This is a genomic window from Dactylosporangium sp. CA-233914 (genome assembly GCF_050942935.1).
In the GTDB taxonomy this organism is placed as follows: domain Bacteria; phylum Actinomycetota; class Actinomycetes; order Mycobacteriales; family Micromonosporaceae; genus Dactylosporangium.
Genome location: NZ_CP192030.1, coordinates 6,543,466 through 6,597,879, shown reverse-complemented (window position 1 = coordinate 6,597,879; position 54,414 = coordinate 6,543,466). Strand labels below are relative to the sequence as shown.

The following is a 54,414-nucleotide window of genomic DNA, read 5'->3' as shown; positions in this document are numbered from 1 at the left end:
CGGAGATCAGGCTGGAGAAGTACTGGTCGGACGAGCGCTGCGCCCTGCTCAAACGCAGCGGCTGCACGGCCATCTCGGTCGGGTTCGAGTCGGCCAACCAGCGCATCCTGGACCTCATCGACAAGGGGACCCGGCCCGAACGCATCAAGCAGACCATCACCGCGATGACGGGCGCCGGCATCGGGGTACAGATGATGGGCTTCACCGGGTTTCCGACCGAGACGCGGGACGAGGCCATGGACAGCATCGACTTCCTGCTCGAGCACCGCCACCTGTGGACGTTCGGCGGCCTCGGCGACTTCGTGCTCACCCCGGGCGCGATCGTCGCCAAGCAGCCGGATCGCTTCGGCATCAGCAACCTGCGCCGCCCGCGCGGCGGCGACGTCGCCCCGGCGCTGCTCTACGACGAGCCGATCACCGAGGCGGCCCGCGAGGAGGTCGCCCAGGCCAAGAAGCGCCTCAACCGCGGCCACTACGACCGGCCGTGGCTCGGCGCCGTCGACACGCCGCACACGTTCTTCTACCACGACCGCTACGGCACCGCGGTCCGCGAACACGTCGAACGCGACCGTGAGCTGCAGCCCACCGACGAGGACACCCCGTTCGTCGTCAACGGCACCCTCATCCCCGACCCGGACCCGGCCGTGCTGAGCCGGTACTGCGACCTCTACGGCGTGCCGCGCCAGAGCATCCCCGCGGGCCGCCTGGCCTTCCGCCGCGACGACGGCCGGATCTTCCTGCTGCCGCCGAAGACGAAGCTGTACCTGAAGCTGTTCGCGGAGCCCACGACGCTGGCCGAAGCCCGCTCCCGGGCCTGGATCCTCGCCACGGCGGACACCGGCCGCACCTGGCAGACCCTGGTCCGCCTGCGCCTGATCCGCCGCCACGCCCCCGTCCCCGCGCCCGCGGAACCCCAGCCGGCGCGCTGAACCTCGACACCCGCACTCGGCCGGCCGCCCACAGCGACAACCTGGCCCGGCCCGGCCGCCACTGGGCTAACGCCGGCCGCGCGCGCGGTGCACGAAGGCGGGTGGAAGGTTCGTCCACACCAGCGGCGAGCGCTCCAGCGTGCGGAACCGCGCGCCGAGCTCGGCCGCGAAGTCCCGGGCCGGCGGGGTCCACGCGGCGTGGACGTACGCGAAGGTGGTGAACCCGCCGTCCGGGGCGAGCACCGCGCCGACCGCGTCGAGGATTCGGGTGCGCACGGGGCGCGGCAGGACCGTCCACGGCAGGCCGGACACCACCGCGTCGACCGGGCCGTCGACGATGTCGGCGAGCCGCTCGGCGGAGTCGTGCACGACCTCGACCGGCAGGAGATGGTACCGCCGGCGCAGCGCCGCCGCCAGCCGCCCGTTGGCCTCTACCGCGACGAACCGCGCGCCGGGCGCCACGCGCCGCAGGATGGCCGCCGTCACCGGGCCCGTCCCCGGGCCGAGCTCGACGATGGTGCGGGCGTGTTCCAGGCGCAGCCCGGCGGTGAGCACGCGGGCGAGGGCGGGCGAGCTCGCCGCGACCGCGCCGGTCGTGCGCGGGTGCAGCAGGAACTCCTGGAAGATCGACATGCCGGGACGCTATGGACGGTCGCCGTAACCGGACGTCCTCCCGTGGGCCCGCGTACATCCTCCTGCGGGAGGAACCGGGCCGTATCGTGGGACGGGTGTACGGGCTGGCCAGGCTGGTATGGACGCGCGACGCGGCGATCGCCGCGGCGCTGGCGGGGGTCTCGCTGACCGCCCTGCCCGACGGGCGGCCCCGCTGGGTCCAGGTGGCGCTGCTCGTCGTGCTCGCCTCGGCGCTGCTGTGGCGGCGGCAGCGACCGCTCGCCGCGGCCGCGGTGGTGCTCGGCGCGGCCTGGCTGGGGCTGCTCGGCACGGTCTGGCGCGAGCACCTGCCGCTGGGGCACCTCGCCGTCGAGGTCGTGGCGTGCACACTGGTGCAGGCGGGCCGGCGCCGGGCGGCGGCGGTCGTCTCCGTGGCCGGCGCCGGGTTCTTCGTCGCCTGGGCCGTGCGCTGGTACCCAGGGACCGGTGCGGTCTGGGGCTCCGTCGGATTCTGCCTGTCCCTCGCCGTGGCGTGGCTGCTCGGCGAGTACCTGCGCGCGAGGCAGGCCCGGGCGGCGGCCGAGCGCCGGGCCTTCGCCGCCGCGGCCGCCGCCGGCGAGCGCGCCCGGATCGCCCGCGAGCTGCACGATGTGCTCGCCCACAGCGTCGGCGTCATGGTGCTCAACGCCGAGGGCGCCCGGCTGATGCGTCACGCCGACCCGGCCGTCGTCGACCGGACGCTGGAGCTGATCAGCACCACCGGGCGGGACGCGCTCGAGGAGCTGCGCCGCCTGCTGGCGGCGCTGGACGAGCATGCGTGCACGGCGGCCGACCTCGAGGACCTGGTGCGCCGCGCCGGCGCCGGGCTGCGCGTCACGGGGACCGCGGACGGGGTGCCGCCGCACCTGCTCGCCGAGGCGTACCGCATCGTCCAGGAGGCCCTGACCAACGTCATCAAGCACGCCGGAGCGGGTGCCCGGGCCGAGGTCTTCGTCGCGTTCGGCACTCCGGGACGCCGCCGCACGCTGCGCATCGGGGTGCACGACGCCGGTGGGACCGGCGGTGGCGCAGGCCTGCCGTCGTCCGGGCGGGGGTTGGCCGGCATGCGGGAGCGGGTCGCGCTCGCCGGCGGCACGCTGACCGCCGGGCCGGTCGAGGGCGGCGGGTTCCGCGTGGTCGCGACGCTGCCGTGCGACTCCACAGCCGGCTCTCAGCCGCGCACAGCGAGCCCACAGGCGCACAGTGACAGCATCGGCATGTGATGGCACGGGTACTGATCTGCGACGACCAGGAGCTCATGCGGGTCGGTCTGCGGATGGTGGTGGACAGCCAGCCCGACCTGACCGTGGTGGGCGAGGCCGCCGACGGGGCCGACGCGGTGAACCTGGCCGAGCGGACACGGCCCGACGTGGTGCTGCTCGACGTGCGGATGCCCGCCCTCGACGGGGTGACCGCGGCGGCGCGGATCGCCGCGGCCGTGCCCGAGACGCGGCTGCTCATGATCACCACGTTCGACCTGGACGAGTACGCCTACGCCGCACTGCGGGCCGGCGCGCACGGGTTCGTGCTCAAGGACGCCCCAGCTGCGGAGCTGCTGGTCGCGATCCGCGGCGTGCTGCGCGGCGACGCGATGGTGGCGCCGTCGGTGACCCGGCGGCTGCTGCAGCGATACGTGACCGGGGCCGACGCGCCGGAGCCCGACGCGCGCTGCGACCTGCTGACCGAGCGGGAGCGGGAGGTGCTCGGCCTGATCGCGCTCGGGCTGAGCAACACCGAGATCGCCGGCCGGCTGTTCCTCGGCGAGACGACCGTGAAGACGCATGTCGGCCGGATTCTCAACAAGCTGCGACTGCGGGATCGCATCGGCGCGGTGGTGTTCGCGTACGAGTCGGGCCTGGCCCGCCCGGGCAGCCGTCCAGGCGCGTAAGCCCGTTCCAGGGTGGCTGTTCGCGTGGCGCCTCGTCCACAAGGGACGGCGACGCGTCACACGTTCGACTGCAGCCAGCGCTCGGGGTCCTGGCCGCCGATGAGGCCGAGGTACTCGCCGGCCGGGGCCAGGCCCGCCAGGCGGCGCAGCCGCGGTGTCAGGCGCCGCAGCCCGTCCAGCCCGGTGGCGAGAAGGTGGTTGTCGGCCGGGCGCAGCCAGGGCAGGATGTGCTCGCAGATGAGCGCCCGGCGGGTCCGGTCGCCGCGGTTGTGCCCGGCGGCGTGCCAGAGGCGGCCGCTGTACACCAGCGCGCTGCCGGCCGGCATGACCACCGGCACCAGCTCGTCCGGCTGGGGACGCCGGCCGGCGGGCCACCGGTGGCTGCCGGGCGCGACGACGGTCGCCCCGTTGCCGGCGGTGAAGTCGTCGAGGGCCCAGATGACGTTCGTCCCGGCCTCGAGGTCGCGCGGCAGCGGGTAGACCCCGGCGTCGAAGTGCGGGACCTGCCCGCCCTGCCCGGGGTCGACGGCGGTGAGGAACAGCATGCCGAACTGGTACACCTCCCCCAGCCGCGCCGCGACGAGGGCGTGCACGTCGGGGTGGGTCAGCAGCGGCTCGAACGCGCCGAGCCGGCCGAGCAACGAGTACACCCGCCGCGTCCGCCGCCCGTCGAAGTCGTTGTCGCTCCACCCGACGCCCCGCAGCAGCTCGTCGGCGTGCGACCTGGCCGCATCGAGCCGCTCGCCGGACATCAGCCGGGGCAGTACGGCGAACCCATCGCGCTCCATGGCACCTGAACATAGCCCCGGCGGCGGCCGTTTGAGCGTTCGCTGCGGGGTAGACGGCAGGTTTGCGAGGAGGTGGCCGATGACAACTCCGCGGCAGCCGCCGGTCACCCGGATCGACGCCGCCGGGGCCCTGCTCGACGCGGACGTCGCCGTGCCGCAGGAGGCGCGCGGGTTGGTGGTGTTCGTGCACGGCAGCGGCAGCTCGCGGCTGAGCCCGCGCAACCGGCTCGTCGCCGAGCGGCTGGGCGGCGTCGGGTTCGCCACCGTGCTCACCGATCTGCTCACCCCCGGCGAGGACGCGGACGCGGCGGCGCGCTTCGACATCGGGCTGCTCACCCGGCGCGTGGTCGCGGTCGTGGACCGGGTCACCGGCGAGCCGGCGCTGTGCGGGCTTCCGCTCGGGCTGTTCGGCGCCAGCACCGGCGCGGCCGCGGCCCTGCGCGCGGCGGCGCAGCGGCCCGGGCAGGTGCGGACCGTCGTGTCGCGCGGCGGGCGGCCGGACCTCGCCGGGGACGCGCTGGAGCGGGTCACGGTGCCGGTACTGCTCATCGTCGGCGGGCTCGACCACGAGGTACGGGCGCTGAACGAGGCCGCCGCCGGGCGGCTGGCGGGCGAGCACGCGACCTGGATCGTGCCGGGCGCCACACACCTGTTCGCGGAGCCGGGGACGCTGGAGGAGGTGGCGGGCGCCGCGGCGCAGTGGTTCGACCGGTGCCTCGCCCACGGCGACCTGGCCCTGGACGAATACCTGCGGGAGGACGACGGCGATGCGTGAGCCGCTGCCGTACGCCGACCGCGACCACGCCGGCCGCGTCCTGGCCGGCGCCGTCACCGCGCACCTCGGACGGGCCGGGCGCGCGCAGCGGCCGCTGATCCTCGCCCTGCCGCGGGGCGGGGTGCCGATCGGCCTCCACGTCGCCCGGGCCGTCGGCGGGGACCTCGACGTCGTCGTGGTGCGCAAGATCGGCGCGCCCACGCACCCGGAGCTGGGCATCGGGGCGGTCGGGGCCGACGGTCCGCCGCTGTTCGACGAGGAGTCGCTGCACCGGCTGGAGCTGACCCCGGCCGATCTGGCGTCCACGGTCGAGCGGGAACGGGCCGAGGCCCGCCGCCGGCTGGCCAGCTACCGGCGCGGGCGCGCACCGCTCGACGCGGCCGGCCGGGTGGTCGTGGTCGTCGACGACGGGCTCGCCACCGGGGTCACCGCCCGGGCCGCGCTGCGCGCCCTGCGCCGGCACCGGCCCGCGTACCTGGCCTTCGCCGCGCCGGTCTGCGCACCGCCGGCCGCGCTGGCACTGCGGGCGGACGCGGATGACGTGATCTGCGTGCGGCAGCCGGACGACTTCTGGGCGGTCGGCCAGTGGTACGACGACTTCGCCCAGGTCACCGACGACCTGGTCGAGCGCGACCTGCGACAGGCGTGGAGCGGCCACGAGACCGTCCGGTGACCGGCCTCCGCATCCTGGTTCGTCACGTGCGGGGCGTCGACCGGCGGGACAGCGTCACCGCCGGACCTTCATGCGATCAAGCGGCCGCGTAGCCTGAGAAGTCCTGCGGCGGTACGCCGGACCCCCGCTCCGCATTGGCGGTCACCATGTACCCATCGCCCCACCGGCCGGACGGCGCCGCCCGGCGTCCGGCCGGGTCGCAGGTCGTCGCGCTGTCCGGAGTGCTCGACGCCACCGAGCGATGTGCCGTTTGGGGGGCCCTGACCGCCGCGATCGCGGACGGCGCCCCGCCCGGCTCCGGCGAGATCGTGGTGGACGTGGAGGCGGTCCAGCTCGTCGACGCCGGCCTCATCCGGCTGTTGCTGCGCGCCCGGCGCAGCGCCCTCGACGCCGGCCGGGGCCTGCGGGTCACCGGCGCGCACGGCGTGGTGCGCCAGGCCATCGAGGCGGCCGGCGCCGGCCCGCAGCTTCTGCCGGCCGACCCGGACCGGGACGCGCCGGACGGCCGCGACCCGCCGGGCCGCCCCAGGCCGGCGTCGATGCCGCCGACCGGCTGCGGGCCGCCGCCGGGCGCCGCAGCGCTGACGAGCACCGCACCCGCGTCGTCGCCCGGCTCCAGCAGCGGTCCGTCGACAACGAGGTCCGGGCCACCCGCCGCCGGCTGCTGAGCGACCTGCGCGCCCGGCTGCGCACCCAGCCCCGGGCGCTGGCCGGCGAGGACTTCCTCGCCGTCGCCGACGCCCCGGCGGTGCTCGACGGGATCCTGATGGCCGCGGGCCTCCTCGCCGACGCCTGCGTGCTGCGGCGCTACGACCCGGACGCGGCCACCCTGCGCATCACCCGGCATCGCGGCCTCACACCGCAATACGTGACCTCGTTCGCCACCGTCGAGACCGGCCCGGCCACCGCCTGCGGCATCGCCGCGACCACCGGCCGGACGGTCGTCGTCGACGACGTCACCCGCAGCCCGATCCTCGCCGGGAAGCCGGTCCGGGACGCGCTGCTCGCCGCCGGTTCCCGGGCCGTGCAGGCCTACCCGCTCCACGACGGGCGCGGGCGGCTGCTCGGCGTGCTGTCCTTCCACGACCGCACGACCGCCCCGCGGGGGCGCAACCGCGAACTGATCGCCTGGTGCGCCGCCCGCGCCCTGGCCGGCCTGCCGGGGTAGGGCCCGCTCAGCGGCGGTGCGGGACTGCAGGCCGGGCGCGCCGTCCGGCAGCGCCGCGTCGTCGCCGGCGACGAGGAGGTGGTTCGAGCGCGCGTCCCGGGCGGGCGAGTTCGCCGCCCCGGACCCGGCCCTGCGGGAGCTGATCGGCCGCCCGGCGACGTCCGTCAGGGAGTGTCTGCGAGCGCTTGGTACAGATCGGCGATGATGTCCCCGGGCTCCTCCAGGCCCACCGAGAGCCGCAGCAGCGCCGGGTCGATCCCGCCGGCCGTGCTGCCGTGCGTGAACAGCAGGCTCACCGGGTGCGTGATCAGGGTCTCGGTGCCGCCGAGGCTCACCGCGTTGCGGGCCAGCCGGGTCGCGCGCAGCACCCGGGTGGCGGCCTCCTGCGAGGCGACCGTGAACGACACCATGCCGCCGAAGCCGCTCATCTGCCGGCGGGCCAGCTCGTGCTGCGGATGCGTCGGCAGGCCCGGGTAGAACACGGCCGTGACCGCCGGATGGGCGGCCAGGGCCTCGGCGACCGCGGCCCCGTTGGCGTTGTGCCGGGCCATCCGCAGCGGGAACGTGCGCAGGCCGCGGGCGAGCAGCCAGGCCTCGAAGGGGTGGCAGGCCGGTCCCAGGACCCGGGCGGTCTCCCAGGCCCGTTCGACGAATTCGGCACCGCCGGTGATGACGCCGGCCGTCACGTCGCTGTGCCCGTTGAGGTACTTCGTCGCCGACTGCACCACCAGGTCCACGCCGAGCTCGAGCGGGCGGGTGTTGTACGGCGAGGCGAACGTGTTGTCGGCGATGAACAGCGCCCGGGGCGCGGCGGCCCGCACCGCGGCCAGGTCCGTCAGCACCATGTCGGGGTTGCTCGGGGTCTCGGCGTAGACGATGTCGGTGGTGTCGTCGACCGCGTCCTGCAGCGCCTCCTGCGGCACCAGGCGCACGTCGACGCCGAACGTGGGCAGCACGTCGCGCAGCAGCGTGAGCGCCGCCGTGTAGTGGCTGCTCTGGGCGACGACCCTGGTGCCGGCCCGGACGTTGGACAGCAGCGCGGCGCTCACCGCGGCCATGCCGCTGCCCAGCAGCAGCGCGCGCTCGGCGCCGTCGAGGCCGGCGAGCATGGCCTCGGCCTCGGCGGCGTTCGGGGAGCCGTAGCGGGTGTAGTACCCCACCGGCGCCACGGCCGCGGCGATCGCCGCGGCCTCGGGCGTGCGGGGCAGCTCGTAGGTGCTGGTCTGATAGACCGGCGTCGTCACCGGCACGCCGCCGGGGCGCGCGGGGACGTCGGGGTGCAGCAGGCGGGTCATGTCCATGCGGGCCAGTATCCAAGATCCTGGGAAGTGCCCGATTCGCCGCGAACGGGAATTTTGTTCGCTATGTTGCGTCCATGCGACATAGACGCATCACCACCCTGGCCGTTCTGGCGGCACTTCTCCTGGTTCCGGGGCAGGCCTACGCCGCCGAAGCTGCGCAGACGGTCGTCGTGCAGCCCGGCGACACGCTCTGGGGCCTGGCGCGCCGCAACGGCACCACGGTCGCGGACCTGCAGCGGCTCAACAACCTCGGCACGTCGACGCTCATCCGCATCGGCCAGACCCTGATCCTGCACGACGACGCCGCCGCGATCCGGACGCGCAAGGTGGCCACGGCGATCGCGTACGCCAAGGCGCAGGTCGGCAAGCCCTACAAGTTCGCCACCGAGGGCCCGGACACCTTCGACTGCTCCGGCCTGGTGATGAAGGCCTGGGCGGCGGCGGGCGTACGGCTGCCCCGCGTGACGTACGACCAGATCAAGGTCGGCGAGCGCGTCACCCGCGAGCAGCTGCAGCCCGGCGACCTGGTCTTCACCAACAACGGCGGGCACGTGATGCTGTACATCGGCGACGACCAGGTCGTGAACGCCGGCCACACGGGCGTGTCGGTGCACCTGCAGGACCTGCCGCGCGAGGAGCGGATCGTCGCGTACGTCCACCTGAGCGACGTCTGATCAGCGGCCGGCGACCCGGTCCTGGGTCAGCCCCGCCAGCACGGCGGCCAGCGCCGACTCGGCCGCGCCGATCGACGGCCCGCGCGAGCCCAGCTCGGCCGGGACGATCGGTGGGAGCTCGGCGCGGCGCCAGGCCATCGCGGCCCGGCGTACGGCATCCGTGAAGATGTCACCCGCGAACGCCAGCAGGTCCACGCCCAGGCCGCCCAGCGTGACCACGGCCGGGTCGAGCGCGTTGAGCAGCGCGCCGACGCCCCGGCCGAGCGCGTGGGCGGCCTCGGCGACGGCCGCCTTGGCGTCCCCGTTGCCGTTGCGGGCCGCGCTGAGCACGGCCCCGGCGAAGGCGCGCGGGTCGGCGGGTTCGCCCCGCCCGAGCCGCCGCGCCATGGCCCGCCCGTCGACGGTGACGTCCCAGCACCCGTACGCGCCGCACGGGCACCGCACCGCCGGGTCCCCGAACGGCACGTGCCCGAACTCCCCACCGGCCCCGGTCGCGCCCAGCGCCGGCGCCCCATCGACGAGCAGCACGCCACCGACCCCGACCTCGACGGTGAGGTGCAGCGCGGTCTGATGACCACGGGCGGCCCCGCGCGCCGCCTCGGCGACCCCGGCGAGGGAGGCGTCGTTGCCGGCGGTGAGCGTGAGCCCGCCACCCAGCACCGCGAGGTCGACGTCCCGCCACCGCAGGGTCGCGGCCTGCACGACGGTGTGCCCGCGGATCGTGCCGGGCATCGCCACGCCGACGGCCACGAGCCGCTCGCCGAACCGGGCCCGCAGCGCGTCGAGGGCCCCGCCGATCCGAGCGAGCACCGTGCCGGGCTCAACGCGGCCCCGGCCGACGTCACGATCGCCGGGTGCGTGGCGGTGAACCGCGGCCGGGGCGAGCGATCCTCCGATCCCGGCGGTCGTGACGCTCCACGTCGCGTGCGTGATCTCGACGACCGCCACCAGCGGGCCGTCCGGGTGCGGCACCAGCACGGAGGTCGGACGGCCGCGGCCGGCCTGGGGCGCGACCCGCTCGGACAGCAGCCGGGCGGCCCGCAGCCGGCCCATGATCTCGGTGGCGGAGCCGCTCGTCAGACCCAGGCTCGCGGCCGCCGCGGCCCGGGTCACGCCCGGGTTCGCGTGCGCGTGGCGCAAGAGCGCCAGGGCGCCCTGGACCCGCTGCGCCTCCGCCCGGATCGTTGCCACCGCGCGAACCTCCCGATTAAACTCGCGTGACGAGTTTATTCAGACTTGGGGGACAGGGCACTGCGACGCTTCCGGGCGGTACTGCTGGACATGGATGGCACCCTGGTCGACTCCGACGCCGCCGTCGAGCGGGCGTGGATAGCCTGGGCCGCGGAGTCCGGCGTCCCGGCGGCGGAGATCCTGCCGCGCATGCACGGCAACCCGGCGCCGACGACGATCCGGGCGGTGCGGCCCGACCTGACCGACGACGGGGTCACGGTGGCGGCGGCCCGCCAGCTCGAGCTGCAATACACGGACCTCGACGACGTCGTGGCCACGCCCGGCGCCGAACGGCTGCTCGTCGCGCTCAAGGAGCTCGAACTGCCGTGGGCCGTGGTCACCAGCGCCGACCGGCGGCTGGCGCTGGCCCGCCTCGGCGCGGCCGGCATCGAGCCACCGATGCTGGTGACGGTCGAGGAGACCGAGCGCGGCAAACCGCACCCGGACCCATATCTCACGGCCGCCGCCCGCCTCGGCGTCGACCCCGGCGACTGCCTGGTGGTCGAGGACTCCCAGCCGGGCATCGACGCGGGCCGAGCCGCCGGCTGCACGGTCGCCGCCCTGCGCGGCCTGGACGCCGACGTACGCCTGCACGACCTGGGCGACCTCGCCGACCTGCTCACCCCCCAGTAGCACCATCACAGCCCGGGACCACACCCCCTTGACGACGCCAATGCGCATAGCCACTGGCTCGCCGTCGAGCTGATCCGCGCCTGGACCGCCCAACGCCTCGCATCTCGACCTTCGACCGACTTACCTTCGGCGACAACATCGATACGTCGCGCGTGACACCATGATCGGCATGGCGTCGTTCGAACAGGTCGCGGCCGGTTTCTGGCACCCGGAGATCGAGCACCTCCGGCTGCCTCCGCTGACGGACGAGTTGGTCGTCGATACAGAGAGGCAGATCGGTGTCACCCTACCGCTCGATCTCCTCCACCTGCTCCGGATCCAGAACGGCGGTGTCATCGCCGACACGTGGGACGCATATCCGGCCGACACGAACTTCTACGCAAACAATCACGTTCCCTTCGAACACCTCTACGGGGTCGGCCCGGCCGGGCAAGCTGCGACGATGACGCTGCTCGACACCCCATATCTGGTGCTGGAATGGGAGCTTCCGTCACCAGTAGTCCTGCTCAGCGGCCAGGGGCACTACTGGGTCGGCCTCGATTACCGAGACTGCGGACCACAAGGGGAGCCATCGGTCGTTTGGATCGACAACGAGATGAACCACGAACTCCCACTCGTACCCGACTTCCGCGCATTCGTCGAGCACCTGACAGCATCGGGCGCCTTTCCCGAGTAAGCGCACGGCGGCCACACACCGAAAGTCGCCTCATCTTCAATGGCAAGACGCCATAACTCTTCGCCACCGAAGATGAGGCGACCTCGGCTCAGCGGCTCGACATATGCCTCACCTGAACTGGCAAAGGACAGGTTGCCGACCACGTGGAAGGCGCCTGGTGCGCCGGGGCTCAGTGCTGGATCAGGCCGCCGACCGTGACCGGGGCGACGTGGCCGGTCGCCGGGAGGGTCTGGGCCAGGGTAAGTCCGATGTCGACGAGGGATGAGCGGCGCAGGTTGGCTACGTCGGGTAGCGGGGTCCAGACCGATTCGGCGGTTTCGCCGTTCGGCTCGGGCCGGAGTGCACCGCCGGTGATACGGACCTGGTAGAAGATGCCGACATTCTGGTGCTCGACACCCAGCCGCGCTTCGGCGGCCGGGATCACTCTCGAGTCCACGCCCAGCAGGCGCTCGACCACGCCGTCGCAGCCGGTTTCCTCGGCGAGCTCTCGGATCACCGCGTCGAAAGGATCCTCCGCGTGCTCGACCTTGCCACCGGGGAGGGTCCATTGCGTGTCACCCGTCATCGGGGATACGTAACGGGCAAGCAGCACGCGCTCACGGTCGATGCACACGGCGTATGCCGCCAGCCGGAGACTCATCCGGGGGCCATGTTCTCGACCCCGCTGGTCTCGGTCAGGAGCGTCGGTGGGCAACGAGGATGATCTCTCGTGAGCCGGGGCTCAGCGGTGTCCGTTGCCAGTCTCCGTACTGGTGGGAAACCGAGAACCCTGCCGTCTCCAGCGAGTCTACAAGGACGGGCACGTCGCGGAAGGCAAGGATGTCGCGGTTCGCGGCCTGCTCGCCGGTGCGCGGATTCCGGGTGAACGTGTCATAGGCGACCAGCGGCAGTGACACCCAGGCGGTCTCGTGCCAGAACTCAACGGGGCCCTCAACGGTGTCCAGTGTGCGCAGTGTGGCCTGGCGCGTCCACTGTTCCCAAGCGTGTGCGCCCGGGTTGCGGGACTCGAAGGTCAATGTGCCGTTCGGGAGGAGCGCTCGGTGCAAGTCCCGCAGGGTGCGAGACCATGCGTCGTCGTCGCGAAACACCTGGGCCACGTGACCGGACATGACCGCGAAGTCTGCGGAGCCGGTGTCAGCGCAGTCGCTGAAGCCAAGCCGCCAGTCGACGTGCTCGCCACCCGATCTCTGCCGGGCGACACGAATCATGTCCGGATCCGGATCGATGCCGACCGCCGCACGGCCTCGCGAGGCAAGGAGTCGCGTCAGCGTTCCGGTGCCGCAGCCCAAGTCGATTACCCGGGTGACGCCGAGTTCGTCTGCCAGAGCGGCATAGAAGCGATAGTCATCATCATCCGGGTTCAGCTGATCGTACGCCGCAGCGAAGTCCAGAACCATCCGTGAAGTCAGCCTTACGACATCGGTCGGCGCAACGGATTATCGATGACCGGCGCTTGGCTCGGTCACGGGGAAGAGCCGGTTTGTGGACACGCCGTCGTGGAGCGTAGGTCGACGGGCGTCGATGGGGTAAGACATACATATGCGTGATTGGGTTGGGACCGCCGTCAGCCTCGTTGGGCTGGTTGCCATGGCGGGGGCGTTCGCGCTTTGGGTGCGCATGCGCGCTTGGCGGCCGCTGCGTACCACTGGCGAGGCCTGGCGCCGCGCCGGTGCGGCGGTCCTCGCGGCGCTGTTCCCGCTCGAGCTCGGCCAGCTTATCCGACCTCACTCCTGGCCAGTGACCGCCCTCTACCTGACCACGATGGCGATCGCGACGGCCGGCATCCTGCTCCTGTACGTCGAGCAGCGCCGCGCCCGCCGCCGACACTAGCCCCCCCCCGCTGCCAGGAGCCGGCAGCCGAGGTTCACCGCGGTGGAGCGCACACGGCAGCGCCGCCCCGATCGGCGCGTCGAGCAGCACGGAGACCGCGAAGTCCCGCCCGGTCGCGAACTGCCCCTCCAGCGCCTCGACGGGGTCCAGGTCGGGTGGCGCGAAGCCGGACGCGAGGACCCCGACGGACTCGATGCCCAGGCGGGCCCGGCGCCGGGCCGAGCAGGCGCCCACGAGCGCGTCGTCGACGGGGCCGGCGGGGGTCGGCCGCGGCGAGGACCGCGAGCACAGGCCGAGCGCCTCGTCCGCGGCGAACGTTCCGGAAGACGAACGTCCGGAACCGGCCCTACTGTGGTCGCCATGCAGGAACCTTCACCCACCGCCGGCGAGGCGGAGATGCTGCTGTTCGCCCTGGAGCGCTCGCGGGCCCAGTTCGCCTGGAAGACCGGTGGCCTGGACGCGCCGGCTCTCAACCGCGGCTTCCCGCCGTCGGCGATGACCCTTGGCGGGCTGATCGAAATGCGTAGCGCGCAGACCCCCGCCTTTGGCCGTGGGGATAGGGAGTCAACTCTGTCCGGGCAGTAGATAGTGGTGTGCTGTATACTGTCTGAGTGTCTGTTGCACTGCGGTCGAACAGCGACGTCGTCTTTCAGTGCGCTTTCCATGTGGTGTGGTGTCCGAAGTATCGGCGTCGGGTGCTCGACGGCGGGATCGAGGAGCGGCTCAAGCAGCTTGTCCGTGAAGTTGTCGAGGAGAAGAGGGCGTGGCTGGCGGTCCTGGAGGTCATGCCCGATCAGGTCCATCTGCTCGTCGAGGTCGACCCGCAGTTCGGTGTCCATAAGCTGGTCAAGGCGATCAAGGGCCGCACGTCGCGGGTCCTGCGTGAGGAGTTCCCGTCCCTGCGCTCGCGGTTGCCGACGTTGTGGACGAACTCGTACTTCGTGGCCACCACCGGCGGCGCGCCGGTGGCGGCGGTGAAGCAGTACGTCGAGCAGCAGAAGAGCCGCTGAATGCTCACTGGTCGCCGCTACCTGCTGGCGCTCACCGACGAGCAGGCTGGCTACGCCGAGCAGGTCGGCGCGGCCTGCCGGGCGGTGTGGAACACCGCCCTGGAGCAGCGCCGCGAGTACCGGCGCCGCGGCGCGTACATCTCCTACGTGGAGCAGGCCCGGCAGATGGCCGAGGCCAAACGCGACCCGTACTGCGCATGGCTGACTGACGTCCCGTCCCACACGCTCCAGCAGACCCTGCGCGACCTGGACCGGGCATGCCGCGAGCACGGCACGTGGAAGGTGCGGTGGCGGTCCAAGAATCGCACCGCGCCGTCGTTCCGTTTCCCCGACGCCAAGCACATCGCCGTGCGCCGTCTCAACCGTCGGTGGGGCGAGGTGAAGTTGCCGAAGTTCGGTTGGGTACGGTTCCGCTGGACCCGCCCGCTCGGCGGCAGCATCCGCAACGCCACCGTGTCCCGTGATGGCGGCCGCTGGTACATCTCGTGCTGCGTCGAAGACGGGGTGGCCGAGGCTGTCCCGAACGGTAAGCCGCCGGTCGGTGTCGACCGGGGCGTGAAGGTGGCGGTGGCCACCTCCGATGGTGACCTGCACGATCGATCGTTCGCCACCCCCGGCGAGCTGGTCAGATTAAAGCGTTTGCAGCAACGCCTGTCCCGGTCCCTGCGGACCCACGGCCGCAACCGCCGGTCGAAGCGCCGCGACCGGGTGTGTGTCCAGTTCGGCCGGCTCAACGCCCGTATCCGGGCCCGCCGGGCTGACTTCGCCGCGCAGACCGCTGTGCGGCTCGTGCGTGACCACGGCCTGGTCGTGGTGGAAGACCTGCGGATCAAGAACATGACGGCCAGCGCGAGCGGCACCGTTGAGCAACCCGGCCGTAACGTGCGGCAGAAGGCTGGGCTGAACCGGGCGATCCTCGGCAAGGGCTGGGGCCAGTTCCTGCTGCGGCTGGAGCACACGGCCCGCTACCACGGTGCGACCGTTCTGAAGGTCAATCCTGCGTTTACGTCGCAGACCTGCAACGCCTGTGGGCATGTCGCCCGGGAGTCCCGCGAGAGCCAAGCGGTCTTCCGGTGCGTCGCCTGCGGGCATCAGGCGCACGCCGACGTCAACGCGGCGAAGAACATTCTGGCCGCCGGGCTGGCGGTTACTGGGCGTGGAGACCTCGCCGTCGGGCGGTCTACGAAGCGTCAACCACCCGAACGGCTCACGGCATGAACACGCCTCAGCCACGGGAATCCCCCGCCATCAGGCGTGGGGAGGATGTCAACAAGCACATGGCGGCGGTCGAGGAGCGCTACACGATCGACTTCAGCGGGCGGCCGCCGGGGCCGCCGCTGGACGACCCCGCCCGCTACGACGACCCGGCCTGGGTCTGGCGATCCGCCGCGGGCGACTCCCCCGAGCAGTTGTACGCGCTGTGGCAGGCGACGGTCGAGCGCTCCCGGGCCGCCATGTCGACGGCGCTCGCGAGCGGTGCGGGCCTGGACGCGCCGGCCGAGTACACGACGTACGACGGCGGCGAACGGCCGAACCTGCGCCGTATCGTCGTGGACCTGCACGACGAGTATGCCCGGCACGTCGGCCACGCCGACCTGATGCGCGAGGCGGTCGACGGGCTGGTGGGCGAGGACCCGCCGGCGTGAACGACCTCGAGCGCGAGATGGCCCGCCTGGACGCCCTGTACCGCCCGGTGGCCCGCAAGCCGTTCGAGTCGGGCGCCCGGGTCGAGGCGGACCTGGCGGCGCTGGGCATCGCCGGGGGGTCGCGGGCCTTGCTGCACCGGATCATCGAGGCGTACACCGGCGGCGATGCGACCGTACGGGCGGCGCTGCGCGAGCTGTTCGAGCGGCACCCGTCGTTCCGGTGGGCCGCGCACCTGCCCGGTGACTGGACGAGCGCGGACGAGCTGCGCGAGCACCTTGTGCTGCTGTGCATCCGCGACCAGTACCCCGACGCCCGCGACGAGCTCCTGCTGCTGCGCGGCCTGCGGGAGCGCGCCCGGGCACTGGGCATCGACGCGGGACCGATCCTGGCCGGCGTCGCGGGGCTCGCCACCGACACCGACCGCTTCGGCATGGGGTCGGTGCGGTCCTGGCTGCGAGGCTGAAGCGGAAATCGAGTTGCGGTCGTGCGCGGGAGCGGATAGGAATCGCGGCGGCGGCGAGCGACCGCCAGGAGGGAGGAGCCGGTCATGTTTGCGGTCCGCGCACCACGCATTGGAGCAGCACAGCATGCACGTCACCTTCCGCCCGCTGGCCGGGCCTGAGGAACTCCCACTCTTCCTGGAACTCTCCTACGACCTCGACGGCGAGGTCGCGGGCGACCTGGCCGCCGGGCGCCGCCGCCCCGAATGGCTGTGGATCGCCCAGCACGACGGGCGCGTCGTCGCCCGGGCCGCCTGGTGGGCCCGGGCCGGGGCGGCGCGGCCCTTCCTGATGGACTTCTTCGACCTCGAAGACGGCCACGCCGACACCGGCGAGGCGCTCGTGCGGGCCGCGCTCGCCCAGCTGGCACCCGCCGGGGACACCCCGCCGGAGTACATCCGCTTCATCGCGCCGGACTGGCGCAGCGACGCACATGAGGTACAGCTGCGAATTGATGTTCTTGCCCGCCTCGGCGCGCGGCCGCTGGTCGAACGCCGGCGCCTGCAGTGGCGGCCCGCGACCGCGGTGCCGGCCGACGACGGGCGCCTGCGCTTCCGGGCCTTCCGCGACGCCGAGGAGGCCGTGGCGCTGATGACCCGCGCCCTCGACGGGACGCTCGACGCGCACAGCCGCGCCGACCTGGAGCGGATGACGCCGCGGCAGGTCGCCGAGGAGCACTTCCACGGCGAGCTGCAGCGATACCCGAGTCCCCGGCGGTGGTGGCGGGTCGCGACGCGGCCGGACGGGGAGCCTGTCGGGTTCGTGTTCCCGGCGCGCAACGACTACGGGCCGATCATCGCCTACATCGGGGTGCTGCCCGAGCATCGCGGCCACGGACACGTCGACGCCGTGCTCGCCGAGGGGACCCGCGTGCTGCGGGCGGACGGCGCGCCGCGGATCCGGGCGACCACCGACGTCGGCAACGTGCCGATGGCGCGGGCGTTCGCGCGGCTCGGGTACGACAACTACCAGAACGAGATCAACATGGTCTGGTAGCCGGCCGGTGCCCACGTCCGGGGCATGGTTTGAGGTGCCCCGGGCGCGGGTACAGGGCTGGGCCGATGAAGGCCGTACAGTCGTTCAGCGTGGCCGGTCCCCGCGGAATCGTCGTGGTGGGCGCGTCCGCCGGTGGGGTCGAGGCGCTGCGGGCGTTCGTGGGCGGGCTCCCGGCCCGGCTGCCCGGGGCGGTCTGCGTCGTGCTGCACGTGCCCCGGACCAGCACCAGCGTGCTGCCACAGATCCTGAGCCGGTCCGGGCCGCTGCCGGCCGCGCACGCCACCGACGGGGCGGTGTTCGAGGCGGGCCGGGTGTACGTCGCGCCGCCGAACTCGCACCTGCTCGTCCGCGACGGGCGGATGCGGCTGTCGCACGGCCCGATCGAGAACGGCCACCGGCCCGCCGCCGATCCGCTGTTCCGCTCGGCCGCCCGGTGGTGGGGGGCCGCGGCGCTCGGGGTGGTGCTGTCCGGCAACCGCGACGACGGGGCGGACGGCCTGGCCGAGATCGACCGGCAGGGCGGGGCCGCGCTGGTGCAGGATGACGGGGACGCGCTGTACCCGTCGATGCCGCGCCACGCGGCCGCGCTGGTGCCGACCGCCCGGGCGATGCCGGCCGCGATGATGGGCGCGGCGCTCGCCGAGCTGCTGGACGGGCTGCGCGGGCCGGTGCCCTGGGAACCGGTGGAGGGGGCCGCGGTCGAGGCGGAGGACGCGATGGCGGCGCTGGCGGATCTCACCGCCGAGCAGGTCGGCGGGGTGCCGGCCGGGTTCGGGTGCCCGTCGTGCCACGGGGCGTTGTTCGAGATGCCCGGTCCGGCGGTGCGGTTCCGGTGCCGGGTCGGGCACGCCTGGTCCACCTCCGGGCTGCTCGACGAGCTCGGCGGGGCCCTGGAGGGGGCGCTGTGGATGGCGCTGCGCAGCCTGGAGGAGAAGGCGGCGCTGAGCCGGCGGATGGCCGAGTCGGCCGCCTTCCGCCACATGGCGCCGGCCGCGGAGCGCTATGCGGAGCTGGCCGGGGACGCCGAGGCCGCCGGGGAGACCATCCGGCGGCTCATCGAGCGCCTCGGCGAACTGCGGAGCGGGGCGCCGGAGGAGCCCGTGGCATGACGACGGAAGAGCTGATCTTCACCGCGGAGCCGGACTTCCCGGTTTCGACCCTGCGCGTGGCCGGGCGGCTGACCTTCACCAGCGTCGCCGACCTGCGCCAGGCGGCCGGCAAGGCACTCACGGACCACCCGGAGGTGCTGCTGCTGGACGTGGCGGGGCTCAGCGTCGTCGATGACATCACGCTCACGTCGCTGCCGATGCTGGCCCGCCAGGGGGTCGCAACCGAGACCGACGTGATGGTCGTCGGGCCCGACGCGGTCCTGCTGGAGCAGCTGGAGCGGCTCGGCATCGCGCGGCAGGTGCCGGTGCACGCCGACGCCGGGGCGGCGCTGGCCGCGCACGCCCGGTTGCCCGGGCCGCGGCGCCTGGAGGCGTTCCTGGCGCCGGAGCCGGACGCGACGAGCGCGGCGCGCGGCCTCGTCGACCGGGCCTGCGCGCAGTGGCACGTCGCTCACGTGGCCGACGCGGCGGCGCTGATCGTCACCGAGCTGGTCGCCAACGCCGTCGAGCACGCCGGGACGCCGCTGCTGGTCAGCGTCGCCCTGCGCAGCCGGCACCTGCACCTGGGCGTGCGCGACGACAGCCCGCTGCCACTGATCCGGGCCGTCGAGGACCGCGACGGCGAGCCGGGGCGCGGCCTGCTGATCGTCGAGGGCATGGCCACGGCCTGGGGCTGCGTGCATACCGCCGGTGGAAAGGTGGTGTGGGCAACGCTGCGCCTGGGGCGCGAGGGGTAGCGTGACGCGGTGACCGACTCCGATCCCGACTTCGAGGCGCTGCTGGTGTACCTCAAGGAGGCCCGCGGCTTCGACTTCACCGGCTACAAGCGCTCCAGCCTGATGCGCCGCGTCGACCGGCGTATGTCGCAGGTGCCGGTCGCCGACTACCCGGAGTACCTCGACTACCTGCAGGTCCACCCGGACGAGTTCACCGCCCTGTTCAACACGATCCTGATCAATGTGACCGGGTTCTTCCGCGACCCGGACGCGTGGTCGGCGCTGAGCGAGGAGGTCCTGCCGCGGCTGCTCGAGGGGCAGGACGGGCCGCTGCGGGTGTGGAGCGCGGGCTGCTCGTCGGGCGAGGAGGCGTACACCCTCGCGATCGTGCTCGCCGAGGCGATGGGCGCGGAGCCCTTCCGCGACCGGGTGAAGATCTACGCGACGGACGTGGACGAGGAGAGCCTGGCCCACGCGCGGCAGGCCACGTACAGCGAGCGCGACCTGCAGCACCTGGCGCCCGAACTGGTGGAGCGCTACTTCGAGGCCTACGGCCAGCGGTACACCTTCCGCAAGGACCTGCGCCGCTCGGTCATCTTCGGCCGCAACGACCTGGTGCAGGACGCCCCGATCAGCCGGATCGACCTGCTGGTGTGCCGCAACGCGCTGATGTACTTCAACGCCGAGACCCAGAACCGCATCTTGTCGCGGTTCCACTTCGCGCTCGCCCCGGGCGGGGTGCTGTTCCTGGGCAAGGCCGAGATGCTGCTCAGCCACGCGAGCCTGTTCACCCCGCTGGACCTCAAGCGGCGCATGTTCGCCAAGGTGGCCCGCCCGGTCCTGGGCGGTGGCAGCTTCCTGTCCGACCCGCTCCCGCCTCCGGCCCGCACCGAGCTGTTCGGCCTGGACCGGCTGCGCAACGAGGCGTTCCTGGCCAGCCCTGTGGCGCAGGTCGTGGTGACCGCGGACGGGCTGGTGGCGCTGACGAACCGGCAGGCGGAGATGCTCTTCGGCGTGTCGCCGCGGGACATCGGCCGGCCCTTCCGCGACCTGGACCTGTCCTACCGGCCGGCGGAGCTGCGCGGCTGCATCGAGCAGGCCCAGGTCGAACGGCGGGTCACCCGCATCGACGACGTGGAGCTGACCGCCGCCGGGGACGACAAGCAGTTCCTCAACATCGCGATCCATCCGCTCATCGACAGCAACGCCGGGCTGCTCGGCGTCCTGGTCATCTTCCAGGACATGACCGCGTCGCGGCGCCTGCAGGACGAGCTGGAGGTGACGAACCGGCAGCTGGAGACCGCCTACGAGGAGCTGCAGTCGACGAACGAGGAGCTGGAGACGACCAATGAGGAGCTGCAGTCCACGGTCGAGGAGCTGGAGACGACCAACGAGGAGCTGCAGTCCACCAACGAGGAGCTGGAGACGATGAACGAGGAGCTGCAGTCGACCAACGACGAGCTCCAGTCGATCAACGACGAGTTGCGGGAGCGCACCGCCGAGCTCAACGACGCCAACGCCTTCATGGAGGCGATTCTCACCAGTATGCAGGCGAGTGTGGTCGTACTCGACCGTGAGCTGCACATTCTCGTGTGGAACCGGCGGGCCGAGGATCTGTGGGGCCTGCGCGCGGACGAGGCCGTCGGCCAGCACCTGCTCAATCTCGACATCGGCCTGTCCACCGCGCAACTGCGCCCCGCGATCCGCGAGGTGCTCGCCGGCCGCTCCGAGCGGGAGTCGTCCGAGCGGGCGGCGGTGAACCGGCGCGGCCGCACGATCGACCTGCGCGTGGTGTGCACGCCGCTGACCAGCGAGACCGCCGGGATCATCGGGGCGATTCTGGTCATGGAGACGTCGAAGTCCTCCGCTCAGGCTGCACCGCCCGCCGCACCGGAATAGCGTGGGCCGGAGGGGGCGGACATGGACTTGACGATCCTGGAGTCACACCGGCCGGACGCGACGCTGCTGGAGCTCGGCGGTGTTCTCGACTACGCGTCGGCGCCCTACCTGCGGCAGGTGGTGTTCACGCAGTTCGACGCGCGGACGCCGGACGTCGTGCTGGACGTCTCCCGGCTGCGGCTCATCGACGCCGCGGCGATCAAGATCCTGCTGTACCTCCAGCGCCGCGGCGATCAGCTCGACGTCGAAGTACATCTGTGCGGGGCCGGCGGGGTGACGCTCGCGACGCTGGAGATCGCCGGCGTGGCCAAGCTGCTCGGGGCGTACGACCGGCTGCGCTGGCCGAAGGCCGGACGGGACCGCCACCCCGTCGACCTCGGCGAGGTCCATCTCGGCCAGGGCCAGTGGCCGGCCGGGGTCACGGAGCGGCTGCTGCGCCTCGGCGAGATGGACCCGGATGGCCCGGACCGCGCCCGGGTCCGCGAGCAGATCATCGAGCAGTGCCTGCCGGCCGCGCAGCGCCTGGCCCGCCGCTACGGCGGAGGCGGCGAGACGCCCGCGGACCTCGCCCAGGTCGCCGCTCTGGGCCTGGTCAAGGCCGTCGACGGGTTCGACGCCGGCCACGGCGTGGAGTTCGGCACCTACGCCTCGCCGACGATCACCGGGGAGCTCAAGCGCCACTTCCGCGACCGGGGCTCCGCCATCCGCCTGCCCCGCCGGCTGCAGGAGCTGCGGCTGGCGGTCAACCACGCCCGGGACACCCTGGAGCAGGACCTGGGCCGCTCCCCCACCGTCGCCGACCTTGCCGCCGAGGCCGGTGTCACCGAGGACGAGGTCGTCGAGGTGATCGGGGCGGCGCGGGCGTACCGCCCCCTGTCCCTCGACGTCCCGGCCGCCGGCATGCAGGACCTCACCATGCTCGACACGCTCGGCGATGAGGCGCCCGAGTTCAGTCTGGTCGAGTATCGCGAGTCCCTGCGCTGCCTGATCGCCCGCCTGCCCGAGCGCGAGCAGCGCATCCTGTCCCTGCGCTTCTACGGCAACCTGTCGCAGCTGGAGATCGCCCACCAGGTCGGGCTGTCCCAGATGCACGTCTCCCGGCTGCTCAGCCACGCCCTGGACTTCCTGCGCCGCCATCTGCAGGACTGACCGGGCGCAGGTGCACCACCTTGGTCGCCGTCATCTCCTCCAGCAGCGCCGGGCCGTGGCCGAAGCCCTCCCCGCTGTCCCGCCGCGGGTGGGCGGCGCCGCCGGGCGCCCCGCCGAACACGGCGTTGATCTTCACCGTGCCGACCTCCAGGGTGCGCCAGGCCCGCTGGGCGTGGTCCAGGTCGCCGGTGAGCACCGTGGCGGCCAGGCCGTAGGCTGAGCGCGCGGCGCGCCGCAGCGCCTCGTCGAACGAGCCGACGGTCACGACCGGTGCGACCGGCCCGAACGTCTCGTTCTCCACGACGCGCATCTCGTCCGTGCAGCGCGAAAGCACCGTCGGCGGATACCAGGCGCCCGGCCCGTCGCGGACCGCACCACCGGTGAGCAGGGTCGCGCCGGCGTCGAGCGCGGCGACGACCTCCCCGTGCACGGCCGTGCGGTGCCGCACGTCGACCAGCGGCCCGATCTCGAACCCGTCCGCCTCCTTGACCAGGGTCGCGAGGAAGTCCTCGGCGACGGCCTCGTGCACGTAGATCCGCTCGACCGAGACGCAGAGCTGGCCCGCGTTCGCGAACGCGCCGAGGGCGGCCTGCCCCGCGGCCCACACCGGGTCGACGCCGGCGTCGACGACGAGCGGGTCGCTGCCGCCGTTCTCCAGCAGCGCCTTGGCGCCGGTGCGGGCGGCCGCCGCCGCGATCCAGCGCCCGGCGGCGCTCGAGCCGACGTGCGCGACCACATCGACGGGCGCCTCCGCGAGGGCCGCGCCGGTCGGTGCGGCGCCCGCGAGCATCGACAGCACGCCCGGCGGGAAGCCGGGGGCGAGCAGGCGGGTAAGGCGCCAGCCGGTCGCCGGGGCGCGCTCGCTGGGCTTGTACACCACCGCGTTGCCGGTCACCAGCGCGGCGCCGAGCAGCCCGCAGGAGACCGCGACCGGGTCGTTCCAGGGTGTGATGGCGGCGACGACCCCGCGGGGCTCGCGGACCATGAAGTCCAGCGCGCCCGGGTCGCCGGCGAGAGTTCGGCCGCCGTACAGGGCGCCGAGCTCGGCGTACTGCCGCAGCGTCCCGACGCCCGCGGCGATCGACGCCTCGGCGTCCGCGACCGGCTTGCCCGTCTCCGAAGACAGCGTGCGGGCCAGCGCGCCGGCCGAGCGCTCCACGGCGACCGCCGCTGCCCGCAGCGCGTCCGCGCGCTGTGCCGGGGCGGTCCGCGCCCAGCCGGCCGCCGCGTCGCGGGCCGCCGCCACGGCCGCCGCGACCTCGTCCGGCGTCGCGGCGGGCGCGGTGCTGACCGGGGTCCCGTCGTGCGGGTCGATCACGGTGGCGAGGTCCCCGCCGGCGGTCCACTCCCCGGCGATGAGGTGTTCGACGACATGCATGGAGCACCGCTTCCCCGCACGGGCCGGGCCAACCAAAACGGTTCTCCCGGAGCACCGTTTTGATTGGTACCGCCCGGTGGAGAGCCGGCGAGCACGACATCCAGCTGCCGCCGAAGCACGCGGAGCAGTACGCCGCCCTGTTCGGCAACGCCGAGCTCGCCGTCGTCCCCGGCGCCGGTCACTTTCCGTGGCTCGGCGATCCCGGGTGGTTCGCCGGGCGGCTCGCCCGCTGGTGATGCCGCAACTGGGTGATCCGGGGCGGTGTCGCCGCGGCGGTTCTGGCAAACTGCCCGAATGCAACGACCGGCGATGGGCTGGACCGTCGGACCTCTGCCATCCTCCGTGTACTGGCGCCGCCGCGCCCTCGTGGTGATCGCGGCCGCCCTCGTGGTGCTGCTCGCCTGGCTCGCCCTGCGCGGCGGTGGTGGTGGCAAGCCGTCCGCGGTCGCGAGCGAGCCGGCGAAGGCGGGCAACGGCGTGACCGGCACCGCGGCGCCGACCGGCACCGCGACCGCGGGCAGCACCCCGACCCCCGGCAGCGACGCGTCGTCCCCGCAGATCGTCCCGGCCAGCCCGGACGCGAGCTCGGCCCCGGCCGCGGACCGCAGCCCGCCCCCGGCGAGCGTCCCCCCGTGCGCCGACGACCAGATCGCCGTCACCGTCACGGCGAGCCCGAGCCCGGGCGTCGTCGGCGGCACGTTCACCTTCTACATCAACATTTCCAGCCGTGCCACCGACTGGTGCTCCCGCGATCTCGGCCCGGGCGCGCAGGAGGTGCAGATCATGCACGACGGCGCGCTGCTGTTCTCCTCCGACGACTGCGACACCGGCACGTCGGCCGACGTGCGCGCGTTCGCGGCGGGCGACGCGGTGCGGTACCGCTTCCAGTGGAGCAGCTTCCGCGCCACCCCGCACACCTGCGCGAAGGCCGCGGCCCCCGCCCCGCCCGGCACCTATCAGGTCGTGGCGCGTATCGGCACGAAGGTCAGCGCCCCGACCGACTTCACCATCACTCGTTGACCGGCTCCCGCCTGACACAACGCGCGCCCGAACACCGTGATTCGGGCCGTCTTGTTAGAGTGGGTGGCGACGCCGCAGGAGCGGCGGTCCCGGACGAGGGTGTGTCGTACCCGGCCTGCCAAGACGACCGCACGAAGGTGGTGCTGTCGCCATGGCTTGGCTGGTGCTCGTCGTATCGGGCCTCTTCGAGTCGGTGTGGGCCGTCGCCCTGAGCCGTTCGGCCAACTTCACCCGCTTGGTTCCGACCACGGTCTTCGTCGTGGGGCTCGTCATCAGCATGGCCGGCCTGGGCTACGCGCTGCGCTCGATCCCGGTCGGCACCGGCTACGCGGTCTGGGTCGGCATCGGCGCCGCCGGCACGGCCCTGGCCGGCATGCTCTTCCTCGGCGAACCCGCGGGCTGGCTGCGCCTGCTGTCGCTGCTCCTGGTCGTGGCCGGCGTCATCGGCCTGAAGCTCTTCCACTGACCGGCCGGCGGCTCCCGCAAGCGCAAGGCGCTGCCCGCCGGCGTCAAGGAGCCGCGACCGGCCCGCTGAGCAGGCGGGCGACGGCGTCGGGCGGTAGCGGGCGGGCGAAGTGGTAGCCCTGCGCGGTGCGGTACCCGAGCGCGGCCAGCCGGTCGGCCTGGGCCTGCTCCTCGACGCCCTCGGCGACGATGTCCAGGCCGACGACGCGGGCCAGGGCCAGTACGGCCGCGGGCATGCTGCCGCGGCGGCCGGACTCGCCGCGCTGGAGGAAGGAGCGGTCCAGCTTCAGCTCGTCGACCGGCAGGTCCCGCAGCAGGGTCAGCGAGGACTGGCCGGTGCCGAAGTCGTCGAGGGCGACCCGCACGCCGAGGCGGCGCAGCTCCTCCAGGCGCGCCACGGCCGGGCCGAGGGAGACCGCCGCCGTCTCGGTGATCTCGACGGTGAGGCGGGACGGGGGCACGCCGAAGTCGGCCAGGGCGGCGGCGACCTGGTCGGTGAAGCCGGTCGCGGCGAGCTGGCGGGCCGAGACGTTGACGTGCACGGCGCCGGGGGCGAGCGGGCCCAGCTCGGCGGTCCACGCGGCCAGCTGGCGGCAGGCCTCGCGCAGGACCCACTCGCCGAGCGGGACGATGAGGCCGGTGCGCTCGGCGACCGGGATGAACTCGGCCGGCGGCACGGTGCCGCGGGCCGGGTGGTTCCAGCGCACCAGGGCCTCGACCCCGCTCAGGCGGCCGTCGTCGAGGGTGACGATCGGCTGGTACTCCAGGAACAGCTCGCCGCCGGCGATCGCCTGCCGCAGCTGCGCGCCCAGCGCCGCCGAGCCCGCGACGGCGCCGGTCATGCCCGGCTCGTAGCAGCGGTACGCGCCGCCGCCGCCGTGCTTGGCCGCGTACATCGCGATGTCGGCCAGCCGCAGCAGCTCCCCCGGCTCGTCTCCGGCCGATCCGGTGGCGAGGCCGATGCTGGCGCGGACGAGCAGCTCGTGGCCGTCGGCGTCGACCGGCTCGGCGAGCGCCGCGACCATGCGCTGGGCGGCGCGCCCGGCCTCGGCGCTGTCGGCGTCCTCCAGCAGTACGACAAACTCGTCCCCACCCAGGCGCGCCACCAGGTCGCCGGGGCGGACGCTCCCGGCCAGCCGCGTGGAGACGGCGACCAGCAGCGCGTCGCCGGAGCCGTGGCCGAGCGTGTCGTTGACGATCTTGAAGTCGTCGAGGTCGACGAGGGCGGCGCTGACCGGGCGCCCGCCCGGGGCCGCGAGCGCGGCGGCGAGGCGCTGGTTGAACAGGGCGCGGTTCGGCAGGCCGGTGAGGGCGTCGTGGGTGGCGTTGTGGTCCAGCCGCTGCACGAGGCGGGCGTTCTCGCTGAACGCGATGACCTGCCGCCACACGACGAGCGCGGTGAGCACGACCGCGGCGACGGCGATCACCGCGAGGTCGTCCTCGCCACGGCCGATGGAGGCCAGCAGCAGCGCGTCGATACCGGCGACGGCGAGGTACGGCAGGACGCTGAACGGCCGCCGGCTCGCATCCCGCACGGCCTCGGGCTCGGTGAGGGTGCGGTACTGCCGGGCCGCGCCCGCCGATGCGAGGATCATGACGACCGGCACGGTGACCTGGGGCAGGCTCAGGTGCGGCTGGTCGAGGATGAACCGCTGCAGCAGCCCGCTCGCCGCGCCCATGAGCATGCCCAGGCCGAAGAGGCGCAGCGCGCCGCGGGCGACGAACGCGTGCCCGGACAGGGCGACCTTCGCGATCGCGAAGACAGCCACCAGCTCCAGCACGAGCGTGAAGCCGGCGATGGCCAGGACGCCCGCGCGGTTCCCGCTCACCTCCAGCTGCGGCCGCATCTGGTAGTGCCACATGAACACCGCGGCGGGGATGAGCACCGTGCCGGCGTCCAGCCCGATGCGCAGCCGCTCGCCGCACCCGGTCGTGGCCATCGGCAGCCGCCACAGGCCCCACAGCAGGGTGAGCACGGCCGCGCCGTACACGGCGACGGTGACCGGGCCGAGCTGCTGGCTCGGCACCGGCCCGCCGATCGCGTCGAAGGCGTTGAGGACGGTGCCGACGCCGGCCAGCGCCGCGCAGATCGCCAGATGCCGCCAGAACCGGCGGGTCGGGCCGGCGAAACCGCCGGTGCGGGCGATGCGGACCGACGCGAGCGCGGGCAGCACCACGGAGACCGGCGTCGCCAGCCACATGAGCACCAGCGGCCCCCGCGGCCCGCCCAGGTTCACGAGGAACGCGGCGACGGCGTACACGGCCAGCACCACGGAGCCGAGCACGGCGCGGTCCACCTTCTTGCCCGCCATGAAATCACCGTCCCAGTCAGAGCGACGTCGTCCCATCGGCGGACAACCGGGGGCCGATGAGCGCGGAACGGTCGCACGGCGGTCGTGGGACAGTTGCCCGGCCGGCACTGCGTATCGTCTGTCTCACCCGCCCCTGCCAAAGGAAGAGGTCGACCGAACGTGCGCATCACCGACGCCCGGGTCATCGTCACCTGCCCCGGCCGCAACTTCGTCACGCTGAAGATCACCACCGACGAGGGGCTGACCGGCGTCGGCGACGCCACCCTCAACGGCCGGGAGCTCGCCGTCGCCGCCTACCTCACCGAGCACGTCGTCCCGGCGCTCATCGGCCGGGACCCCGCGCGGATCGAGGACACGTGGCAGTACCTCTACAAGGGCGCCTACTGGCGGCGCGGCCCGGTCACGATGACCGCGATCGCCGCCGTGGACACCGCCCTGTGGGACATCAAGGGCAAGGTCGCCGGCCTGCCCGTCTACCAGCTGCTCGGCGGGCGCAGCCGGGAGGGCGTGACAGTGTACGGCCACGCCAACGCCGAGGACGTCGAGGGCGTGCTCAGCGAGGTGGCCCGCTACGTCGGTCTCGGTTACCGGGCGGTCCGGGTGCAGACCGGCGTGCCGGGCCTGTCGAGCACCTACGGCGTGAGCAAGGACAAGCTCTTCTACGAGCCCGCCGACGCCGCGATCCCCTCCGCGGCGGTCTGGTCCACGGAGGCGTACCTCGAGCACGTCCCGAGCGTCTTCGCGCGGGTCCGCGCCGAGTTCGGCCCGGGCCTGAAGCTGCTGCACGACGTCCACCACCGCCTGACCCCGATCGAGGCGGCGCGGCTGGGCAAGAGCCTGGAGCCGTACGCGCTGACCTGGATGGAGGACCCGGTCCCGGCCGAGCTGCAGGAGGGCTTCCGCCTCATCCGGCAGCACACCACCACCCCGATCGCCGTCGGCGAGGTGTTCAACACCGTCTGGGACTGCGAGCGGCTGGTCCGGGAACAGCTCATCGACTACATCCGCGCCACCGTCGTGCACGCCGGCGGCATCACGCACCTGCGCCGCATCTTCGACCTGGCGGCCCTGCACCACGTGCGCACCGGCAGCCACGGCGCCACCGACCTGTCCCCGGTGTGCATGGCCGCGGCCCTGCACCTGGACCTCGCCGTGCCGAACTTCGGCCTGCAGGAGTACATGCGCCACACCGAGGAGACCGACGCCGTGTTCCCGCACGGCTACCGCTTCGAGGACGGCTACCTGCACCCGTCGGAGGAGCCCGGCCTCGGCGTCGACATCGACGAGGAGCTCGCCGCCCAGTACCCCTACAAGCCCGCGTCACTGCCCGTCAACCGGCTCCAGGACGGCACCATGCACTCCTGGTGACACACGGGGGCGACGGCGACCGATGGACCTCGCCCCGGCGGCCGGTTGTCCTACACCGTGCTGCGGTGCAGGACGCCCTCCTCGGCGAAGGGGGCCAGGGTCGGCTCGGTGACGGGTACGTCGCCGAGGGCCTGGTCGATCTGGGTCAGGGCGTCGGGGCTCAGGTCCACGCCCGAGGCCTGGGCGTTGGCGTGCACCTGTTCCGGGCGGGAGGCGCCGGTGATGGCCGAGGCGACCTCGGTGCGGCGCAGGACCCAGGCCAGGGCCAGCGTCGCCAGGCTGAGGTCCAGGTCGTCGGCGATCGGCACGAGGCGCTGGACCGCCTCCAGGTTGGCGTCGTTGAGCACCAGGTCCTTGGAGACGTTCATGGCGTCGCTGGCGAAGCGGGAATCGTCCGGGATCGGGGCGCCGGGCTTGTACTTGCCCGTCAGGACGCCCTGGGCCAGCGGGGACCAGACGATCTGGGAGATGCCGTTGGCCTCCGACAGCGGGAACACCTCGGCCTGCGGGGCCTGCCACAGCATCGAGTATTGCGGCTGCGACGACACGAACACCTCCGGGCCGGCGAGGTCGAGCGCCGCCTGGATCTGCTGCGGCGTCCACTCGCTGAAGCCCAGGTATCGGGCCTTGCCCTGCCGTACGACATCCTGCAGCGCCTCCAGGGTCTCCTCGATCGGCACCGTGGTGTCGAATCGGTGGGCCTGGTAGAGGTCGACGTGGTCCGTGCGCAGGCGGCGCAGCGAGGCGTCGATCTGCTTGGCGATCTGCGCGGCGGACAGGCCGCGGTCGGTGTCCGACATCTCGCCCCAGACCTTCGTGGCCAGCACGTAGGAGTCGCGGGGGTGCTTGGACAGGATCTCGCCCCAGGCCTCCTCGGCGGCGCCGCGGCCGTAGACGTTGGCGGTGTCGAAGAAGTTGATGCCGGCGTCGAACGCGGCCTCGGTGCAGGCGCGCGTCCGGTCGGCCTCGACGCCGCCGGCGTAGGTCAGCCACGAGCCGAGCGAGATCTCGGAGACCTTCAGGTCAGAGCTGCCGAGCTTGCGGTAGCGCATGATCAGTCCTTTCCGAAGGTGAGCATCGCCTCGTGCACCTGATCGGCGCTCAGGGGCGGCTCCGGCAGCGGGTGCGCCGCGCCGGCCCGCAGGCCGTCGAGGTGGATGGCGAGCGCGCGGCGCCAGGTCTGCGGGGCGACCGCCGCGGTGGCGCGCACGATCGCCGAGGTCGACCAGAACAGGTACGCCAGATCCTGCACCGTCACGTCGGCGCGCAGCACGCCCGCGCGCTGGGCCCGCTCGATGAGGCCGCGGGCGTTGTCCATCTGCGCGTCGCAGATGGCGGTGAGCGCCTCGGCGTCGGCGAAGCGCCGGCTGACGGCGTCGTTGAGCGCCGGGTCGTCCGCCTGCAACTGGCACACGAGGGTGACGTACAGCGTGAGCGCCTCCCACGGATCGTCGAGCGCCTCCGCGCGCTGCAGGGCCGCGCGGACGCGCGCCTCGACGAGACCGGGCATGACAGCGTCGATGAGCGCGTCGCGGCCCCGGAACCGGTTGTAGAGCGTCCCCGGGCTCACCCCGGCCCGCTGCGCGATCTCCTCCAGCGGCACCCCCAGGCCGCGCTGGCGGAAGGCCTCGGCGGCCGCGGCGAGCAACCGTTCCAGGTTGCGCTGCGCGTCGCGGCGCAGCCGAACGTGCTCCGTCACGGCCCCAAGCCTACGTCGGGACAACGTAACGGATGCCTCACGTTATCTCTGAGCTGAGCGAGCTACCGGTCCAGCAGCCCGATCAGGTCGGCGGCGTTGCGCTGGGCATAGTCCCGATAACAGTTGTTCATCAGTACGTGGGTCGCCTCGGCCGTCGCGGCCAGGGACTGGATGCGGGGGGCCCAGTCGGCGAGTTCGCGTTCGGAGTACAGGTATCCGAACTTCTCGTGGATGTCCTTGCTCTCCCAGCGCTCGCTGTGCCCGTGGAAGCGTACCGCCGCCAGGTCCGACGTCGCCTCGACGACCGGCGGGACCGAGGTGCGGTGGCCCTGCGGCATGTCCACGACGACGTAGGGCAGGTCGTGCGTGCGCAGGAACTCCAGCGTCTCGGCGCGGTTGTCGCCCTCGAACCAGGACTTGTGCCGGAACTCGATCGCGACGCGCAGCGGCTTGCAGCGGGCCGCGACCTCCAGCAGCAGCTGCTTGTTGGAGCGGCGGATCGTGAACCACGGCGGGAACTGGAACAGCACCAGGCCGAGCTTCCCGGCCTCGACGAGCGGGTCCAGCGCGGCGAGGAAGCGGGTCCACACGTCCTCGTACGCCTGCGCCGGCAGATCCTTCGGGTAGACATTGGCCTTGCCGCCCTCGGGGCGCAGGTCCTTCGGCAGCGCCGACACCTTCGTCGGGTGCCCGGTCAGCAGGCTGAACGCCTTGACGTTGAACGTGAACCCGCCGGGCGTCCGGCCCGCCCACAGCCGCGTGGTCTGCTCGTTCGGCGGCGCGTAGTACGTCGAGTCGACCTCGACCAGCGGAAACTGCTTCGCGTAGTACCCGAGCCGCGCCTGCGGCGTGTCGGCGTCCGCCGGGTACCAGCCGGACTCCAGCAGCGTCTTGTCGGTCCACGACGCGGTGCCGACCTTCACCTGGCCCATGCCCGTCTGCATTTCCGTCCCCGGCGCCCTCAAACGTCCACCGGGCCTGGTCGTGATCCACTGACGTTGACGCGGCCTGGCATACTGTCGGTGATGAATCAGCCGCCGCCGCATCAGTACGTGCCGCTGCCCCCGGTGAACACGTACGCGATCCTCGCCGCCGTCTTCGCGTTCGTCGTCTTTCCGCCGCTGGGCATCTACTTCGGCCGCAAGGCCAAGGAACAGATCGCCCAGAGCGGCGAGCGCGGCATCGAGCTGGCCAACGTCGGTATCATCGCCGGCTGGATCATCAGCGTGTTCTACGGGCTGTTCCTCATCGTCTGGTGCGGCTTCGTCGGCACCATGATCTGGGGCGGCCTGCACAGCGCCCCGTAGCCGCCGGGTCGCCCATTCGCAGAACGAGACAAGATCTGAACCCGGCGTCAGGTCCGGCGGACCGGCGCCCCGGCCCGCAGGGCGCGCGGGATCTCGGCCACCTCGTCGACGCGGGCCAACAGGCGGGTAAGGGCGTCGGCGGGGGCGTCGGAGTCCAGCTCGACCGAGTACGTGATGCCGGTCGACGCCCAGGTCGTGGTGTCGAAGCCGCCCGCCGCGGTCACCCGCACGCCGGTGACCGGGATGCCGAGCTCGTTCGCCTCCCGGTAGACGTCGTTGAGCACGCACCCGGCCGCGGCGAGGTGCAGCAGGTGGGCGCCGGTGAAGTCGGCCTGCACCGTCACGCCCTCGGGGGTCCAGCGGTGCGGGAAGCCGACGGTCTGGCCCTGCTCCGAGCGCAGCGAACCCGCCCCGGCGACGACGGCGAACTGTTCCATCGGGTCACGCTAACGCATGTTTGCCGGCGCGGCGGGCCGGGCAGCCTGTGGCCATGACGACCATCAGCGCCGACGACATCCGCGCCCTCGCGCAGTGCACCGACGCCGATCCCGCCCTGGCGGTGGCCGGGCCGGACGTGCGGCTGGTTCCGCAGGCCGCCGCAGCCGACGGGCACATCGTCTACACCAAGGCGGACCTCGTGCGGGAATACGGCGAGGAGATCACCGACGTGCAGGCCGAGGTCCTCGCGGCGGGGCTCACGTCCCAGCTGTCCTGAAGCGCGGACCGCGCCCGCCGCGCCCCGGCGCGGGCGAGTTCGGCGGACCGGCCCAGGTGGCGGGTCGGGTCGAGCAGGGCGGTGCGGTCGGCCTCACGGCGGCCTTGAAGCCCGACGTCAGCGGGACCGCGTGTGGCCGTAGGTGCGCCCGGCCATCGGCATCGCGGCGCCGCACTCGGCGAGTTCGCCGGTCTGGGTGATGTTCCGGGTGGTGCACCCGGCCGCCGGGATCGTCGCCGACCCGGGTCAGCTCGGTGATGAGCGGCATCAGCGGCGAGCGCGGCGCGGCCTCCACGTCCAGCCGCCGCCGCCAATGACCTGCCGTGGTGAATCAGCTCGCGGATGCCGGGCTCGGGCACCCGGCTGATGCCCGGCGGCCCGGCCGTCAAACGTCGGTGAGGACCGTGAGCACGCCGGTGATCTCCAGGACGCGGTAGACCATGCCGGTGGGGTTGGTGACCCGCAGCGAGACACCCCCGACCCGGCCGGTGCGATACGCGTGCAGCAGCGTCGCGATCCCGGTCGAGTCCAGCAGCGTGAGCCGTTCGAGGTCGACGACGATCGCGTGGACGCCGGTCACGGCGAGTGCGTCGTCGAGGGCCCGCTCCAGGGCGGGCTGGGTGCCGAGGTCCACGAGGCCGCGCAGGCGGAGGGTCACCCGCACACGATCCAGGGCATCGTGGCCGATCTCGCGGTCCACGACCAGATCGCTGCCCATCGTCCTCCGCCCCACCACCCTGTGCCGGACGCGGAACAATATACCGAAGGTTATTTGGCTCGCGACAACGGTGTCAGATGCGGTCGAGCTCCGCGATCACGTCGGCGGGCAGGTGCAGCCCGGCCCCGGCGACGTTCTCGCGCAGGTGGGCGAGCGCCGAGGTGCCGGGGATGAGCAGGATGTTCGGCGAGCGCTGCAGCAGCCAGGCCAGCGCGACGGACAGCGGGGTGCTCTGCAGGTGCTCGGCGACCCCGGCGAGGGTCTCGGACTGCAGCGGCGAGAAGCCGCCGAGCGGGAAGTACGGCACGTAGGCGATACCCTGCGCGGCGGTCAGCTCGACCAGGGCGTCGTCCTCGCGGCGGGCGATGTTGTACAGGTTCTGCACGCACACCACCGGGGCGATCGCCTGCGCCTCGGCGAGCTGCTCGGCGTTGACCGTGCTGAGCCCCAAGTGCCGGATCAGGCCCTGCTCGCGCAGCTCGGCGAGGGCCCCGAACTGCTCGGCGATCGAGCCGGGCTCGGGCGCGTCAAAGCCGCCGGCGCGCAGGTTCACCACGTCGAGGGTGTTCAGGCCGAGGTTGCGCAGGTTGTCGTGGACCGCGGAGACGAGCTCGGCGGGGGTACGGGCGTGTGGCCAGCCGCCCTGCTCGTCGCGGCGGGCGCCGACCTTGGTGACGATGTGCAGGTCGTCCGGGTACGGCGCCAGGGCCTCGCGGATGATTTCGTTGGTGACGTGCGGGCCGTAGAAGTCTGCGGTGTCGATGTGTGTGATGCCGAGCTCGACGACCTCACGCAGCACGGCGACGGCGGCCGCTCGGTCCCTGGGCGGGCCGAAGACGCCGGGGCCGGCCAGCTGCATGGCGCCGTAGCCGAATCGGGTCAGGTCGAGCTCGCCGGTGCGGTACACGCCGCCGGGAAGGTCGTTCTTCGTCATGTCTCCACCATGCCCCGGGCGTCCGCCGCCAGGCAGCCCCTTGCCCATCCTGGGAGTGGCGGGACCAGGATGCGGCCCGCGCCCCGCCGTAGACGAACGCGCTCGGGAAGTATCTGCGGGCGCTCGTCCGCCCCGCCGACGCGGGCCTGCACCGCGAGGAGGTGGTACTACCTGCGGCTGGGTGCTATGGCTGGTAGCCGCCGATCGCGAAGGCCGGGTCGACAACGACGCGCATGCGTTTGTGCTTCATGGTCGTGCACCTTAAGGTCTCCGCGTGACCGTCAAAGTCGGGATCGGCCTGCCCCAGCTTCGCGAGTTCGACCCCCGCACCAGCGTCGTGCGGGCGGCGCGGGCGGCCGAGGAGATCGGGTACGACAGCGTCTGGGTTTTCGAGCGGTTCCTGGTCCCCAAGGACCAGAGCGGCGAGCACGGGCTCTACCAGCAGCCGGACGTGCCGTGGCCGGAGCGCTACGCCGGCGTCCTGGACCCGCTCGTCGCGCTGACCCTGGCCGCGGCGGTCACCGAGCGGGTCGAGCTCGGCACCTGCGTGCTCGTCGCGCCGCTGCACGTGCCCGCCCGGCTGGCCCGCACCCTGGCCAGCCTCGACGCGGCCAGCGGGGGGCGCCTGATCGCCGGCCTCGGCGCGGGCTGGAGCGTCGACGAGTTCGCCGCGGCGGCCCCGCGCCCGCTGCGGGAGCGCGGCGCGGCCCTGGACGAGTTCCTGGACGTGGCGGCGGCTCTGTGGGCGCCGGACCCGGTGTCGTTCGGCAACGAACGGTGGACGGTCGCGCCGGCGAAGGTCGGCCCGAAGCCGGTGCGCCACGTCCCCGTCTACCTGGGCGGCTTCTCGGACGCGGCGCTGCGCCGCATCGCCCGCCGCGGCGACGGGTGGCTCCCGACCGGCCTGCCGGCCCCGGCGGTGGCGGCCCGGCTGGCCCAGCTGCGCGAGTTGGCCGCCGAGTACGGCCGTGACCCGTCCGAGATCTCGTGCACGTACCAGGTCGGCCTGGCGGGCGAGCCGGACATCCCGGCGGTCGTGGAGCAGGTCGCGGCCCTGGAGCAGGCCGGCGTCGACCACGTCTTCCTGACGATCGCCAACCTGTCCCGCGACATCGACGCCTACCTCGACCTGGCCGAGCGGTTCCACGCCGCCCTGCGCCCATAGGTCAGCGGCGGCGACTCGGCGTCGCTGCCCAGGACGGGAGCCATGTCGTCTCGGGGAGCGGGGGCAGGCTCGCGAAGTGGTTGATGATCGCCCGTAGTCCTGGGTGCGGACTCGTTGCGGGCAGGATGAGCGAGATCGGGTAGGCGAGCGTCGGGTTCACGATCGGAATGCGGCGCAAATCGTAGTTCGCCGGCCAGATGTAGCGGTCGCGCGCGCCGACGAGCGTGGCCACGTCCCCGGAGTCCGCGAGGATGTCGAGGAGCACCTCGTTGCCGAAGTTCGGGCCGGCGGCGTCGACGCGAAGATCGAACTCGGTGGTGAGCTGATCGTAGAACTCGGCCCATTCGCTTCGCGGCGCGATGCCCGGCACCCAGATCCGGTGCCCGCGCAACTGGGGTGGCGTCAGCGCTCGCGCGGAGGCGAGTGGGTGCCGGGGGCCGGCGAGGAGTTCCAGCGGGGAGTCGAACGCCCGGATCATCCGCAGGTCGGACGGCAGGGCGGCGGGGTCGGTGATCGTGCGGAACGTGGCGTCGACGTCGCCGGCTTGGAGTGCGGCGACCGCCAGGCGCGGGTCGTTGACCCTGAGGGTCACCACGTCGAGGTCGATTTCGGGATGCGAGCGCCAATAGTCGTGCAGGATCACGGCCTGCGCGGATCGCAGGCCGAGAACGTCGATCCGCAGCGCCCGCGAACCCGGCCTGATCGCGGCGACGGCGCGATCGACACCCGCGACGATGTCCCGGGCGTGCGAAAGGAACGCCTGGCCGTCCAGCGTCAGCTCGACCCCTCGGGCGGTGCGGGTGAACAGGCGGACGCCGAGCTCGCGCTCAAGGGCGGCGACCCGCTTCGAGATGGCCTGCTGCGTCACGCCGAGCTCGTCCGCCGCCTGCTGCAACTGTCCGAGTTCGGCCGCGCGGACGAACGATCGCACCGCCTCGGTATCCACTGATCCAGCCTACTTTGGCCCCAACCGATCGTTGTGGCACGCCGGGATTCCGTGCTGGGCAACTCGGCGTGCCCGGCAACATCGGCATATGGAGAATCTTGACCATGCTCATGTTATCGCTAACAATGAGGCACACCCCTGCACCAACACCTTGACACCCCCTGGTAGGGAAGCAGTCCCACCCGAGAATCTGAGCAATTCGATGTTAGGGCTCACATCTCAGCTGACGGTGGGGCGGTCGGTGTGTGTCGTCCCGGCCGGCAACCTGACCCAGCCCAGAGCAAGGAGAGTGATGTGAGTAAGGAGTTCACGCGCCGCAACCTGCTGCGTATCGGCGCGTTGGCGGCCGCCGCCCCGGCCGTCATGACCCTCGCGCCAACCTCACCCGCGTTGGCGTCCGACGATGCCCCCGACCGGGGCGGCGCCGGAAGCAAGAACCCACGGCCGGGCTACGAGTCCCCGGACTGGCAGGTCAAGCCCTTCGCGCTGAACCAGGTCGCCTTGCACGACGGCATCTTCCAGCAGAAGCGCGACCGGATGCTCAACTACGCCCGCAACTACCCCGGCACCGGCGGGGTCTTCGACGGGCCGGACCGGATGCTGTACTCGTTCCGGGTCAATGCCGGTCTGCCCGCCCCGGGGACCTGGCCGGGCGGTTGGGACACCCCGACCCAACTGCTACGCGGCCACTTCAGCGGCCACTACATGTCGATGCTCGCGCAGTGTTGGGCCTCCACTGGTGAGGAGATCTTCCTCGACAAGCTCGACTACCTGGTCGAGGAGCTGGGCAAGTGTCAGAACGCGCTGGACGCCCGGCCGGTGGGTCGGGTCGCGGGCCGGGCGGGCAAGGCGCTACGGCTCAGCGACCCGCACCCCAACCAGTACGTCCAGCTCCCCGCCGGCATGCTGGCCGACGTCACGGACGTCACGATCGCGGCCTGGGTGAACCTCGGGGCAGCACAGAACAACGCCAAGATCTTCAGCTTCGGCGCCAGCGCCAACGTCCACCTCTCGCTGACCGCGCGGGTCTCGGCGACCAGCACCGGCCCACGTTTCGCGATCAGCAAGAGCGGCTCCAGCGGCGAGCAGGCGATCACCGCCAGCAGCCCGATCCCGGTCGGACAATGGGCGCACGTCGCGGTAACCCTCTCCGGTGGTGACGGCACCGGACGGCTCTACGTCAACGGGGTCCAGGCCGGCACGGCCGCCATCGCGTTGACCCCGGCGAGCCTCGGCGCCACCAGCCGCAACTACATCGGGCGGAGCCAGGGCGACGACCCGCTGCTGAACACAACCGTCGACGACTTCCGGATCTATCGCCGGGCCCTGGACGGGACCGAGGTGCAGGCGCTCACAGCCGAGAATCCGGATGCCCCGGCCGCGTCCGCGTCCGACCTGGTCGTCTGGTACCGCTTCGATGCCGAGGGCGAGACGGCCGGCGACCGCACGCCCAACCACCGGGACGCGACGATCATCGGCACCAGCTACCCCGGGTTCCTGGCCGCGTTTCCGGAGGGGCAGTTCAGCCGCATCGAGCCGCCGATGCTGCAGCCCAACAGCGGGCCGAACGCGGTCTGGGCGCCCTGGTACACCTGCCACAAAATCATGCGTGGACTGCTCAACGCGTACAACCTGACCGGCAATGAGGAGGCCCTCGGCATCGTCATGCGGATGGGCGACTGGGTCTGCCAACGGCTCAGCCGATACAGCCAGGCCGACGTCGACAAGATGTGGGACACCTACAGCGCCGGCGAGGCCGGGTCGATGAACGAGGTGATGGCGGAGCTCTCGGCGTTGGCCGACAGCCCGCAGATGAAGGCGCAGTATCTGGCGGCGGCGAAGAAGTTCACCTTCAGCACCCTCTTCACCGCCTCCATCGCCGAGCGCGACGTGCTCAACGGGCGCCACGCCAACCAGTACATGGCGCCGAACATCGGCTACCTGCGGATTTTTGAGCTGACCAGGGAGCAGGACTACCACACCGCGCCGAAGAACTTCTGGTCGATGGTGGTACCGCACCGCACCTTCAGCAACGGTGGCGCCGGGCGCAGCGAACACTTCGGCGCGCGCGACGTCATCACCAGCGGGTTCACCTCGTCGTCGGACCCGGCGCACGCCGAGTCCTGCTGCGTGTACAACATGCTGCGGCTGACCCGGAACCTCTTCTTCCACGACCCCGACCCGGCGTACATGGACTACTACGAGAAGGGCCTGCACAACCAGATCCTCAGCTCCCGCCACGACGTGGACAGCGTCACCGCCACCGAGGTGACCTACTACCAGAGCATGTGGCCGGGGCGCTCCCGCAAAATCAACAGCACCATCGAATACAGCCGCTACGGCGCCAACGGCAGCTGCTGCAACGGCACCGGCCTGGAGAACCACACGAAATACCAGGAGACGATCTATTTCAGCTCGGCCGACGAGTCGACGCTCTATGTCAACCTCTTCATCGCCTCGACCCTCACCTGGCCGGACCGCGGCTTCGTCGTCACCCAGGAGACCCGGTATCCAACCGAGGGGGCGAGCCGGCTGCGCTTCGACCGGGCCGGCGGGCAGTTGAAGGTCAAGCTGCGGGTGCCGTCGTGGGCAACGCAAGGCTACACCGTACGCGTCAACGGGCAACGCCAGCCGCTCGTGGCTAAGCCCGGCAGCTACGTCACGGTGGAGCGGCACTGGAGCACCGGCGACACGATCGACATCGAGATGCCCATGAGCTTCCGGGTGGAGCAGGCCATCGACAACAAGGCGATCCAGTCGATCATGTACGGCCCCAGCCTGATGGTGATCCTCGACGCGACCCCGAGCTACCGCGACCTCACCTTCTACCGCGAGCTCAAGCTCAACGGCGATCTGGCGAGCTCGATCAAGCCGACCGGGGCGCCGATGCAGTTCACCACGCACGGCTACACGCTGCGGCCGTACTACGTCTCCGACCCGGTGCCCGGCCAGTACGACGCGTATCACCCGTACGTGCGGCGGGTCGAGCCCGAGGTGGTCTTCGGCTCGCACGGCTCCGGTGTGCCCAACGACACCGTACGCGACCGGGACGGCATGACCTTCCTCGACCGGGTCTGGGCAGAGGCGCCGTTCGTCAGATACTCGCAGTTCTTCCAACGGGTACAGCAGGTTTCGGCGGAGTGGGTCACCGCCGGCCGGTACACCGATGCGCAGCGGCAGGGGATCCTCGCCGCCGCCGCCCAAGCGCAGGGCGACCTGGACGACACCGTGCCCGTCACGGTCACCGTGCAGCCCCGGTCGATCGCCGGCCAGGCCTACCTCGCCGTGCAGGTGCGTAACGACCATGACTCGGCGGTGGACATCGCCGTCGAGACCCTCTACGGCGACCGCACGTTCGCGGCTGTCGCCCCGGGGGCCAATGCCTACCAGTCCTTTGCCGTCCGCGCCGCGACCGTTCCGGCCGGCGCTGTCATCGTCCGCGCTATCGGCATCGTCGGCGGCAAGAGCGTCACAACCACCATCACCGCCGAATACGGTGCCTTCTCGCTTTAGGAGCAACCATGAACGCACGCGTCCGTATCCATCTGGCCACCGCGGCCGGGGTGCTGGCCGGTATCGCCGCCGTTCATGGCGTCGCGGCCGCCGACCCCGGGGACTCAAGCGACGTCCAGGTGACCGTCGACATCCCCGTGATCCACCAGCCCGGCGTCCTGGCCCTCAGCGTCGCCGCCAACGCGGTCAACCTGGCGGAGAACGGCTCCACCGCCCTGGTGCGCCAGTTCACCGGCACCCTGCCGACGGTCACCGTCACCGACACCCGTACCACGCAGGAGATCCCGGCCGGGGCGAGCTGGGCGGTGCTGGGCACGTCCAGCGACTTCACCGGCACCGCGGGGCAGCCCGCGATCACCGCCGGTCACCTCGGCTGGAAGCCGCGCCTGATCGACGGCGGCGAGACCGGCCAGGTGACCGAGGGTGAGGAGGTCGTGACCGTCCTGGACGACCCGACGCAGCCGGGCAACAACGTCGGCCTCAAGGACCAGGAGCTGCTGGTCTCCACGTACGACTCGGCGGCGGTCACCGGCGGCTCGTACGACGTGAACGCCGACCTCTACCTGCGCACCCCCGGGGACGTCGCGGCCGGCTCCTACCACGCGACCATCACGCTGTCCCTGTTCGAGTAATGTCCGGCCAGGACCGCGGTAGTGCTCGCCGCGGTCCTGGCCGTCCCCGTCACCGCCGAGGCGCGTCGTACGGCACCCCGGCCTGTTTGAAGATCAGCGCGACGCTGCCGTTGCGCGGGTCCCAGAGGTCCTCGTTCTGCCTGAGCGCCTCGAGGTACCGCTGCCGCGCCGGCCCGTCGGGGATCGCCAGCAGCAGCGCACCCCAGTCGGACCGGGCGGTGTGGATGTGCGCGACGGGCGCGATGGCGAGCGCGGCGGGCAGCAGCCGCTCGGGGTCCTCGACGCGGGCGATCGCCGCCGCCACGAGCGAGAACCGGATCCGCATCGGGATCTGCGGCGGCCGGTGCGTGAACCAGTCGTCGGTCGCCGCCGGATCCCGCAGCGCGGCGAGGATCTCGTCGGTGGCGGCCGGGTCGCCGGCGAGCGCGGGCGCCAGCGCAGCACAGGCCCGCACGCCGGGGTGCGGGTCCCGCAGGTAGGCGCGCGGCGCTCCCCCGAGGTCCCCGATCGCCAGCACCAGGGCGGCCCGCGCGTCCACTCCGGCCCGGCCGGCGGCCGCGTCGATCTGCTCGATGACCTCGGCGGCCCGGCCCGGCGGGCAGGAAGCCCCGATCGCGTGCGCGGCCGCGGCACGGACCTCGGGCTGCGGGTCCCCGAGCGCCGCGATGGCCGCGGCGAGCACGGTGGGCACGACGTCGATGCAGTCCTGGATGGCTCGCGCGTACACCGCGTTGCCGAGCACCTCGTCGCCGTAGATACCTGCGAGGTCCTCGTCGTCGGGGTCGGCCAGCACCTCGGCGAGCGCGGCGTCGACGTCGTATCCGTCCGGCGGCGCGAGCTGGCCCAGGTCGCCTCCGAACGACCGCCCGGCCTCGGCCACCGCGGCGAGGAAGTTCAGCAGGTTGGCCCGGTCGCCGGCAGCCAGGCGCGGGTCCCCGACCAGCCCGGCGACGACGACGGCCACGGGTGCGGTGGCGGTCCACGGCGTGCCCTGATGGATGATCGCGCCCCACAGATGCGAGAACGCCGCCTGCCGCGCCGCGGCGTCCCCGCCGGCCAGCGCCGCGAGATGCCCGGGCGTGTCAGTGGCCCGGCCGTAGGCGTGCAACAGCTTCGCGTACTCCCCCGCGTCAACCTCGATCACGAAGGGCAACCTACACCGCGACGGCGGTGAAACCCTCGCCGCCGCCGGTGCACTCGTCAGCCGAAAAGTGACAGTCGTATGACAAGCTCGATCTTGGGATACCTGGCCTTTCGGCCGCCAGGCTGATCGGAGAGCCGGCTCACTTGACATGGACCTTGGTTCAAGTCGAAGCATGGGCGGCATGAGGGACATCGGGCGGGCCCTGGTCGTCGGGGCGACGGGGAACATCGGGCGGGTCGCGGCCGGACTGCTGCGCGAACGTGGCGTGGCGGTGCGGGGGCTGGCCCGGGACGCGAGCGGACTGCCGGACGGCGTCAGCGCCGACGTGCGGGACCTGGCGGCGCCGCGCCGGGCCGCCGAGGGTGTCGACGCGCTGCTGCCGTCCATGACCGAACCGGGACACGCGGGCCGCGTGTACGTCCTGAGTGGACCGTCGGCGATCACCCAGGCCGAACAGGTACGCGTGCTCGGTGCGACCGCGCAGGAGATCGGGCGCGAGGAGGCCCGCGCGGGCATGCTCGCCTGGGCTGACCCGGCGTTCGCCGACTCGGCGCTGGACTATTGGGCGTCGCTTGTGGACAGCCCGGAGCCGGTCACCGGCACCGTGCGGGAGCTGACCGGGCGCCCGGTGCGGACGTTCGCGCAGTGGGCCCGCGACCACGCCGGCGACTTCCGGACCGAGGCGCTGTAAGTTTCGCGATTCTTTGACGTGAGTCGATGACTGGCCTAGCCTCCGTGGGGAAAGCGTTTTCCTGAAGGAGGGGACCATGCACCGGTACCTTCGTGTGCTCGCGACCGCGGTCCTCGCGGCGGGCGCGGGCACCCTCGCGAGCACGGCACCCGCCGGCGCGGCCGCGGCCACGCTGTACGTGGCGCCCGGCGGCTCCGACGCCAACGCCGGCACTTTGACCGCCCCGCTGGCCACGATCCAGAAGGCGGTCGGCCTCGTGGCCGCGGGCGGGACGATCGCCGTGCGCGGCGGGACGTACGCGCTGGCCACGAACATCCAGATCACCAGGAGCGGCACCGCCTCGGCGCCGATCACCCTCACGAATTACAACAGCGAGAAGGTGCTCGTCGACGCCGAGGCGCTGCCCTACACCCCGGGCGCCGTCGGCTCGACCATCCCCAGTGGACAGCGCGGCGCGATCCACATGGAGGCGTCGTACTGGCGCATCGCCGGGCTGGAGATCGTCCACGGCCCGTACGCGGTCTACTGCAACAACTGTAACAACAACACGTTCGAGCGACTGTCCACCCACGACAACTACGAGACCGGGTTCCAGCTGCAGGGCACGTCGGCCGGCAACCAGATCCTCAACCTCGACAGCTACAACAACCGCGACCCGCGCAAGAACGGCGAGAGCGCCGACGGCCTGGGCATCAAGGAGGGCGGCGGGTCCGGCAACGTGGTGCGCGGCGCCCGGCTGTGGAACAACATCGACGACGGCCTCGACCTGTGGATGTTCACCTCGCCGGTGACAATCGTCAACACCGTCGCGTACGGCAACGGGTACAATCGCTGGAGCATCCCGAACTTCTCGGGCGACGGCAACGGCTTCAAGCTCGGCGGCAGCGGCGGCACCGGCCCGGCCGCCGACCACAGCGTCACCAACAGCATGTCCTGGGGCAACGCCGCGCACGGCTACACCGACAACGGCAACACCGGCACGATCACGCTCGGCCGCGACACCGCGTGGAACAACGCCAAGACCGGCTTCGACTTCGACGGCGGCTCCCGCTCGAAGCTGACCGCGAACCTGGCGGTGGGCAACAAGACCGCGGTGGCGCTGGGCTCCTCGACGGCAACGGGCAACTCGTGGAACATCGGCGGCTCCTGGCCACTGCGGAGCACCGACCCGTCCACCGTCACCGGTCCGCGCCAGGCCGACGGCTCGATCCCCACGTCGGCCTTCCTGGTCCCCACGAGCGGCCAGGCGATCGGCGCCAAAATCTGATCCGGAGCCGGCGGGGCGGCGTGTCGCGGCAGCCGACGGCCGTGCGGAGGATCGCGACCAGGGCGAGCGGCACGAGGACGGGGCATCGCCCGACGACAGCTGGGGCGATTCGTTAGGCGACGCCCGGCGCGGGTAGCCGGTGGTGCATGAAGGCTGTTGTGTACGAGGGACCGCGGCGGGTCGCGGTCAAGGACGTTCCCGAGCCGGCGATTCAGGCGCCGACTGACGCGATCGTGCGGGTCACGACCACGAACATCTGCGGGTCGGACCTGCACATGTACGAGGGGCGGACCTCCGTGGAGGAGGGCAAGATCCTCGGGCACGAGAACATGGGGGTGGTCGAGGCGGTCGGGGATGCGGTGACGCGTGTGAAGGTCGGGGACCGCGTGTCGGCGCCGTTCAACATCGCCTGCGGCACCTGCCGGAACTGCATCTCCGGCTGGACCAGCTTCTGCCTGCGGGTCAACCCCATCGACGGGGTGGACGGGGCCGCCTACGGGTACGCGAACATGGGGCCGTACGACGGCGGCCAGGCCGAGTTCCTGCGCGTGCCGTACGCCGATTTCAACCTGCTCGAGCTGCCGCCCGGCAACGAGCACGAGCAGGACTTCACGATGCTGTCCGACATCTTCCCGACCGGCTGGCACGGCACCGAGCTGGCCGGGATGCAGCCGGGTGACCGGGTTGCCGTGTTCGGGGCGGGGCCGGTGGGGCTGCTCGCCGCGCACAGCGCGATGATCCGCGGCGCGTCCGAGGTGTTCGTCGTCGACAAGGAGAAGGACCGGCTCGACCTGGCGGTGAAGATCGGGGCGACGCCCGTCGACTTCGGCCGCGGTGACCCGGTCGAGCAGATCCTCGACACCACCAGGGGGCGCGGCGTGGAGTGCGGCGTCGAGGCCGTGGGCTACCAGGCGCACGACCCGCACGGCGAGGAGCACCCCGAGCTGGTGCTGGACAACCTCGTGAAGGTCGTACGCGCGACCGGCGGGATCGGGGTCGTGGGCGTCTACGTCCCCGAGGACCCCGGCGCCGCGTCCGACCCGGCCAAGCAGGGCCGGATCGCCTTCGACTTCGGGACGTTGTTCAGCAAGGGGCAGCGGATGGGCACGGGGCAGTGCCCGGTCATGCGCTACAACCGCCATCTGCGCGACCTCATCATCACCGGCCGCGCGCAGCCGTCGTTCCTCGTGTCCCACGAGCTGCCGCTCAACGAGGCGGCCGACGGCTACGAGCACTTCGACCGGCGCGACGGCGGCTGGACCAAGGTCCTGCTCCACCCGTGAGGACGAGAATCCTGCTCCACCCGTGAGGCACCGGTGGGCCGCGACCCCGCCGCACCCGTCGGCTGCGGCGCCGGTCCGATCTGCCTGCCACGCTACAGCACGCCGCCTAATCGATCATGCAAAAACGTCCGAGCGTAACCGGCCCATCGCGATGCGGCCATAGTACCCGCGGACGGTGACTCTACAGGCGGAAGCGGCCCACCTCGCGCTGGAGGTCGGTGGCGAGGTGCGACAGCTCCGTGACCGTGGCGTCGGCCTCGGCGAGGGTGGTGGACGTCGCCTGGGCGGCCTGCGCCACCCCGGCGATGTTGCCGGCGATGTTCGTCGCGCCGCCGGCCGCCTCGCCCACGCTGCGGGTCATCTCGGCCGTGGTCGCGGACTGCTCCTCGACCGCCGAGGCGATCGTCAGCTGGTAGTCGTTGATCCGGGCGATGATGCGGCTGATCTCGCCGATCGCCTCGACCGCGTTGCCGGTGTCGGCCTGGATCGCCTCGACGCGCCGGGAGATGTCCTCGGTCGCCCGCGCGGTCTCCTGCGCCAGCTCCTTGACCTCGTTCGCGACGACCGCGAAGCCCTTGCCCGCCTCACCGGCCCGGGCCGCCTCGATGGTCGCGTTCAGCGCGAGCAGGTTGGTCTGCTCGGCGATCGAGGTGATCACCTTGACCACGTTGCCGATCTCCGCCGAGGATTCGCCGAGCTTCGACACCGTCTCGTTCGTGGACTGGGCCACGCCGACGGCCTGCGCGGCCACCTGGGCCGCCTCGCCGGAGTTGCGGGCGATCTCGCGGATCGACGCGCCCATCTCCTCGGCGCCGGCCGCGACCGTCTGCACGTTGTGCGACACCTCGTCGGCCGCGCCCGCGGCCACGTCGGACTGGCGGGCCGCCTCCTGCGCGTTGGCGGCGATGCGGCCGCTGACCGTGGTGAGCTGCTGCGAGCTGTCGCCGAGGGTCTGCGACCCGTTCATGATCGCCTGTACGGTGTGCCGCAGGCCCTCCCGCGCGTCGTTGACCGCCGCGGCCATCGCGCCGAGCTCGTCGCGGGTGTAGACCTCGGCGGGTTTGGTCAGGTCGGCCGCGGCGAGCGCGTTCAGCGCCGAGGAGACGCTGTCGAGCTGGCGGCGCAGGATGCGCGACACCCACGCGCCGGCCAGCAGGGCCAGCGCGAGCCCGCCGACGAGCAGGACGATGACGTACAGGCGGGCCCGGGTGTACTGCTGCTCGCCCGCGGTCGCCGTGGCGTCGGCCTCCTGGTTCTCCATCGTCTGCAGTTCCTCGACCGAGCTCGCGACGGTGTTCTCCAGCTTCGTGGACACCGGCACGATCTGGTCGGGGGCCGGCAGGGTGTACCCGGCGGGCGGCGCCTGGTTGAACAGCGTCACGTTGCGTATGGTCCGATACTGGTTCAGGCTGTCCACGGCAGTCGCCAGCACGGCCAGCCGCGCGTCGGAGCCGGCCGCGAGGCTGCGGTAGGCGGCCACGGCCTTGTCGACGCGCTGGTCGGCGGCGAGCGCGGCGTCGCGGTACGGCCCGGCCTGATCGGTCGCGCCCCGGGCGGCGAACAGGGAGTACAGCAGCGAGTTGCGATACATGTCGGCCTGGCCCGCGCGCAGCTCGGTGACCTGGTGGGAGCTCGCGAGGTGGCGGTCCTTCATGTCCCGCAGGTCCGAGTTGAGCCGCGACATCCGCACCAGCGACAGGACGCCGACGGCGGCGGCGACCGCCGTCACCAGCAGTACGACCAGAAACGCCTTTGTGGTGACCCCGCGGTCGGCGACCGCTGCGGTGAGCCGCCCGCGCGCGACCGTAACCTGAACACCCCGCTGCTGTGACACCGGACCGACCCCCTCGTCCACTGGCGCACCGCGCCGATGGACATATCGGCGGGCGTCGGCGGGAGATGAGGGGTGTCAGCGCTTGAGCTGGCGCCGGCCGAAGCCAAGATATGCTCATACCCATTCGAATACTGATCTCGCGTCGCTGGCATGCTGGAGCCCATGTCTGACGAGGTCATCGTGGTCACGCCGCCCGACGAGCCGCCGGCGTGGTGGGACGCGGCGCTGTTCCTGGCCGGTCCGACGCCGCGCCGCCCGGACGTCGCGAGCTGGCGGCCCGGGGCGATCGAGCACCTGCGCCGCACGTGGAGCGGCGGCCGCCTGGTGGTCTTCTCCCCCGAGCCGGCGACCGGGGTCGTGCCCGATTACCTGGGGCAGATCGGCTGGGAGGAGTCCGGCCTGCACCTGGCCGACCGCATCGTCTTCTGGGTGCCGCGCGAGCTGAGCACCATGCCCGCGTTCACGACCAACGTCGAGTGGGGCACGTGGCACCGCGGCGGCAAGGCCGTCTTCGGCGCCCCGCGGGACGCCCCGCGCAACCGCTACCTCATCGCGGGCGCCCACGCCGAGCACGTCCCCGTCGCCGCCTCACTGCCCGAGACCCTCGACCTCGCGCTCGCCGGCCTGGCACCGGGTGCGCGCCGGTCCGGCGGCGAGCGGGAGGTGCCGCTGCAGGTGTGGCGGACGAGCAGCTTCCAGCAGTGGTACCGCGCTCAGGCCGCCGCCGGCAACGAGCTGCTCGGCGCCCGGGTCGAGTGGGTGTTCCGGCGCGGCCCGGGTCGCCGGTCGGTGGTGTACTGGGCGCTGCTGACCCGAATCCGGGTCGCCGCCGAGGACCGGGTCAAGGCCGGGCAGGTCGTCCTGTCCCGGGCGGATTTGGCCGCCGTCGTGCTGTACCGACGCGGGAAGACGCTCGACGAGACCCTGGTGGTGCTGGTCCGCGAGTTCCGCTCGACGGCGGCGACGGCGGACGGCTTCGTGCACGAGCTGCCGGGCGGCGCGGGCCCGGACGGTGTCGCACCGCTCGACCAGGCCGCGGCCGAGGTCGGCGAGGAGACCGGGCTCGCGCTGCCGGCCTCGAGGCTGCGGGCCCACGGCAGCCGCCAGGTCGCCGCCACCCTGTCGGCCCACCGCGCCCACCTGTTCTCGGCGGAGCTGACCGGCGCCGAGGTCGAGTCGCTGCGCGCCGCGGCCGGCACCCCGTTCGGCGACCACGCGACGTCGGAGCGGACCTGGGTCGAGCTGCACACCTACGCGGCGATCCGCGCCGGCGACCTGGTCGACTGGCCGACGCTGGGCATGCTCGCCCAGGTTCTCGCCGAGGTCAGTGCCGCAGCAGCAGGTTGACGGCGACGGTGCACACCACGGAAAGCAGCAGCGATCCGACGATCATCAGCAGGCACCCCAGTGCGCCACCCAGCGGACGCACCTCCACATTGCCGATTCGCATGACCTCCTTGTACCCGCCGCGCGGCGGGAACACCCCGGGTTGGGCGTCAGTGGAGGTATTCGAGCTCCGGGAACGCGCGCCGGTAGCCGTCCAGCAGGCGCCGGGCGATGGCGGGCGAGCCGACGAGTGGATGAGCGGCGAACGCGCGCAGCGCCGCGTCCGCCGAGCCGGTCGCCGCGGCCCGCAGGACCTCGCGTTCGCTGGCCTTCACGGCGGCGGTGAGCGCGGCCGCGCCGGGGTCGAGCGGGGACACCGGCAGGGGGTGCGCTCCCCCGGAGTCGACGCGGCAGGGGACCTCGACGACGGCGTCGGGGTCGAGGTGGGGCAGGGTGCCGCGGTTGCGGACGTTGAGGATGAGCCGGGCCTCCCCGCGGCCGGCCAGGGCCCGCATCAGGGCCAGGGCCACGTCCTCGTAGCCGCCGGCGACGGTCTGGTCGCGCTCGCCGTCGCGGGCCTCGGCCATGTAGGTCGCGTCGCGCTCCGCCCGCACACCGTCCCAGGTGGACAGGGGGTCGCGGGCCTCGTCGAGCAGCAGGCGGTACAACTCCTGCTGTTGCTGCTGGAGGAACTCCCCGCGCGTCGGGCCGGTGGGCACGGACGGGTGCTCGTAGTAGTGCAGGTATTCGTTCGGGACCGGCTCGCCGCGCAGCAGGTCGGTGCCGTCGCGGTACACGTGGCGGAGCCAGCCGAGGTGGTTCAGGCCGGCGTAGTCGAAGTCGAGGGTGTCCGGGTCGGCGCCGAGCGCGTGCGCGACCTCGCGGCACAGTCCGGCCGGCGAGTCGCAGATGCCGATGACCCGCTCGCCGAGGTGCCCGGCCATCGCCTCGGTGACCAGGCCGGCCGGGTTGGTGAAGTTGACGACCCACGCCTGCGGCGCGATCGCGGCGATCCGCCGGGCGAGGGCGGTGACGACCGGGACGGTCCGCAGGCCGTACGAGATCCCGCCGGCCCCGACCGTCTCCTGGCCGAGCACGCCCTCGGCGATGGCGATCCGCTCGTCCAGGACGCGCCCGGCGAGCCCGTGCACCCGGATCGCCGAGAACACGAAGTCCGCGCCGGCCAGCGCCTCGTCCAGGTCGGTGGTGGCGGTGACCGCCGGGGCCGCGGGCGCCCGCTCGGCCTGGGCGGCGAGGACCCGGCGGATCGCGGCGAGCCGGCCGGGGTCGCGGTCGTGCAGCACGACGTCGCCGATGACCGGGTCGCCGAGCAGCGCCCGGTAGATGAGCGGTACCCGGAACCCGCCGCCGCCGAGGATCGCCAGGCGCATGTCAGGCGGCGTCCGGCAGGCGGTCGATGGTCGCACCGGCGCGGCGGGCCAGGCGCAGGTCGCCGGCCGGGATGAGATCCTCCAGGAAGCCGTACTCTCCCCCGAGCGGCCCGGGCCGCTGCGCGCCCCACCACGCGGCGATGTCGGCCCAGCCGGGCGCGGACAGCGAGCCGCCGAAGTGCCGCACCGACAGGGCGGCGACGAGGTTGGCGAAGACGAGCCGCTGCCGCAGCGGCAGCCCCCACAGCGTCGCGGCGATGAAGCCGGCGTTGAACACGTCGCCGGCGCCGGTCGGGTCCAGGGCCTCCACGGGCACGGCCGGCGCGCTGGCGACCTGCCCGGTCGCCGCGTCGATGGCGAGGGCGCCGTCCGCGCCGCAGGTCACCACGGCCAGCGGCACCCGCTCGGCGAGGCGGTGCAGGGCCTCGCGCGGGGTCGCCGTGCGCGTGTAGCGCATCGCCTCGACCGCGTTGGGCAGGAAGGCGTGGCAGTCCTCGAGCAGGTCGAGGGCGGCGGCGGGCCAGGCGGCGGTGTCGTCCCAGCCCACGTTGGCGAAGACCAGGGTGCCGGCCCGGGCGGCGCGGCGCACCCACGCCTGCCGCCCGCCGGTGAGGCTGACCGCGGCGGCCGTGGCGGCGGGCAGCTCGCCGACGAGACCGTCGGCGCCGACCGGCGCCGGGTGGCCGTGGGTGATCATGCTGCGATCGCGCTCGTACGCGAGCGACACCGTGACCGGCGAGTGCCAGTCCGCGAAGCAGCGCGACGGGCCCAGGTCGATGCCCTGCTCGCGCAGGACCTCGCGGCAGAACTCGCCGTACGCGTCGGTGCTGAACGCCGCCCCGAGGCCGGTGTTCAGGCCGAGGCGGGCGGCCGCGACGGCGAGGTTCGCGATGCCGCCCGGGGACGAGCCCATGCCCGGTGCCCACGTCTCCTCGCCCGGCCGCGGCAGCCGCGGCAGGCCGGTGAACACGATGTCCAGGAACACGTCACCCGACACGAACAGGTCCATGTCACCCTCCGAGGCTCGTGACGAGGTGCTCGACCACCTCGCGGGCGTCGTCCTCGATGCCGTGGATGAACGTCGACTTGCGCCGGCGCAGCACGGGCAGGCCCAGGGCGTACAACCCGGGAGCCCCCGGCACCACCCCGCCGTCGTGGCGCAGCCGCCCCTTCGCGTCGAGCACGGGCACGTCCAGCCAGCCGTACTCGGGCCGGAACCCGGTCGCCCAGACCACGGTGCGGATCTCGCCGCCGTTGAGGTCCAGCTGCAGCCGGGCCTTGTCCGGCACCCGGGTCGGCTCCGGGCGCTCAACCTCGCCGTCGATCCCCGCACCGACGGCCCACGCGTCGAACGTGTCCAGCAGCCGCTCCTGCTTGAGGTCGGCGAGGGCGAACACGTTGCGCAGGCCGCCGGAGAACAGCGCGCGGCCGTCGCGCACCGCGGCCCACCGCCCGACGAGCTGCACACCCAGGGCGGTGAGGGCGTTGAGGTCGAGGGTCGCCCGCTCGGCGGAGCCGACGAGCTGGGGCGAGGGCAGCCGCCGGGCGCGGTCGAGGTCGTCGATCTCGTCGTGGCGCTGGTCCCACACCCCGGCGGCGTCCATCCACCACAGTACGTCGCGGCCGCGGTAGGTGCGCGGCAGGCGGGTGTGCTCGCCCACGGCCAGGGTGACGGGGCGGCCGGAGCGGCGCAGCTCGGCGGCGAGCTGCACACCGGTCGCCGAGGCCCCGACGACGAGGACGCCGCCGTCGGGGAGCTGCTCGGGGCCGCGGTAGTCGAACGGGGTGCGCTGCTCGATCGCAGGCGGCAGCGCGGCGGCGAGGGCGGGGACCGCCGGGCGGTTGCAGGCGCCGCTGGCGATGACGACGGCCCGGCAGAGGATCTCGCCGCCGCTGGTGCGCACGCGGTACCCGCCGGGGCCGGCCGCCACCGAGGTGACCTGCGTGCCGGTGCGGACCGGCGCGGCGGCGACCTTGGCGAAGCCCTCGACGAAGTCGGCGACCTCGCCGGCGGTCATGTAGCCGTCGGGGTCCGGCCCGTCGTAGGCGTGGCCGGGCAGCCGGCTCAGCCAGTTCGGCGTGAGCAGGCGCAGCGAGTCCCAGCGCTCGGTCCGCCACGAGTTGGCGACCTCGCCGCGCTCCAGCACGACGTGGTCGATCGAGCGGGCGCTCAGGAAATGGCTGGCGGCGAGGCCGGCGTGCCCCGCCCCGACCACGACCGCGGTGATGCGTTCGATGATCCGTCCCGCTTTCAGGCGACCTCGACCGTCACGTCGGTCGGGTTGGTGAGGGCGTCGAAGACCGCGGAGCGCTTCTGCGACTGGGCGACCAGGGCCTCGATCTCCTGCCGGGTGGCGTCGGCGTCGATGTGGAAGGTCACCTTGATGTTCTCGAAGCCGTTGCGCACGTCACTGTCGGCGCCCAGAATGCCCCGGATGTCGTGGTCGCCCTCCACCGTCGAGGTGACCGAGCGCAGCTGGATGCCGCGGTTCTGGGCGACGGAGGCGACGCCGGCGGTCAGGCAGCCGGCCAGGCCGACGAGGAGGAACTCGATCGGCGTGATGCCCTGGTCCTCGGCGGCGAAGACCTCCGGGTGGTCGGCCTCGAAGACCGACTCCGACTTGTGGCTCTGCTCCTGGCCGAGACCGAAGTACTTCTGGATCGTGGTCGTGCTGTGCACGCCGTGCTGCCACTTCGAGGTCGCCCGCCAGGTGAACCGGGCGGCGTCGGGCGCGCCCTTGAGCGCCTCCCGCGCCTCCAGCAGTGCCTGAACGTTCACACCGTTTTCCGCTGTCATGCCGCCCGTCCCCTCTGGTCTACTTATGATGCTTGTTCCGATTACCTATAACACCCAGTGGAACTATGGACAATACGCTGATCGTCGATACCCGCCACCTCGACCTGCCGGAGCCCGTGCGGCTCGACTGCGGCCGGGAGCTGTTCCCGGTCCGGGTCGCCTACGAGACGTACGGCACCCTCTCCCCCGCCCGCGACAACGTGATCCTGGTCTGCCACGCCCTCAGCGGCGACGCCCACGCCGCCGGAGTGTCGGCGGACCCGTCGGCCGGCAGCACCCGCGACGGGTTCGGCGCCGAGGAGCGCGACGGCGCGGCCGGGCGGGACCTCGGCTGGTGGGACGGGATGATCGGCCCCGGGAAGGCGTTCGACACCGACCGGTACTGCATCGTCTCCACCAATCTGCTCGGGGGCTGCCGCGGCACGACCGGCCCGTCCTCGATCAACCCTGCCACCGGACGCCCGTACGGGCCGGACTTTCCGGTCATCACGGTCGCGGACCTGGTCCGGGTCGAGCGGGCGGTGCTCAGCGCGCTGGGCATCGAGCGGCTGGCCGCGGTCGCCGGTGGCTCGCTCGGCGGGATGCAGGCGCTGCAGTGGGCGGTGCTCTACCCCGACCAGGTCGACGCCGTCGTCGCGATCGCCAGCACCCACGCGCTGCACCCGCAGGGCGTGGCCTGGAACTTCATCGCCCGCGAGTCGATCATGGGCGACCCGGCCTGGCAGGGCGGGCACTACCACGGCACCGGCCGCGCGCCCGACGCCGGCATGGGCGTGGCTCGGATGGTGGGGCACATCACGTACCTCTCCGCGCCGGCCCTGCAGCAGCGCTTCGGCCGCGGCCTGCAGCACTCCGACGACATCCGCCTCACCCTCGGCGAGCCCGAGTTCCAGGTCGAGAGCTACCTTCGCCACCAGGCCGAGTCGTTCGTGCGCCGCTTCGACGCCAACACCTACCTGTACCTCTCCCGCGCGCTCACCTACTTCGACCTGGCCCGCGAGCACGGCAACGGCTCGCTGGAGCAGGCGCTGGCCGGCGTCAAGGCACGGACGCTGCTCATCGCGTTCAGCTCGGACTGGCTCTACCCGCCGGCCGCGTCGCAGGACATCGAGCGGGCGCTGCTGGCGCTCGGCAAGCCGGTCGAGCTGCATATCATCGACGCACCGTACGGCCACGACTGCTTCCTGCTCGAGGAGGCGCGGCAGACGCCCATCATCCGCCGGTTCCTGCACCAGGGAGAACCACTCACGTGAGCGAATCATCTCGCACCTTCGGCTTCGAGACCCGCCAGCTGCACGCCGGGCAGCGCCCCGACCCGAACACCGGTGCCCGGGCGGTGCCGATCTTCCAGACGACCAGCTACGTGTTCGAGGACCCGGAGTCCGCCGCCGCGTACTTCAACCTGCAGGAGTACGGCAACACGTACTCCCGCATCATGAACCCGACCGTCGCCGTGTTCGAGGAGCGCGTCGCCAGCCTCGAGGGTGCGGCCGGGGGCGTCGCGTTCGCCAGCGGCATCGCCGCCCAGGCCGCCGCCCTGTTCACTCTGCTGCAGCCAGGCGACCACGTGGTGTCGTCGAGGGCGCTGTACGGCGGCACCGTGAACCAGCTCAAGCATCTGCTGCGCAAGATAAACGTCGAGCTGAGCTGGGTCGACCCCGACGACCCGGACGCGTGGCGCGCCGCGGTCCGGCCGACCACGAAGGCGTTCTTCGCCGAGACGATCGGCAACCCGGCCGGCAACGTGCTGGACATCGAGACCGTGGCCACCATCGCCCACGAGCACGACCTGCCGCTCATCGTGGACAACACGTTCGCCACGCCGTACCTGTGCCGCCCGATCGAGTGGGGCGCCGACATCGTCGTACACTCGGCGACGAAGTTCATCGGCGGGCACGGCACCAGCATCGGCGGGGTCGTCGTCGAGGCCGGCACCTTCAACTGGTCCAACGGCCGGTTCCCGGTCATCGCGGAGCCGTCGCCGGCCTATCACGGGCTGCAGTTCCACGAGACGTTCGGCATGTACGGCTACCTCATGAAGCTGCGCGCCGAGACGCTGCGCGACCTGGGCGGCGCGCTCTCCCCCTTCAACGCGTTCCTCTTCCTGCAGGGCCTGGAGACCCTGTCGCTGCGCATGGAGCGCCACGTCTGCAACGCCGCGGCGGTCGCCGAGTTTCTCTCCTCCCATGATCTCGCCGCCAACGTGACCTATCCGGGCCTGCCGTCGAGCAAGTACCGTCCGATCGTCGAGAAGTACCTGCCGCGCG

The 54,414-nt window shown here is 72.6% G+C and carries 58 protein-coding genes and 1 riboswitch (2 of these 59 cut by a window edge); of the genes, 36 read left to right on the top strand and 22 right to left on the bottom strand.

Annotated features, from left to right (window positions below):
• A protein-coding gene (locus ACQPY0_RS29555) for a B12-binding domain-containing radical SAM protein (protein WP_432967389.1) crosses the window boundary here: on the top strand, window positions 1-929 show its 3' portion. The gene continues 1,204 nt to the left of window position 1, outside the view; the window shows 929 of its 2,133 coding nt (coding positions 1,205-2,133); the start codon falls outside the window, past its left edge; the stop codon is at window positions 927-929.
• A 66-nt stretch (window positions 930-995) separates the two neighbouring features.
• On the opposite strand, the gene ACQPY0_RS29550 is transcribed toward ACQPY0_RS29555, so the two are convergent.
• A complete protein-coding gene (locus tag ACQPY0_RS29550) occupies window positions 996-1,562 on the bottom strand; it encodes a class I SAM-dependent methyltransferase (protein ID WP_432967386.1) in 567 nt (188 codons plus the stop codon).
• Between the two features lie 86 nt (window positions 1,563-1,648).
• Between ACQPY0_RS29550 and ACQPY0_RS29545 the strand changes: the two genes are divergently transcribed.
• Window positions 1,649-2,803, top strand: coding sequence for a sensor histidine kinase (locus ACQPY0_RS29545; RefSeq protein ID WP_432967383.1), 1,155 nt, complete (start codon window positions 1,649-1,651; stop codon window positions 2,801-2,803).
• A complete protein-coding gene (locus ACQPY0_RS29540) occupies window positions 2,800-3,468 on the top strand; it encodes a response regulator (protein ID WP_432967380.1) in 669 nt (222 codons plus the stop codon). The genes ACQPY0_RS29545 and ACQPY0_RS29540 overlap by 4 nt, the downstream gene beginning before the upstream one ends.
• A gap of 56 nt (window positions 3,469-3,524) precedes the next feature.
• Here the strand turns inward: ACQPY0_RS29540 and ACQPY0_RS29535 are convergent, their stop codons facing one another.
• On the bottom strand, window positions 3,525-4,256 hold the full coding sequence (locus tag ACQPY0_RS29535) for a phytanoyl-CoA dioxygenase family protein (RefSeq protein WP_432967377.1): 732 nt from the start codon (window positions 4,254-4,256) through the stop codon (window positions 3,525-3,527).
• A 79-nt stretch (window positions 4,257-4,335) separates the two neighbouring features.
• Between ACQPY0_RS29535 and ACQPY0_RS29530 the strand changes: the two genes are divergently transcribed.
• From ACQPY0_RS29530 to ACQPY0_RS29515, 4 genes are all read left to right on the top strand, one after another.
• On the top strand, window positions 4,336-5,031 hold the full coding sequence (locus ACQPY0_RS29530) for a dienelactone hydrolase family protein (protein WP_432967374.1): 696 nt from the start codon (window positions 4,336-4,338) through the stop codon (window positions 5,029-5,031).
• Window positions 5,024-5,704, top strand: coding sequence for a phosphoribosyltransferase family protein (locus tag ACQPY0_RS29525; protein ID WP_432967371.1), 681 nt, complete (start codon window positions 5,024-5,026; stop codon window positions 5,702-5,704). Before ACQPY0_RS29530 ends, ACQPY0_RS29525 begins: the two co-directional genes overlap by 8 nt.
• Before the next feature lie 146 nt (window positions 5,705-5,850).
• On the top strand, window positions 5,851-6,372 hold the full coding sequence (locus tag ACQPY0_RS29520) for an STAS domain-containing protein (protein ID WP_432967368.1): 522 nt from the start codon (window positions 5,851-5,853) through the stop codon (window positions 6,370-6,372).
• An 80-nt stretch (window positions 6,373-6,452) separates the two neighbouring features.
• Window positions 6,453-6,872, top strand: a complete 420-nt coding sequence (locus ACQPY0_RS29515; RefSeq protein ID WP_432967365.1) for a GAF domain-containing protein — start codon at window positions 6,453-6,455, stop codon at window positions 6,870-6,872.
• Window positions 6,873-7,036: 164 nt separating this feature from the next.
• On the opposite strand, the gene ACQPY0_RS29510 is transcribed toward ACQPY0_RS29515, so the two are convergent.
• Window positions 7,037-8,173, bottom strand: a complete 1,137-nt coding sequence (locus ACQPY0_RS29510; RefSeq protein ID WP_432967363.1) for a trans-sulfuration enzyme family protein — start codon at window positions 8,171-8,173, stop codon at window positions 7,037-7,039.
• A 74-nt stretch (window positions 8,174-8,247) separates the two neighbouring features.
• On the opposite strand from ACQPY0_RS29510, the gene ACQPY0_RS29505 reads away from it, so the two are divergent.
• Window positions 8,248-8,847, top strand: coding sequence for an NlpC/P60 family protein (locus ACQPY0_RS29505; RefSeq protein WP_432967360.1), 600 nt, complete (start codon window positions 8,248-8,250; stop codon window positions 8,845-8,847).
• Here the strand turns inward: ACQPY0_RS29505 and ACQPY0_RS29500 are convergent, their stop codons facing one another.
• Window positions 8,848-10,038, bottom strand: coding sequence for an ROK family protein (locus tag ACQPY0_RS29500; RefSeq protein ID WP_432967357.1), 1,191 nt, complete (start codon window positions 10,036-10,038; stop codon window positions 8,848-8,850).
• Window positions 10,039-10,083: 45 nt separating this feature from the next.
• Between ACQPY0_RS29500 and ACQPY0_RS29495 the strand changes: the two genes are divergently transcribed.
• Window positions 10,084-10,710, top strand: a complete 627-nt coding sequence (locus tag ACQPY0_RS29495; protein WP_432967354.1) for an HAD family hydrolase — start codon at window positions 10,084-10,086, stop codon at window positions 10,708-10,710.
• 169 nt (window positions 10,711-10,879) lie between these two features.
• Window positions 10,880-11,386, top strand: coding sequence for an SMI1/KNR4 family protein (locus tag ACQPY0_RS29490; RefSeq protein WP_432967351.1), 507 nt, complete (start codon window positions 10,880-10,882; stop codon window positions 11,384-11,386).
• Between the two features lie 169 nt (window positions 11,387-11,555).
• Here the strand turns inward: ACQPY0_RS29490 and ACQPY0_RS29485 are convergent, their stop codons facing one another.
• Entirely contained in the window at window positions 11,556-11,999 is a 444-nt protein-coding gene (locus tag ACQPY0_RS29485) for an NUDIX hydrolase (RefSeq protein WP_432967348.1), read from the bottom strand.
• 61 nt (window positions 12,000-12,060) lie between these two features.
• A complete protein-coding gene (locus ACQPY0_RS29480; protein WP_432967345.1) occupies window positions 12,061-12,783 on the bottom strand; it encodes a class I SAM-dependent methyltransferase in 723 nt (240 codons plus the stop codon).
• Between the two features lie 220 nt (window positions 12,784-13,003).
• On the opposite strand from ACQPY0_RS29480, the gene ACQPY0_RS29475 reads away from it, so the two are divergent.
• From ACQPY0_RS29475 to ACQPY0_RS29425, 11 genes are all read left to right on the top strand, one after another.
• A complete protein-coding gene (locus ACQPY0_RS29475) occupies window positions 13,004-13,216 on the top strand; it encodes a hypothetical protein (RefSeq protein WP_432967342.1) in 213 nt (70 codons plus the stop codon).
• 360 nt (window positions 13,217-13,576) lie between these two features.
• Window positions 13,577-13,801 carry a hypothetical protein gene (locus ACQPY0_RS29470; protein ID WP_432967339.1) on the top strand — a complete coding sequence of 75 codons (225 nt, stop codon included), beginning with the start codon at window positions 13,577-13,579 and terminating at the stop codon, window positions 13,799-13,801.
• Between the two features lie 26 nt (window positions 13,802-13,827).
• Window positions 13,828-14,226, top strand: coding sequence for an IS200/IS605 family transposase (tnpA, locus tag ACQPY0_RS29465; protein WP_432967336.1), 399 nt, complete (start codon window positions 13,828-13,830; stop codon window positions 14,224-14,226).
• A complete protein-coding gene (locus ACQPY0_RS29460; protein ID WP_432967333.1) occupies window positions 14,227-15,444 on the top strand; it encodes an RNA-guided endonuclease InsQ/TnpB family protein in 1,218 nt (405 codons plus the stop codon).
• Window positions 15,441-15,872: a DUF664 domain-containing protein gene (locus ACQPY0_RS29455; RefSeq protein WP_432967330.1), complete on the top strand. Its 432-nt coding sequence runs from the start codon at window positions 15,441-15,443 to the stop codon at window positions 15,870-15,872. Before ACQPY0_RS29460 ends, ACQPY0_RS29455 begins: the two co-directional genes overlap by 4 nt.
• Window positions 15,869-16,336, top strand: coding sequence for a hypothetical protein (locus ACQPY0_RS29450; protein WP_432967327.1), 468 nt, complete (start codon window positions 15,869-15,871; stop codon window positions 16,334-16,336). The genes ACQPY0_RS29455 and ACQPY0_RS29450 overlap by 4 nt, the downstream gene beginning before the upstream one ends.
• A gap of 124 nt (window positions 16,337-16,460) precedes the next feature.
• Window positions 16,461-17,369 carry a GNAT family N-acetyltransferase gene (locus ACQPY0_RS29445; RefSeq protein ID WP_432967324.1) on the top strand — a complete coding sequence of 303 codons (909 nt, stop codon included), beginning with the start codon at window positions 16,461-16,463 and terminating at the stop codon, window positions 17,367-17,369.
• An 89-nt stretch (window positions 17,370-17,458) separates the two neighbouring features.
• Window positions 17,459-18,478, top strand: a complete 1,020-nt coding sequence (locus ACQPY0_RS29440; RefSeq protein WP_432967321.1) for a chemotaxis protein CheB — start codon at window positions 17,459-17,461, stop codon at window positions 18,476-18,478.
• A complete protein-coding gene (locus ACQPY0_RS29435) occupies window positions 18,475-19,215 on the top strand; it encodes an ATP-binding protein (RefSeq protein ID WP_432967318.1) in 741 nt (246 codons plus the stop codon). The genes ACQPY0_RS29440 and ACQPY0_RS29435 overlap by 4 nt, the downstream gene beginning before the upstream one ends.
• Window positions 19,216-19,224: 9 nt before the next feature.
• Window positions 19,225-21,093, top strand: a complete 1,869-nt coding sequence (locus tag ACQPY0_RS29430) for a CheR family methyltransferase (protein ID WP_432967315.1) — start codon at window positions 19,225-19,227, stop codon at window positions 21,091-21,093.
• Between the two features lie 21 nt (window positions 21,094-21,114).
• Window positions 21,115-22,242, top strand: a complete 1,128-nt coding sequence (locus ACQPY0_RS29425) for a SigB/SigF/SigG family RNA polymerase sigma factor (RefSeq protein WP_432967312.1) — start codon at window positions 21,115-21,117, stop codon at window positions 22,240-22,242.
• Here the strand turns inward: ACQPY0_RS29425 and ACQPY0_RS29420 are convergent.
• Entirely contained in the window at window positions 22,199-23,620 is a 1,422-nt protein-coding gene (locus ACQPY0_RS29420) for an aldehyde dehydrogenase family protein (RefSeq protein WP_432967309.1), read from the bottom strand. The genes ACQPY0_RS29425 and ACQPY0_RS29420 overlap by 44 nt on opposite strands.
• Before the next feature lie 59 nt (window positions 23,621-23,679).
• Between ACQPY0_RS29420 and ACQPY0_RS29415 the strand changes: the two genes are divergently transcribed.
• The 3 genes from ACQPY0_RS29415 to ACQPY0_RS29405 all read left to right on the top strand — a co-directional run bounded on the left by ACQPY0_RS29415 (window position 23,680) and on the right by ACQPY0_RS29405 (window position 25,106).
• Complete coding sequence (locus tag ACQPY0_RS29415; protein WP_432967306.1) at window positions 23,680-23,856, top strand: alpha/beta fold hydrolase; 177 nt, start codon at window positions 23,680-23,682, stop codon at window positions 23,854-23,856.
• Window positions 23,857-23,914: 58 nt separating this feature from the next.
• Entirely contained in the window at window positions 23,915-24,640 is a 726-nt protein-coding gene (locus ACQPY0_RS29410) for a hypothetical protein (RefSeq protein WP_432967303.1), read from the top strand.
• 65 nt (window positions 24,641-24,705) lie between these two features.
• Window positions 24,706-24,773: riboswitch (guanidine-III (ykkC-III) riboswitch) on the top strand.
• Window positions 24,774-24,791: 18 nt separating this feature from the next.
• Window positions 24,792-25,106, top strand: coding sequence for a DMT family transporter (locus ACQPY0_RS29405; protein WP_432967300.1), 315 nt, complete (start codon window positions 24,792-24,794; stop codon window positions 25,104-25,106).
• A gap of 43 nt (window positions 25,107-25,149) precedes the next feature.
• Here the strand turns inward: ACQPY0_RS29405 and ACQPY0_RS29400 are convergent, their stop codons facing one another.
• A complete protein-coding gene (locus ACQPY0_RS29400) occupies window positions 25,150-27,417 on the bottom strand; it encodes a putative bifunctional diguanylate cyclase/phosphodiesterase (RefSeq protein ID WP_432967297.1) in 2,268 nt (755 codons plus the stop codon).
• Between the two features lie 159 nt (window positions 27,418-27,576).
• Here ACQPY0_RS29400 and manD point away from each other — a divergent pair, with 159 nt between their 5' ends.
• Window positions 27,577-28,785, top strand: a complete 1,209-nt coding sequence (manD, locus tag ACQPY0_RS29395; protein WP_432967294.1) for a D-mannonate dehydratase ManD — start codon at window positions 27,577-27,579, stop codon at window positions 28,783-28,785.
• A 50-nt stretch (window positions 28,786-28,835) separates the two neighbouring features.
• Here the strand turns inward: manD and ACQPY0_RS29390 are convergent, their stop codons facing one another.
• The 3 genes from ACQPY0_RS29390 to ACQPY0_RS29380 all read right to left on the bottom strand — a co-directional run bounded on the left by ACQPY0_RS29390 (window position 28,836) and on the right by ACQPY0_RS29380 (window position 31,416).
• On the bottom strand, window positions 28,836-29,837 hold the full coding sequence (locus tag ACQPY0_RS29390) for an aldo/keto reductase family protein (RefSeq protein WP_432967291.1): 1,002 nt from the start codon (window positions 29,835-29,837) through the stop codon (window positions 28,836-28,838).
• A 2-nt stretch (window positions 29,838-29,839) separates the two neighbouring features.
• A complete protein-coding gene (locus ACQPY0_RS29385) occupies window positions 29,840-30,484 on the bottom strand; it encodes a TetR/AcrR family transcriptional regulator (protein ID WP_432967288.1) in 645 nt (214 codons plus the stop codon).
• Between the two features lie 62 nt (window positions 30,485-30,546).
• Window positions 30,547-31,416, bottom strand: coding sequence for a DUF72 domain-containing protein (locus tag ACQPY0_RS29380; protein WP_432967285.1), 870 nt, complete (start codon window positions 31,414-31,416; stop codon window positions 30,547-30,549).
• A gap of 93 nt (window positions 31,417-31,509) precedes the next feature.
• Here ACQPY0_RS29380 and ACQPY0_RS29375 point away from each other — a divergent pair, with 93 nt between their 5' ends.
• Window positions 31,510-31,791 (top strand): DUF4190 domain-containing protein, encoded by a 282-nt coding sequence (locus tag ACQPY0_RS29375; RefSeq protein WP_432967282.1) that lies wholly within the window; start codon window positions 31,510-31,512, stop codon window positions 31,789-31,791.
• 47 nt (window positions 31,792-31,838) lie between these two features.
• Here the strand turns inward: ACQPY0_RS29375 and ACQPY0_RS29370 are convergent, their stop codons facing one another.
• Window positions 31,839-32,228 (bottom strand): OsmC family protein, encoded by a 390-nt coding sequence (locus tag ACQPY0_RS29370; protein WP_432967279.1) that lies wholly within the window; start codon window positions 32,226-32,228, stop codon window positions 31,839-31,841.
• A 53-nt stretch (window positions 32,229-32,281) separates the two neighbouring features.
• On the opposite strand from ACQPY0_RS29370, the gene ACQPY0_RS29365 reads away from it, so the two are divergent.
• Complete coding sequence (locus ACQPY0_RS29365; protein WP_432967276.1) at window positions 32,282-32,506, top strand: hypothetical protein; 225 nt, start codon at window positions 32,282-32,284, stop codon at window positions 32,504-32,506.
• A gap of 385 nt (window positions 32,507-32,891) precedes the next feature.
• Here the strand turns inward: ACQPY0_RS29365 and ACQPY0_RS29360 are convergent, their stop codons facing one another.
• Both ACQPY0_RS29360 and ACQPY0_RS29355 read right to left on the bottom strand, forming a co-directional pair.
• Window positions 32,892-33,224 (bottom strand): STAS domain-containing protein, encoded by a 333-nt coding sequence (locus ACQPY0_RS29360; protein ID WP_432967273.1) that lies wholly within the window; start codon window positions 33,222-33,224, stop codon window positions 32,892-32,894.
• Between the two features lie 73 nt (window positions 33,225-33,297).
• Complete coding sequence (locus tag ACQPY0_RS29355; protein ID WP_432967270.1) at window positions 33,298-34,158, bottom strand: oxidoreductase; 861 nt, start codon at window positions 34,156-34,158, stop codon at window positions 33,298-33,300.
• 274 nt (window positions 34,159-34,432) lie between these two features.
• Between ACQPY0_RS29355 and ACQPY0_RS29350 the strand changes: the two genes are divergently transcribed.
• On the top strand, window positions 34,433-35,323 hold the full coding sequence (locus ACQPY0_RS29350) for a TIGR03619 family F420-dependent LLM class oxidoreductase (protein ID WP_432967268.1): 891 nt from the start codon (window positions 34,433-34,435) through the stop codon (window positions 35,321-35,323).
• Between the two features lies 1 nt (window position 35,324).
• On the opposite strand, the gene ACQPY0_RS29345 is transcribed toward ACQPY0_RS29350, so the two are convergent.
• The gene (locus tag ACQPY0_RS29345; protein WP_432967265.1) at window positions 35,325-36,269 is read right to left on the bottom strand and encodes a LysR family transcriptional regulator; all 945 of its coding nucleotides are present in this window, start codon (window positions 36,267-36,269) and stop codon (window positions 35,325-35,327) included.
• Between the two features lie 294 nt (window positions 36,270-36,563).
• Here ACQPY0_RS29345 and ACQPY0_RS29340 point away from each other — a divergent pair, with 294 nt between their 5' ends.
• Together ACQPY0_RS29340 and ACQPY0_RS29335 are read left to right on the top strand one after the other, a co-directional pair.
• Window positions 36,564-39,782, top strand: a complete 3,219-nt coding sequence (locus ACQPY0_RS29340; protein ID WP_432967262.1) for a beta-L-arabinofuranosidase domain-containing protein — start codon at window positions 36,564-36,566, stop codon at window positions 39,780-39,782.
• A gap of 8 nt (window positions 39,783-39,790) precedes the next feature.
• The gene (locus ACQPY0_RS29335) at window positions 39,791-40,414 is read left to right on the top strand and encodes a hypothetical protein (protein ID WP_432967259.1); all 624 of its coding nucleotides are present in this window, start codon (window positions 39,791-39,793) and stop codon (window positions 40,412-40,414) included.
• Window positions 40,415-40,463: 49 nt separating this feature from the next.
• On the opposite strand, the gene ACQPY0_RS29330 is transcribed toward ACQPY0_RS29335, so the two are convergent.
• Entirely contained in the window at window positions 40,464-41,558 is a 1,095-nt protein-coding gene (locus ACQPY0_RS29330) for a hypothetical protein (protein WP_432994900.1), read from the bottom strand.
• Between the two features lie 181 nt (window positions 41,559-41,739).
• Between ACQPY0_RS29330 and ACQPY0_RS29325 the strand changes: the two genes are divergently transcribed.
• The 3 genes from ACQPY0_RS29325 to ACQPY0_RS29315 all read left to right on the top strand — a co-directional run bounded on the left by ACQPY0_RS29325 (window position 41,740) and on the right by ACQPY0_RS29315 (window position 44,799).
• Window positions 41,740-42,249 carry a hypothetical protein gene (locus ACQPY0_RS29325; protein WP_432994898.1) on the top strand — a complete coding sequence of 170 codons (510 nt, stop codon included), beginning with the start codon at window positions 41,740-41,742 and terminating at the stop codon, window positions 42,247-42,249.
• A gap of 76 nt (window positions 42,250-42,325) precedes the next feature.
• Window positions 42,326-43,516: a right-handed parallel beta-helix repeat-containing protein gene (locus ACQPY0_RS29320; protein ID WP_432994896.1), complete on the top strand. Its 1,191-nt coding sequence runs from the start codon at window positions 42,326-42,328 to the stop codon at window positions 43,514-43,516.
• A 146-nt stretch (window positions 43,517-43,662) separates the two neighbouring features.
• A complete protein-coding gene (locus tag ACQPY0_RS29315) occupies window positions 43,663-44,799 on the top strand; it encodes a glutathione-independent formaldehyde dehydrogenase (RefSeq protein ID WP_432994894.1) in 1,137 nt (378 codons plus the stop codon).
• Window positions 44,800-44,980: 181 nt separating this feature from the next.
• Here the strand turns inward: ACQPY0_RS29315 and ACQPY0_RS29310 are convergent, their stop codons facing one another.
• Window positions 44,981-46,654 carry a methyl-accepting chemotaxis protein gene (locus ACQPY0_RS29310; RefSeq protein ID WP_432994892.1) on the bottom strand — a complete coding sequence of 558 codons (1,674 nt, stop codon included), beginning with the start codon at window positions 46,652-46,654 and terminating at the stop codon, window positions 44,981-44,983.
• 141 nt (window positions 46,655-46,795) lie between these two features.
• On the opposite strand from ACQPY0_RS29310, the gene ACQPY0_RS29305 reads away from it, so the two are divergent.
• Window positions 46,796-47,980 carry a nucleoside 2-deoxyribosyltransferase domain-containing protein gene (locus ACQPY0_RS29305; RefSeq protein ID WP_432994890.1) on the top strand — a complete coding sequence of 395 codons (1,185 nt, stop codon included), beginning with the start codon at window positions 46,796-46,798 and terminating at the stop codon, window positions 47,978-47,980.
• Here ACQPY0_RS29305 and ACQPY0_RS29300 read toward each other — a convergent pair.
• Genes ACQPY0_RS29300 through ACQPY0_RS29280 form a run of 5 tightly spaced genes read right to left on the bottom strand, consistent with a single transcriptional unit; the run spans window position 47,958 to window position 52,129 of the window.
• Window positions 47,958-48,083: a hypothetical protein gene (locus ACQPY0_RS29300; RefSeq protein WP_432994888.1), complete on the bottom strand. Its 126-nt coding sequence runs from the start codon at window positions 48,081-48,083 to the stop codon at window positions 47,958-47,960. The genes ACQPY0_RS29305 and ACQPY0_RS29300 overlap by 23 nt on opposite strands.
• Window positions 48,084-48,129: 46 nt before the next feature.
• Entirely contained in the window at window positions 48,130-49,350 is a 1,221-nt protein-coding gene (locus ACQPY0_RS29295) for a 6-phospho-beta-glucosidase (RefSeq protein WP_432994886.1), read from the bottom strand.
• 1 nt (window position 49,351) lies between these two features.
• Window positions 49,352-50,359 carry a carbohydrate kinase family protein gene (locus tag ACQPY0_RS29290; protein WP_432994884.1) on the bottom strand — a complete coding sequence of 336 codons (1,008 nt, stop codon included), beginning with the start codon at window positions 50,357-50,359 and terminating at the stop codon, window positions 49,352-49,354.
• A 1-nt stretch (window position 50,360) separates the two neighbouring features.
• On the bottom strand, window positions 50,361-51,566 hold the full coding sequence (locus ACQPY0_RS29285) for an NAD(P)-binding domain-containing protein (RefSeq protein WP_432994882.1): 1,206 nt from the start codon (window positions 51,564-51,566) through the stop codon (window positions 50,361-50,363).
• Window positions 51,567-51,601: 35 nt separating this feature from the next.
• A complete protein-coding gene (locus ACQPY0_RS29280) occupies window positions 51,602-52,129 on the bottom strand; it encodes an OsmC family protein (protein ID WP_432994880.1) in 528 nt (175 codons plus the stop codon).
• Between the two features lie 83 nt (window positions 52,130-52,212).
• Between ACQPY0_RS29280 and metX the strand changes: the two genes are divergently transcribed.
• A complete protein-coding gene (gene metX / locus ACQPY0_RS29275; RefSeq protein ID WP_432994878.1) occupies window positions 52,213-53,400 on the top strand; it encodes a homoserine O-acetyltransferase MetX in 1,188 nt (395 codons plus the stop codon).
• Window positions 53,397-54,414, top strand: partial view of an O-acetylhomoserine aminocarboxypropyltransferase/cysteine synthase family protein gene (locus tag ACQPY0_RS29270; protein ID WP_432994876.1) — the 5' portion only. Its footprint extends 281 nt past the window's final position; only the first 1,018 of its 1,299 coding nucleotides appear in the window; its start codon is at window positions 53,397-53,399; its stop codon lies beyond the right edge, outside the window. Before metX ends, ACQPY0_RS29270 begins: the two co-directional genes overlap by 4 nt.

What these genes read in the sequence shown, in the direction of transcription:
- ACQPY0_RS29550 (WP_432967386.1), bottom strand. Translation starts at nt 1,562, where the DNA reads ATGTCGATCTTCCAGGAGTTCCTGCTGCACCCGCGCACGACCGGCGCG.
- ACQPY0_RS29535 (WP_432967377.1), bottom strand. Translation starts at nt 4,256, where the DNA reads ATGGAGCGCGATGGGTTCGCCGTACTGCCCCGGCTGATGTCCGGCGAG.
- ACQPY0_RS29530 (WP_432967374.1), top strand. Translation starts at nt 4,336, where the DNA reads ATGACAACTCCGCGGCAGCCGCCGGTCACCCGGATCGACGCCGCCGGG.
- ACQPY0_RS29525 (WP_432967371.1), top strand. Translation starts at nt 5,024, where the DNA reads ATGCGTGAGCCGCTGCCGTACGCCGACCGCGACCACGCCGGCCGCGTC.
- ACQPY0_RS29520 (WP_432967368.1), top strand. Translation starts at nt 5,851, where the DNA reads ATGTACCCATCGCCCCACCGGCCGGACGGCGCCGCCCGGCGTCCGGCC.
- ACQPY0_RS29510 (WP_432967363.1), bottom strand. Translation starts at nt 8,173, where the DNA reads ATGGACATGACCCGCCTGCTGCACCCCGACGTCCCCGCGCGCCCCGGC.
- ACQPY0_RS29505 (WP_432967360.1), top strand. Translation starts at nt 8,248, where the DNA reads ATGCGACATAGACGCATCACCACCCTGGCCGTTCTGGCGGCACTTCTC.
- ACQPY0_RS29490 (WP_432967351.1), top strand. Translation starts at nt 10,880, where the DNA reads ATGGCGTCGTTCGAACAGGTCGCGGCCGGTTTCTGGCACCCGGAGATC.
- ACQPY0_RS29480 (WP_432967345.1), bottom strand. Translation starts at nt 12,783, where the DNA reads ATGGTTCTGGACTTCGCTGCGGCGTACGATCAGCTGAACCCGGATGAT.
- ACQPY0_RS29475 (WP_432967342.1), top strand. Translation starts at nt 13,004, where the DNA reads ATGCGCGCTTGGCGGCCGCTGCGTACCACTGGCGAGGCCTGGCGCCGC.
- ACQPY0_RS29470 (WP_432967339.1), top strand. Translation starts at nt 13,577, where the DNA reads ATGCAGGAACCTTCACCCACCGCCGGCGAGGCGGAGATGCTGCTGTTC.
- ACQPY0_RS29460 (WP_432967333.1), top strand. Translation starts at nt 14,227, where the DNA reads ATGCTCACTGGTCGCCGCTACCTGCTGGCGCTCACCGACGAGCAGGCT.
- ACQPY0_RS29455 (WP_432967330.1), top strand. Translation starts at nt 15,441, where the DNA reads ATGAACACGCCTCAGCCACGGGAATCCCCCGCCATCAGGCGTGGGGAG.
- ACQPY0_RS29445 (WP_432967324.1), top strand. Translation starts at nt 16,461, where the DNA reads ATGCACGTCACCTTCCGCCCGCTGGCCGGGCCTGAGGAACTCCCACTC.
- ACQPY0_RS29435 (WP_432967318.1), top strand. Translation starts at nt 18,475, where the DNA reads ATGACGACGGAAGAGCTGATCTTCACCGCGGAGCCGGACTTCCCGGTT.
- ACQPY0_RS29425 (WP_432967312.1), top strand. Translation starts at nt 21,115, where the DNA reads ATGGACTTGACGATCCTGGAGTCACACCGGCCGGACGCGACGCTGCTG.
- ACQPY0_RS29420 (WP_432967309.1), bottom strand. Translation starts at nt 23,620, where the DNA reads ATGCATGTCGTCGAACACCTCATCGCCGGGGAGTGGACCGCCGGCGGG.
- ACQPY0_RS29410 (WP_432967303.1), top strand. Translation starts at nt 23,915, where the DNA reads ATGCAACGACCGGCGATGGGCTGGACCGTCGGACCTCTGCCATCCTCC.
- ACQPY0_RS29405 (WP_432967300.1), top strand. Translation starts at nt 24,792, where the DNA reads ATGGCTTGGCTGGTGCTCGTCGTATCGGGCCTCTTCGAGTCGGTGTGG.
- ACQPY0_RS29400 (WP_432967297.1), bottom strand. Translation starts at nt 27,417, where the DNA reads ATGGCGGGCAAGAAGGTGGACCGCGCCGTGCTCGGCTCCGTGGTGCTG.
- ACQPY0_RS29390 (WP_432967291.1), bottom strand. Translation starts at nt 29,837, where the DNA reads ATGCGCTACCGCAAGCTCGGCAGCTCTGACCTGAAGGTCTCCGAGATC.
- ACQPY0_RS29380 (WP_432967285.1), bottom strand. Translation starts at nt 31,416, where the DNA reads ATGGGCCAGGTGAAGGTCGGCACCGCGTCGTGGACCGACAAGACGCTG.
- ACQPY0_RS29375 (WP_432967282.1), top strand. Translation starts at nt 31,510, where the DNA reads ATGAATCAGCCGCCGCCGCATCAGTACGTGCCGCTGCCCCCGGTGAAC.
- ACQPY0_RS29370 (WP_432967279.1), bottom strand. Translation starts at nt 32,228, where the DNA reads ATGGAACAGTTCGCCGTCGTCGCCGGGGCGGGTTCGCTGCGCTCGGAG.
- ACQPY0_RS29365 (WP_432967276.1), top strand. Translation starts at nt 32,282, where the DNA reads ATGACGACCATCAGCGCCGACGACATCCGCGCCCTCGCGCAGTGCACC.
- ACQPY0_RS29360 (WP_432967273.1), bottom strand. Translation starts at nt 33,224, where the DNA reads ATGGGCAGCGATCTGGTCGTGGACCGCGAGATCGGCCACGATGCCCTG.
- ACQPY0_RS29355 (WP_432967270.1), bottom strand. Translation starts at nt 34,158, where the DNA reads ATGACGAAGAACGACCTTCCCGGCGGCGTGTACCGCACCGGCGAGCTC.
- ACQPY0_RS29335 (WP_432967259.1), top strand. Translation starts at nt 39,791, where the DNA reads ATGAACGCACGCGTCCGTATCCATCTGGCCACCGCGGCCGGGGTGCTG.
- ACQPY0_RS29325 (WP_432994898.1), top strand. Translation starts at nt 41,740, where the DNA reads ATGAGGGACATCGGGCGGGCCCTGGTCGTCGGGGCGACGGGGAACATC.
- ACQPY0_RS29320 (WP_432994896.1), top strand. Translation starts at nt 42,326, where the DNA reads ATGCACCGGTACCTTCGTGTGCTCGCGACCGCGGTCCTCGCGGCGGGC.
- ACQPY0_RS29315 (WP_432994894.1), top strand. Translation starts at nt 43,663, where the DNA reads ATGAAGGCTGTTGTGTACGAGGGACCGCGGCGGGTCGCGGTCAAGGAC.
- ACQPY0_RS29305 (WP_432994890.1), top strand. Translation starts at nt 46,796, where the DNA reads ATGTCTGACGAGGTCATCGTGGTCACGCCGCCCGACGAGCCGCCGGCG.
- ACQPY0_RS29300 (WP_432994888.1), bottom strand. Translation starts at nt 48,083, where the DNA reads ATGCGAATCGGCAATGTGGAGGTGCGTCCGCTGGGTGGCGCACTGGGG.
- ACQPY0_RS29295 (WP_432994886.1), bottom strand. Translation starts at nt 49,350, where the DNA reads ATGCGCCTGGCGATCCTCGGCGGCGGCGGGTTCCGGGTACCGCTCATC.
- ACQPY0_RS29290 (WP_432994884.1), bottom strand. Translation starts at nt 50,359, where the DNA reads ATGGACCTGTTCGTGTCGGGTGACGTGTTCCTGGACATCGTGTTCACC.
- metX (WP_432994878.1), top strand. Translation starts at nt 52,213, where the DNA reads ATGGACAATACGCTGATCGTCGATACCCGCCACCTCGACCTGCCGGAG.